General features: G+C 65.8%; 56 protein-coding genes (1 of these 56 running past the window's edge). 38 read left to right on the top strand and 18 right to left on the bottom strand.

The genetic code is table 11. The features are described 5' to 3' along the window. Positions 1-776, bottom strand: the 5' end (the start) of a protein-coding gene (gene atzF, locus BMW87_RS13065) for an allophanate hydrolase (protein ID WP_093076732.1). Its footprint begins 958 nt before the window's first position; only the first 776 of its 1734 coding nucleotides appear in the window; it begins with the start codon at positions 774-776; its stop codon lies off the left edge, out of view. Positions 777-966: 190 nt separating this feature from the next. Beyond that, on the bottom strand, positions 967-1821 hold the full coding sequence (locus BMW87_RS13060; RefSeq protein ID WP_093076730.1) for a M48 family metallopeptidase: 855 nt from the start codon (positions 1819-1821) through the stop codon (positions 967-969). Positions 1822-1881: 60 nt separating this feature from the next. Between BMW87_RS13060 and BMW87_RS13055 the strand changes: the two genes are divergently transcribed. From BMW87_RS13055 to BMW87_RS13030, 6 genes are all read left to right on the top strand, one after another. Further along, positions 1882-3267 carry an AmpG family muropeptide MFS transporter gene (locus tag BMW87_RS13055; RefSeq protein WP_093076729.1) on the top strand — a complete coding sequence of 462 codons (1386 nt, stop codon included), beginning with the start codon at positions 1882-1884 and terminating at the stop codon, positions 3265-3267. Positions 3268-3423: 156 nt separating this feature from the next. Further along, positions 3424-4626 carry a beta-ketoacyl-[acyl-carrier-protein] synthase family protein gene (locus BMW87_RS13050; RefSeq protein ID WP_093076727.1) on the top strand — a complete coding sequence of 401 codons (1203 nt, stop codon included), beginning with the start codon at positions 3424-3426 and terminating at the stop codon, positions 4624-4626. A gap of 5 nt (positions 4627-4631) precedes the next feature. Beyond that, positions 4632-5474 carry a beta-ketoacyl synthase chain length factor gene (locus BMW87_RS13045; protein WP_256216750.1) on the top strand — a complete coding sequence of 281 codons (843 nt, stop codon included), beginning with the start codon at positions 4632-4634 and terminating at the stop codon, positions 5472-5474. Between the two features lie 118 nt (positions 5475-5592). Then, complete coding sequence (locus BMW87_RS13040) at positions 5593-6315, top strand: response regulator transcription factor (protein WP_093053372.1); 723 nt, start codon at positions 5593-5595, stop codon at positions 6313-6315. Between the two features lie 10 nt (positions 6316-6325). After that, positions 6326-7525, top strand: coding sequence for an ATP-binding protein (locus BMW87_RS13035; RefSeq protein ID WP_093076724.1), 1200 nt, complete (start codon positions 6326-6328; stop codon positions 7523-7525). 71 nt (positions 7526-7596) lie between these two features. Next, positions 7597-8853, top strand: a complete 1257-nt coding sequence (locus tag BMW87_RS13030; RefSeq protein ID WP_093076723.1) for an O-antigen ligase family protein — start codon at positions 7597-7599, stop codon at positions 8851-8853. A gap of 22 nt (positions 8854-8875) precedes the next feature. Here BMW87_RS13030 and BMW87_RS13025 read toward each other — a convergent pair whose 3' ends face one another. Beyond that, on the bottom strand, positions 8876-9085 hold the full coding sequence (locus BMW87_RS13025) for a zinc-finger domain-containing protein (RefSeq protein ID WP_081270012.1): 210 nt from the start codon (positions 9083-9085) through the stop codon (positions 8876-8878). Between the two features lie 8 nt (positions 9086-9093). Then, positions 9094-10047, bottom strand: a complete 954-nt coding sequence (locus tag BMW87_RS13020; RefSeq protein ID WP_093053364.1) for a branched-chain amino acid transaminase — start codon at positions 10045-10047, stop codon at positions 9094-9096. Positions 10048-10188: 141 nt separating this feature from the next. Here BMW87_RS13020 and BMW87_RS13015 point away from each other — a divergent pair, with 141 nt between their 5' ends. Then, positions 10189-11190, top strand: a complete 1002-nt coding sequence (locus BMW87_RS13015; RefSeq protein ID WP_093053361.1) for a recombination-associated protein RdgC — start codon at positions 10189-10191, stop codon at positions 11188-11190. 12 nt (positions 11191-11202) lie between these two features. Here the strand turns inward: BMW87_RS13015 and BMW87_RS13010 are convergent, their stop codons facing one another. Both BMW87_RS13010 and BMW87_RS13005 read right to left on the bottom strand, forming a co-directional pair. Continuing rightward, positions 11203-12414, bottom strand: coding sequence for a M20 aminoacylase family protein (locus BMW87_RS13010; protein WP_093076721.1), 1212 nt, complete (start codon positions 12412-12414; stop codon positions 11203-11205). Between the two features lie 33 nt (positions 12415-12447). Continuing rightward, positions 12448-13767, bottom strand: a complete 1320-nt coding sequence (locus BMW87_RS13005; protein ID WP_093076719.1) for an MFS transporter — start codon at positions 13765-13767, stop codon at positions 12448-12450. Between the two features lie 190 nt (positions 13768-13957). Between BMW87_RS13005 and BMW87_RS13000 the strand changes: the two genes are divergently transcribed. Continuing rightward, on the top strand, positions 13958-14902 hold the full coding sequence (locus BMW87_RS13000; RefSeq protein ID WP_093076718.1) for a LysR family transcriptional regulator: 945 nt from the start codon (positions 13958-13960) through the stop codon (positions 14900-14902). Here the strand turns inward: BMW87_RS13000 and BMW87_RS12995 are convergent, their stop codons facing one another. Further along, the gene (locus BMW87_RS12995) at positions 14903-15340 is read right to left on the bottom strand and encodes a glycerate kinase (RefSeq protein ID WP_093076716.1); all 438 of its coding nucleotides are present in this window, start codon (positions 15338-15340) and stop codon (positions 14903-14905) included. It lies immediately after the preceding gene. Positions 15341-15422: 82 nt separating this feature from the next. Between BMW87_RS12995 and BMW87_RS12990 the strand changes: the two genes are divergently transcribed. Beyond that, positions 15423-15746: a hypothetical protein gene (locus BMW87_RS12990; RefSeq protein WP_256216748.1), complete on the top strand. Its 324-nt coding sequence runs from the start codon at positions 15423-15425 to the stop codon at positions 15744-15746. Between the two features lie 51 nt (positions 15747-15797). Here the strand turns inward: BMW87_RS12990 and radA are convergent, their stop codons facing one another. After that, on the bottom strand, positions 15798-17189 hold the full coding sequence (gene radA / locus BMW87_RS12985) for a DNA repair protein RadA (RefSeq protein WP_093076715.1): 1392 nt from the start codon (positions 17187-17189) through the stop codon (positions 15798-15800). A 99-nt stretch (positions 17190-17288) separates the two neighbouring features. On the opposite strand from radA, the gene hpaR reads away from it, so the two are divergent. From hpaR to BMW87_RS12855, 26 genes are all read left to right on the top strand, one after another. Next, positions 17289-17726 carry a homoprotocatechuate degradation operon regulator HpaR gene (hpaR, locus tag BMW87_RS12980; protein ID WP_093053341.1) on the top strand — a complete coding sequence of 146 codons (438 nt, stop codon included), beginning with the start codon at positions 17289-17291 and terminating at the stop codon, positions 17724-17726. Further along, positions 17723-18349: a fumarylacetoacetate hydrolase family protein gene (locus BMW87_RS12975; RefSeq protein WP_093076713.1), complete on the top strand. Its 627-nt coding sequence runs from the start codon at positions 17723-17725 to the stop codon at positions 18347-18349. The genes hpaR and BMW87_RS12975 overlap by 4 nt, the downstream gene beginning before the upstream one ends. Further along, a complete protein-coding gene (locus BMW87_RS12970; protein WP_093053335.1) occupies positions 18346-19119 on the top strand; it encodes a fumarylacetoacetate hydrolase family protein in 774 nt (257 codons plus the stop codon). Before BMW87_RS12975 ends, BMW87_RS12970 begins: the two co-directional genes overlap by 4 nt. Further along, a complete protein-coding gene (gene hpaE / locus BMW87_RS12965) occupies positions 19116-20579 on the top strand; it encodes a 5-carboxymethyl-2-hydroxymuconate semialdehyde dehydrogenase (RefSeq protein ID WP_093076712.1) in 1464 nt (487 codons plus the stop codon). The genes BMW87_RS12970 and hpaE overlap by 4 nt, the downstream gene beginning before the upstream one ends. After that, on the top strand, positions 20576-21550 hold the full coding sequence (locus BMW87_RS12960) for a tripartite tricarboxylate transporter substrate binding protein (RefSeq protein ID WP_093076710.1): 975 nt from the start codon (positions 20576-20578) through the stop codon (positions 21548-21550). Before hpaE ends, BMW87_RS12960 begins: the two co-directional genes overlap by 4 nt. Before the next feature lie 3 nt (positions 21551-21553). Next, the gene (locus BMW87_RS12955; protein ID WP_093053328.1) at positions 21554-21889 is read left to right on the top strand and encodes an aromatic ring-opening dioxygenase subunit LigA; all 336 of its coding nucleotides are present in this window, start codon (positions 21554-21556) and stop codon (positions 21887-21889) included. Further along, entirely contained in the window at positions 21886-22713 is an 828-nt protein-coding gene (locus BMW87_RS12950) for a DODA-type extradiol aromatic ring-opening family dioxygenase (RefSeq protein WP_093076709.1), read from the top strand. Before BMW87_RS12955 ends, BMW87_RS12950 begins: the two co-directional genes overlap by 4 nt. A gap of 13 nt (positions 22714-22726) precedes the next feature. Beyond that, positions 22727-23134: a 5-carboxymethyl-2-hydroxymuconate Delta-isomerase gene (locus BMW87_RS12945; RefSeq protein WP_093076707.1), complete on the top strand. Its 408-nt coding sequence runs from the start codon at positions 22727-22729 to the stop codon at positions 23132-23134. 13 nt (positions 23135-23147) lie between these two features. Further along, positions 23148-23951 carry a 2-oxo-hept-4-ene-1,7-dioate hydratase gene (gene hpaH, locus BMW87_RS12940; RefSeq protein ID WP_093076706.1) on the top strand — a complete coding sequence of 268 codons (804 nt, stop codon included), beginning with the start codon at positions 23148-23150 and terminating at the stop codon, positions 23949-23951. A 15-nt stretch (positions 23952-23966) separates the two neighbouring features. Continuing rightward, positions 23967-24788, top strand: coding sequence for a 4-hydroxy-2-oxoheptanedioate aldolase (gene hpaI / locus BMW87_RS12935; protein WP_093076704.1), 822 nt, complete (start codon positions 23967-23969; stop codon positions 24786-24788). 25 nt (positions 24789-24813) lie between these two features. Next, positions 24814-25284, top strand: a complete 471-nt coding sequence (locus BMW87_RS12930; RefSeq protein WP_093076703.1) for a nuclear transport factor 2 family protein — start codon at positions 24814-24816, stop codon at positions 25282-25284. 37 nt (positions 25285-25321) lie between these two features. Next, positions 25322-27067, top strand: coding sequence for a dihydroxy-acid dehydratase (ilvD, locus tag BMW87_RS12925; RefSeq protein WP_093076701.1), 1746 nt, complete (start codon positions 25322-25324; stop codon positions 27065-27067). 32 nt (positions 27068-27099) lie between these two features. Continuing rightward, complete coding sequence (locus BMW87_RS12920) at positions 27100-28092, top strand: Bug family tripartite tricarboxylate transporter substrate binding protein (protein ID WP_093076700.1); 993 nt, start codon at positions 27100-27102, stop codon at positions 28090-28092. Positions 28093-28111: 19 nt separating this feature from the next. Continuing rightward, entirely contained in the window at positions 28112-28903 is a 792-nt protein-coding gene (locus BMW87_RS12915; RefSeq protein WP_093076698.1) for a class II aldolase/adducin family protein, read from the top strand. 20 nt (positions 28904-28923) lie between these two features. Next, positions 28924-29913, top strand: a complete 990-nt coding sequence (locus tag BMW87_RS12910; protein WP_093053304.1) for a 2-dehydropantoate 2-reductase — start codon at positions 28924-28926, stop codon at positions 29911-29913. A gap of 196 nt (positions 29914-30109) precedes the next feature. Next, positions 30110-30313, top strand: a complete 204-nt coding sequence (locus tag BMW87_RS12905) for a hypothetical protein (protein ID WP_177192767.1) — start codon at positions 30110-30112, stop codon at positions 30311-30313. 907 nt (positions 30314-31220) lie between these two features. Continuing rightward, entirely contained in the window at positions 31221-32384 is a 1164-nt protein-coding gene (locus tag BMW87_RS12900; protein ID WP_093053301.1) for a polysaccharide biosynthesis/export family protein, read from the top strand. Continuing rightward, positions 32381-32839, top strand: a complete 459-nt coding sequence (locus BMW87_RS12895; RefSeq protein ID WP_093053299.1) for a low molecular weight protein-tyrosine-phosphatase — start codon at positions 32381-32383, stop codon at positions 32837-32839. Before BMW87_RS12900 ends, BMW87_RS12895 begins: the two co-directional genes overlap by 4 nt. Beyond that, the gene (locus tag BMW87_RS12890; RefSeq protein WP_093076697.1) at positions 32836-35100 is read left to right on the top strand and encodes a polysaccharide biosynthesis tyrosine autokinase; all 2265 of its coding nucleotides are present in this window, start codon (positions 32836-32838) and stop codon (positions 35098-35100) included. Before BMW87_RS12895 ends, BMW87_RS12890 begins: the two co-directional genes overlap by 4 nt. Positions 35101-35368: 268 nt before the next feature. Further along, on the top strand, positions 35369-36148 hold the full coding sequence (locus tag BMW87_RS12885) for a sugar transferase (RefSeq protein ID WP_256216746.1): 780 nt from the start codon (positions 35369-35371) through the stop codon (positions 36146-36148). A gap of 92 nt (positions 36149-36240) precedes the next feature. After that, positions 36241-37299, top strand: coding sequence for a hypothetical protein (locus tag BMW87_RS12880; protein WP_256216745.1), 1059 nt, complete (start codon positions 36241-36243; stop codon positions 37297-37299). Next, positions 37296-38447, top strand: coding sequence for a polysaccharide pyruvyl transferase family protein (locus BMW87_RS12875; protein ID WP_093076694.1), 1152 nt, complete (start codon positions 37296-37298; stop codon positions 38445-38447). Before BMW87_RS12880 ends, BMW87_RS12875 begins: the two co-directional genes overlap by 4 nt. A 13-nt stretch (positions 38448-38460) precedes the next feature. Then, a complete protein-coding gene (locus BMW87_RS12870; RefSeq protein WP_093076692.1) occupies positions 38461-39534 on the top strand; it encodes a glycosyltransferase in 1074 nt (357 codons plus the stop codon). Next, entirely contained in the window at positions 39531-40799 is a 1269-nt protein-coding gene (locus tag BMW87_RS12865) for a hypothetical protein (RefSeq protein WP_093076691.1), read from the top strand. The genes BMW87_RS12870 and BMW87_RS12865 overlap by 4 nt, the downstream gene beginning before the upstream one ends. 5 nt (positions 40800-40804) lie before the next feature. Continuing rightward, a complete protein-coding gene (locus BMW87_RS12860; RefSeq protein ID WP_093076689.1) occupies positions 40805-42034 on the top strand; it encodes a lipopolysaccharide biosynthesis protein in 1230 nt (409 codons plus the stop codon). A 29-nt stretch (positions 42035-42063) separates the two neighbouring features. After that, the gene (locus tag BMW87_RS12855) at positions 42064-42867 is read left to right on the top strand and encodes a phytanoyl-CoA dioxygenase family protein (RefSeq protein ID WP_093053279.1); all 804 of its coding nucleotides are present in this window, start codon (positions 42064-42066) and stop codon (positions 42865-42867) included. 2 nt (positions 42868-42869) lie between these two features. Here BMW87_RS12855 and BMW87_RS12850 read toward each other — a convergent pair whose 3' ends face one another. Both BMW87_RS12850 and alr read right to left on the bottom strand, forming a co-directional pair. Next, positions 42870-43631 carry a hypothetical protein gene (locus BMW87_RS12850; RefSeq protein ID WP_093076688.1) on the bottom strand — a complete coding sequence of 254 codons (762 nt, stop codon included), beginning with the start codon at positions 43629-43631 and terminating at the stop codon, positions 42870-42872. Then, a complete protein-coding gene (gene alr / locus BMW87_RS12845; protein WP_093076686.1) occupies positions 43628-44728 on the bottom strand; it encodes an alanine racemase in 1101 nt (366 codons plus the stop codon). The genes BMW87_RS12850 and alr overlap by 4 nt, the downstream gene beginning before the upstream one ends. 182 nt (positions 44729-44910) lie before the next feature. Here alr and lplT point away from each other — a divergent pair, with 182 nt between their 5' ends. The 3 genes from lplT (at position 44911) to BMW87_RS12830 (ending at position 47671) form a co-directional block, all read left to right on the top strand. Then, a complete protein-coding gene (gene lplT / locus BMW87_RS12840; protein WP_093053270.1) occupies positions 44911-46215 on the top strand; it encodes a lysophospholipid transporter LplT in 1305 nt (434 codons plus the stop codon). A 65-nt stretch (positions 46216-46280) separates the two neighbouring features. Then, positions 46281-47171: a DMT family transporter gene (locus BMW87_RS12835; RefSeq protein WP_093076685.1), complete on the top strand. Its 891-nt coding sequence runs from the start codon at positions 46281-46283 to the stop codon at positions 47169-47171. 11 nt (positions 47172-47182) lie between these two features. Continuing rightward, entirely contained in the window at positions 47183-47671 is a 489-nt protein-coding gene (locus BMW87_RS12830; protein ID WP_093076683.1) for a glutathione peroxidase, read from the top strand. A 20-nt stretch (positions 47672-47691) separates the two neighbouring features. On the opposite strand, the gene BMW87_RS12825 is transcribed toward BMW87_RS12830, so the two are convergent. From BMW87_RS12825 to glnK, 8 genes are all read right to left on the bottom strand, one after another. Then, on the bottom strand, positions 47692-48129 hold the full coding sequence (locus tag BMW87_RS12825) for a hypothetical protein (RefSeq protein ID WP_093076682.1): 438 nt from the start codon (positions 48127-48129) through the stop codon (positions 47692-47694). 89 nt (positions 48130-48218) lie between these two features. Continuing rightward, on the bottom strand, positions 48219-49466 hold the full coding sequence (gene glcF / locus BMW87_RS12820; protein ID WP_093076680.1) for a glycolate oxidase subunit GlcF: 1248 nt from the start codon (positions 49464-49466) through the stop codon (positions 48219-48221). Positions 49467-49486: 20 nt separating this feature from the next. Continuing rightward, positions 49487-50593: a glycolate oxidase subunit GlcE gene (gene glcE / locus BMW87_RS12815; RefSeq protein ID WP_093077154.1), complete on the bottom strand. Its 1107-nt coding sequence runs from the start codon at positions 50591-50593 to the stop codon at positions 49487-49489. Between the two features lie 5 nt (positions 50594-50598). Then, positions 50599-52101: an FAD-linked oxidase C-terminal domain-containing protein gene (locus tag BMW87_RS12810; RefSeq protein WP_093076679.1), complete on the bottom strand. Its 1503-nt coding sequence runs from the start codon at positions 52099-52101 to the stop codon at positions 50599-50601. Between the two features lie 117 nt (positions 52102-52218). Next, positions 52219-53103 carry a LysR substrate-binding domain-containing protein gene (locus BMW87_RS12805; protein ID WP_093053249.1) on the bottom strand — a complete coding sequence of 295 codons (885 nt, stop codon included), beginning with the start codon at positions 53101-53103 and terminating at the stop codon, positions 52219-52221. A gap of 114 nt (positions 53104-53217) precedes the next feature. Beyond that, positions 53218-54150: an SMP-30/gluconolactonase/LRE family protein gene (locus BMW87_RS12800; protein ID WP_093076677.1), complete on the bottom strand. Its 933-nt coding sequence runs from the start codon at positions 54148-54150 to the stop codon at positions 53218-53220. A gap of 188 nt (positions 54151-54338) precedes the next feature. Continuing rightward, the gene (locus BMW87_RS12795; RefSeq protein WP_093076676.1) at positions 54339-55766 is read right to left on the bottom strand and encodes an ammonium transporter; all 1428 of its coding nucleotides are present in this window, start codon (positions 55764-55766) and stop codon (positions 54339-54341) included. Positions 55767-55795: 29 nt separating this feature from the next. Next, positions 55796-56134, bottom strand: coding sequence for a P-II family nitrogen regulator (gene glnK / locus BMW87_RS12790; protein ID WP_007833403.1), 339 nt, complete (start codon positions 56132-56134; stop codon positions 55796-55798). Positions 56135-56300 lie beyond the last annotated feature (166 nt).

The raw sequence follows: 56300 nt of genomic DNA, 5'->3' as shown, positions 1-56300 counted from the left end.
ATGGTGACTGGCGAGCCACCCATGGCCAGCAGGCGCGCGGTCGCGTCGTTGAACGCCCGTTCGGCGGTGGTGTCGCCGAAGAAGCTCAGCTTGTCGGGTACGCCGAAGCGAAAGTGCGCGGGCAGCGGCTTGCGGCTCAGGGTCAGGTCGCGCGAGTACGGGTCGCGCGCGTCGTGGCCGACTGCGGCGAGCAGCACGTCGACCGCGGTGGCGACGGTGCGCGCGAAGATCGAGACGCAGTCGGCGCTCTGCGCGGCGGGCACCACGCCGAAGGTGCTCAGCAGGCCGCGCGAAGGCTTGAGTCCGACGATGTTGTTGAGCCCGGCAGGCACGCGGCCCGAGCCGGCGGTGTCGGTGCCCAGCGCGAAGTCGACCTCGCCGGCCGCCACCACGTAGGCCGAACCCGAACTGGAGCCGCCCGAGACATAGCGCGCGTCGAAGGCGTTGGGTACCTCGCCGTATGGCGAGCGCGTGCCGTTCAGGCCGCAGGCGAACTGGTCGAGGTTGGTCTTGCCAGCCAGGGATGCACCGGCTTCGAGCAGGCGCTGCACCACGGCTGCGTGGACCGTGGGGAGGCGGTCGAAGGCCGGGCAGGCGGCCGTAGTGGGCGCGCCGGCGACGTCGATGTTGTCCTTGACCGCGAAGCTCAGCCCGGCGAGCGGCAGGGCAAAGCCCAGGGCCTTGCCAGCCGCTGCGTCCGCCACGGGGGGCGCGAATTTCGCGATCCAGGCGGCGGCGGGCGATCCGCTTTCTCCGTTTTCTTCATGCACCATCATTAGGCATCCAAACATGTGTACAAGTTGAGATGCAAGCGGCGTGCCAGCGGAAACGCGGTGTGGCGCGGATCTGAAACGTGTCGGGATTGGCTCCCTCTCCCCTCGGGGAGAGGACAGGTGCAGACGATGAGGCGCGGCTCTTATCTAGAGACCGCCGCCCTCTCCCCAAGGGGGAAGAGCGTCATGCAGGTCAGCTCTTCTTCGCGTCGCGGTAGAGCTGCTCGACCTTCGGCAGGTTCGCTTCGAGCTTCGTGATGCGATCCGGCCCACTCCGGTGCGTCGAGAGAAAGTTCAGGCTGCCCTGGTTCTTCGACGCCGCAGCCATCTTCTTCCACAGCGACACCGAAGCCTTCGGGTCATAGCCCGCGCGAGCCGCGAGTTCGAGCCCCACGAGATCGGCCTCGGTCTCGTCGCTGCGGCTGAACTTGAGCGTGAGGAGTTGCGTGCCGGCGCGTGCCGCCAGGTCGCCCACCTGCCCCCAGCCGAGCAGTTGCGCACCGATGGAGAGCGCCGCGCCCGTGCCCGCGCTCTTGGCCATGCGGGCGCGCGCATGCTCGCGCAGCGCGTGGGCCATTTCGTGGCCCATGACCATCGCGACCTCGTCGTCGGTGAGCTTGAGCTGTTCGAGGATGCCGGTGAAGAAGGCGATCTTGCCGCCGGGCATGCAGAAGGCGTTGATCTGCTTGCTGCCGATCAGGTTGACCTCCCACTTCCAGTCGCGGGCGCGCGAGTTCCACGACGTGGCGAAGGGAATGAGGCGCTTGGCGATGGCGCGCAGGCGCTGCAGTTGCGGGTTGCTGTCGCCTGCGAGCGCATTCTTGGCGCGCGCCTGTTCGAGCAACTGGCCGTATTGCTGCACGCCGGCAGCCTCGATCCTGTCGGCGGGCACGAGGTTGCGCGCCACCGAGGCGTTGCCGACATCGACCTGCGCCAGCGCCGGTGCGCTCAGGACCGCGCCGGCGGCGGCCAGAAGAAAGGCCCGCCGGGGATTCCACGTGGAAGCGGCAGAAATGGCGGAAACAGGGCGATCGCAGCGTGTGCACATAGGAGGCGGATCATAGGAACAAATGAAGACAAAGGCCCTGGCCGATGTCCCCCGCCACTCATGGACAATCCGGGGTTCATGTCCGCCTCGCCCGCAGAAACCCCCACCACCCCCTCACCGCCCTGGCGCGACGCGCTGAAGGTCTACCTGGAACCCGCCACCCTGCGCATGCTGGCGCTGGGTTTCTCCGCCGGGCTCCCACTGCTGCTGGTGCTCGGCACGCTGAGTTTCCGACTGCGCGAAGCGGGCATCGACCGCACCACCATCGGCTACCTGAGCTGGGTCGGCCTGGCCTACGGCTTCAAGTGGGTCTGGGCGCCGCTGGTCGACCGGCTACCCCTGCCGCCGCTGACCACGCTGCTGGGACGCCGACGCGGCTGGCTGCTGCTGGCGCAGTGCGTGGTGATCGCCGGGCTGATCGGCATGGCGTTGAACGACCCCCGGCTGGGCCTCACGCCGCTGATCTGGTGCGCGCTGCTGGTGGCCTTCGGCTCGGCCACGCAGGACATCGCCCTCGACGCCTTCCGCATCGAATCGGCCGAAACGCGCAAGCAGGCCGCGCTGGCGGCCGCCTACCAGACCGGCTACCGGCTCGCGATGATCTGGGCCGGCGCGGGCGTGCTGTGGGTCGCGGCCTGGGCCGAGGTGGCACCGGCGGCCGCGGTCACGGGCGCGGCGGCCTACCAGAACGGGGCGTGGAAGACGGCTTACCTGGTGATGGCGGCCTCGATGGCGGTTGGCGTGATCACGGTGCTGCTGTCGCCCGAACCGGTGCCGCGCGTGCTGCCCAAGGCGAAGAATGCCGCCGAATGGCTGCAGAGCGTGCTGGTAGAGCCCTTCGCCGACTTCATCCGCCGCTACAAATGGCAGGCGGTGCTGATCCTTTCGCTGATCGCCATCTACCGCATCAGCGACGTGGTGATGGGCATCATGGCCAACCCCTTCTACGTGGACATGGGCTTCACCAAGGACGAGGTGGCCTCGGTCAGCAAGATCTACGGCGTGATCATGACGCTAGTGGGTGCCTTCGTCGGCGGCGTGCTGTCGATGCGTTTGGGCGTGATGCGGGTGCTGATGCTCGGCGCGGTGCTCAGCGCGGCCAGCAACCTGCTGTTTGCCTGGCTGGCCTCGCGCGGGCACGACCTGACGGCGCTGATCGCCGTGGTCTCGGCCGACAACCTGGCCGGCGGCATCGCCTCGGCGGCCTTCATCGCCTATCTGTCGAGCCTCACGAACATCAGTTATTCGGCCACGCAGTACGCCCTGTTCAGCTCGCTGATGCTGCTGCTGCCGAAGTTCATCGCCGGTTATTCGGGCGTCTTCGTCGACGCCTACGGCTACAGCACCTTCTTCGTCGCCACCGCGCTCTTGGGCGTGCCGGTGCTGGTGCTGGTGGCGCTGGCCTCGCGGATGACGGCCATCACAAGGCCCGCCGACCGTCAATAGGGCCTGGGCCCTATAGGAAACAGCCGACGCTGCGCGCGCCGCGCAACTGGTAGGCTGTGCCGGTATACATTCGTTTCTTTCATTCTCCTTTCCCCCTCGCGCCCTCTTCCTGCGCGCCCATCGTCCGCGAGCCTGCCAGCAAGCCCCTACAAGATCGTGCCGTCCCGAATTCCTCCTCTCCAAATCAGCGCCTACACGGCGACCTCCGCCGTCGGTGTCGGCAAGGACGTGCTGGCCGACGCGCTCGCCCACTCACGCAGCGGACTGCGCGCCAATGACTTCGGCGACGCCCCTCTGCCCACCTGGATCGGCCGCGTCGACGGGCTCGAGGAGATCCGCCTGCCCGAATCGCTCGCCCATTGGGACTGCCGCAACAACCGGCTCGCCTGGCTGGGCCTGCATGCCGACGGCTTCATCGAGGCCGTGGCCGCCGCGCGCGAGAAGTACGGGGCCTCACGCATCGCGCTGATCCTGGGCACCTCGACCGCCAGCATCGGCGAGACCGAGCTGGCCTACACCCAGCTCGACGAACAGGGCATGTTCCCACCCAACCAGCGCCGCGCCGCAGTGCACACGCCGCATTCGCTGGCCATGTTCACGCAGCAGGTGCTGGGTATCAGCGGCCCAAGCGAAACCATTTCCACCGCCTGCTCGTCGAGCGCCAAGGTGTTCGCCTCGGCCGAGCGGCTGATCCGCCTGGGCCTGGCCGACGCGGCCGTGGTCGGCGGGGCCGACACGCTGTGCGGCAGCGTGCTGTTCGGCTTCAACTCACTCGAACTGGTGTCGAGCGAGCCGTGCCGGCCCTTCGACGCCACCCGCAAGGGCATCAGCCTCGGCGAGGCCGCGGGCTTCGCGCTGGTCGAGCGCGTGCAGACCGGCGCCGATGCCGCGCCGCTGCACCTGCTGGGCTACGGCGAGGCCAGCGACGCGCACCACATGTCGACGCCGCACCCCGAGGGCCTGGGCGCCGAACGCGCGCTCGACGAGGCTCTGGCGCGCGCCGGCCTCGCCCCCGAGGCCATCGACTACATCAACATGCACGGCACCGCGAGCCAGAAGAACGACGAGGTCGAGGGCGCGCTGGTGGCGCGCCGCTTCCCGGCGCGCACGCACGCCAGCTCGACCAAAGGCTTCATGGGCCACACGCTGGGCGCGGCGGGCATCGTCGAGGCCGTCATCAGCCTGCTGGCCATCGAGCGCGGCGTGATGCCGGGCACCGTCAACACCCACACGCTGGACGAAGGCTTCGGCCCGCAGATCAGGCTCGAACCGGCGCGCGGCGAGGTGCGCTATGCGCTGACCAATTCATTCGGCTTCGGCGGCAACAACTGTTCGCTGGTGTTCGGCAAGGCGGCATGAGCGACATGAACCAAGCCCCCACGCCCCCGACCCTCTACATCGAAGGCCCCGCCTTCTGGACGCCCACGCTGCCCGGCTGGGAGGCCGCGCGCGCCGCTTTCCGCGGCGAAGGCACGCTGGCCGACCCGCCCGCCAAGCGCCCGTCGCCACAGGTGCTGGCCCCGGCCGAGCGCCGCCGCGCGCCCGATACCGTGGCGCTGGCGCTCGAAGTGGCGGCCGCCGCCCTGGCCGGCTCGGGCCGCAACGCTGCCGACGTGCCCTGCGTGTTCACCTCGGCGCACGGCGACCTGTCGATCAACGACTACATGTGCAGCACGCTCGCGAGCGACCCGAAGATGCTGTCGCCCACCAAGTTCCACAACTCGGTGCACAACGCGGCCGTGGGCTACTGGACCATCGGCACCGGCTGCATGGCGGCCAGCAACGCCGTGTCTGCCTACGAGCACAGCTTTGCCTCGGGCCTGCTCGAAGCTGCGGTGCAATGCGCCTGCGACCAGGAGCCGGTGCTGCTGGTGGGCTACGACGCGCCCACGGTGGGTGCGCTGACCTCCGTCACCGACAGCCGCGGCCTGCTGGCGCTGGCGCTGGTGATCGCCAGCGAACCGACCGAACGGACCGTGGCGGCGCTCGACTGGTCGCTGGCCGGCAGCGAGCCCAACGACAACGCCACTCCGCCGCGCTCGGAGGCCGCGAAGTCACTCGCCGAAATCAACCCCATGGCGCAGGCGTTGCCGCTGTTCGAATCGCTGGCGCACATCGACAATGGCAACGGTTCGGCCCCCATCGACCTGCCGCTGTCTCCCACGCTGTCGCTGCGGCTGCAGCTGAGGCCGCACAGCTGGGGCTGAGTACCGTGCCCCCTGCCCCCGGCGCTATGCTTTTCGCAGCATCGCCGGTTGACAGGGATATTCGAGGTTTACCCAACTTTACGGAGCGTTCAAGCCTGCTTGCTCCCTGTGGACGACCATGAAGCGCATGAGCACCCCCCAACTCCTGATGATCGAAGACGACGCCCGCCTGGCGCAGATGGTGGGCGAATACCTGACGCAGTCGGGCTTCGCGTTCAACCATGCCGGCGACGGCGCCGCCGGGCTCGAGCAGCTGCAGCAGCACGCGCCCGACCTGGTGATCCTCGACCTGATGCTGCCCGACACAGACGGGCTCGAAGTCTGCCGCCGCATCCGCGCGCTGCCCGGCCCGCTGTCGAAGGTGTCGGTGCTGATGCTGACGGCCAAGGGCGACCCGATGGACCGCATCATCGGCCTCGAAATCGGCGCCGACGACTACCTGCCCAAGCCCTTCGAGCCGCGCGAGCTGCTGGCGCGCATCCGCGCCGTGCTGCGCCGCCGCAGCGAGAACGCCACCGAAGCCGAAGCCTCCACGGTGATGCGCTTCGGCACGCTGGAAATCGACCGCAATGCACGCACCGTGTCGGTGGCCGGCGCGCTGGCCGACCTGACCTCCTACCAGTTCGACCTGCTGGTGGCGATGGCCGAGCGCGCGGGCCGCGTGCTCACGCGCGACCAGATCATGGAGGCCGTGCGCGGCCGCGAACTCGAAGCCTTCGACCGTTCCATCGACGTGCACATGGGCCGCATCCGCGCGGCCATAGAAGTCGACGCGAAGAACCCCAAGCGCATCCTCACGGTGCGCGGCGTGGGGTACGTGTTCGCGAAACAGCAAGACTGAGCGGCTGCCGATGCTGCGCAGCCTCTACTCACGCCACCTCTACGTCCGCATCTGGCTCGCGGTGGTGGGCGGCGTCGTCATCCTCACGCTGATGGCCAACTGGATCGTGCGCGAAGCAGCGGAGGCCGAGCGCGAGCGCCTGGCACCGGTGCCGCGCAACGTGGTCGTGCTGGACGCACAGGACAAGCCGATCGGCGCGGGCACCGCCCTGCGCGTACCGGGCCAGGGCCTGGAGTTCGACGTGACGCTCAGCGACGGCAAGGCCATCACGCTGCGCGTGGCGCCGCGCGAGCGGCCCACCGGCTCCGGCGGCTTCGCGCCGTGGCGCACGCCCTTCGGGCTGGGCTGGATGATCGCGCTGGTGGGCGTGGCGGTGGCATTGGGCGTGTACCCGATCGTGCGGCGCATCACGCAGCGGCTGGAATCGCTGCAGCGCGGCGTGCAGCGATGGGGCGAGGGCGATCTCTCGGTGCGGGTGACCGAAGAAGGGCAGGACGAAGTGGCTGATCTCTCAAAACGATTCAACGCGTCGGCAGAACGCATCGAGCAACTGGTGCGCTCGCACAAATCGCTGCTGGCCAACGCCTCGCACGAGCTGCGTTCACCGCTCACACGCATCCGCATGGGCCTGGAGCTGATGGGCGAGCGCCCGAGCCCGGCCGCTCGCGAGGAAATTTCGCGCAACATCGGCGAGCTCGACCAGCTCATCGACGAAATCCTGCTGGCCAGCCGGCTCGACGCCAGCGAGGCAGACATGGGCACCATCGAGGCCGTGGACCTGACCGGCCTGGCGGCCGAAGAGTGCTCGCAGGTGAACGCCGAGCTCGACCTGGCCGAAGGCACCGACAACGCCACGCTCACCGTGCCGGGCGTGTCGCGCCTGCTGCGCCGTGCGATCCGCAACCTGCTGGAAAACGCCCGCCGATACGGCGCCGGCGAAATCGCGGTGGAGCTGGGCAGCGCCAACGGCTATGCCACCGTGCGCGTCAACGACCGCGGCCCTGGCGTGCCCACGGCCCTGCGCGAACGCATCTTCGAGCCCTTCTACCGCCTGCCGGGCGCCAGCGAGCGCAACGGCGGCGTGGGCCTGGGGCTGGCGCTGGTGAAGTCGATCGCCGAACGGCACGGCGGCACGGTGCACTGCGAAGACCGCCCGGGCGGCGGCGCCAGCTTCGTGATCCGGTTGCCGGCCGTAGCGCGCGGGCACTGACCGCCCCACCCTCGCCCGCACGGGGCCGTGGTCAGGTTGGCTCCCAGATGCCAACCTAAAATCCCGCCCCTATGCAGAGATCGCACATCGTTCGGCCCGCGGCCATGTTCTGGGGGCTGGTGGTGTTCATGCCGGTCGGCGTCACCTACCTTTCGGCCATCTTGCTGCTGCTCACCATGCTGGTGGCCGGCGGCTTGCGCGAGCGCTACGCGCGGCTGCGCGCCAACCCTCTGTGGTGGCCGGTGGTGGCCTACCTGGCCTGGACCTTCCTCGTGCTGGCCTTCGGGCGGCACTACCCCGAAACCGGCTCCAACCTGTTCCACGGGGTGCGCATCGGCCTCACGATATTGATGGCGATGGCGCTCACGCGCGAAGAAGCGATATGGGCGCTGCGCGGCTTCCTGCTGGTCGCGGCGCTGAATATCCTGCTGATCGTGGCCTATTACGCCGTCGGCTTTCCGGTCTGGTCGCCGCTGCGCGCGGTGGTCATGGAGGTGGGCAACAAGTCGATCAGCAACGCCCTGCTGTTCAGCGTGGTGGCGTCCACCGCCGCCGTGTGGGGCATTGCACAGATCGCCGCGCACAAGCCGCTGCGTGCCATTCCGGCCTTCGTGCTGCTGCTCGGACTGGGCGTGGTGGTGGCGCTGCCGCTGACTTCGCGTACCTCGGTGCTCGCGTTGCTGCTGGTGATTCCGGTGGTGTGCATCCACCAGTGGCGCAACCACCTGAAGATGCTGGTGAGCGCGCTGGTGCTGGGGGCCGTGGTGCTGGGGGCCGGGCTGTACCAGTTGCCGCAGCTCCAGCACAAGGTCGAGACCGGCGTGCAGGAAATCGAAGAGGCGCAGGCCGGCGCCATCTTCAAGGGCAGCTGGGTGATCCGCTACTACATGTACAAGGACACGGGCCTCATGATCGCCGACCGGCCGCTCACCGGCTGGGGCATCGGCGGCTGGACCGAGCAGTGGCACAAGCGCGGCCCGGCGCTGTTCGCCGACTCGAACATGCCGCACAACGACTTCCTGTGGGTCGGCGCGCAGGGCGGGCTGCCGGCCTTGCTGAGCCTGCTGGTCATCATGGTCGCCGCCGTCTGGCAGGCGTGGAAACGGCCCGACATGGCGGGCCGTTATGCGCTGGCAGCTACGTTGATCGCGCTGATCGCGTCGAGCGTGAATTCGGCCATGCGTGACGCGCAGATCGGCCTGGCGCTGCTGTTCATCGCGATGGTCTACCTGCGGCTGGCGCAGGAGAAGCAAGACCCGGATCCGTGGCGCGACCTGCTGCCGTCGCGTTGGCGCAAGAAAGAAACCGCCCCTCAGGCTGCTGCCTGAAGGGCGGTTGCGTCGGCTCGGCTCAGTGCCGCGCCGACACCGTCTCGCCGGCCTTCAGCCGGTACACCGTGCCGCAATACGGGCACTTGGCCTCGCCGGTGCGCGCCACGTCGAGGTACACCTTCGGGTGGCTGTTCCAGAGCTTCATGTCGGCCTTGGGGCTGGGGCAGAACACGCCGCCCTGATGGTTGAGCTCCTTGGCCAGGAGTTCGACGACTGCATTGGTGGACATGGGTTCTCTCAGACTTTCGTGAGCCAGTGGGCGTACTTGGGGTTCTTGCCGTTCACGATGTCGAAGAAGGCAGACTGGATTTTCTCGGTGATCGGGCCACGGGCGCCGCCGTCGCCGCGGTTGCCGATCTCGACACGGTCGAGTTCGCGGATGGGCGTTACTTCAGCAGCGGTGCCGGTGAAGAAGGCCTCGTCGGCGATGTAGACCTCGTCGCGCGTGATGCGCTTTTGCACCAGTTCCAGGCCCAGGTCCTTGCACACGTGCAGGATGGTGTTGCGCGTGATGCCGTTGAGCGCGCCGGCCGACAGGTCAGGCGTGTACACCACGCCGCCCTTGACCACGAAGATGTTCTCGCCCGCGCCTTCCGACACGAAGCCGCTCGCGTCGAGCAGCAGCGCCTCGTCGTAGCCGTCGTCCAGCGCTTCCATGTTGGCCAGGATCGAGTTGGTGTAGTTGCTCACCGTCTTGGCCTGCGTCATCGTGATGTTGACGTGGTGGCGGGTGTAGCTGGAGGTTTTCACGCGAATGCCGCGCTTCATGCCTTCTTCGCCCAGGTAGGCGCCCCAGGACCAGGCCGCGACCATGGCGTGGATCTTGTTGCCCTTGGGGCTCACGCCGAGCTTTTCGGAGCCGATCCAGATCAGCGGGCGCAGGTAGCAGCTTTCGAGCTTGTTCTCGCGCACCACCTGTTTCTGGGCCTCGTTGAGCTGTTCGGGCGTGAACGGGATCTTCATGCGCAGGATCTTGGCGCTGTTGAACAGGCGCTCGGTGTGCTCTGCCAGGCGGAAGATCGACGTGCCGCCGTCCGCCGTCTTGTAGGCGCGCACGCCCTCGAAGGCGCCGCAACCGTAGTGCAGCGTGTGGCTCAGCACGTGGATCTTGGCGTCGCGCCAGTCCACGAGTTCGCCGTCCATCCAGATCTTGCCGTCACGGTCGTCCAGCGAGGGGGGGATCGAGCTCATTTCCTGATTCCTTTGTTTGGGAAGCGGTGTGGGGGTGGGGTGCGACGGGGGAAGTCGCAAAAGCTTTCGATTTTACGGCCGGGGCCGGAACGGGGTGCCCGACAATGGCCGGTTGTGCAAACCAGTGGAAAAAGGGTTTCCGTGTCCGTATTCAAGAACGTCATCGTCTATCGCATCGAACCTGCCTGGTCCCAAACACTGGCCGAGGCGGAAGAAGGGCTCGGCAAGCAGCGCTTCGAGCCTTGCGGCCCCTCGCAGGAAAAGTCCGCCGGCTGGGTCGAGCCCCGCGGCGAAGCCAACGGCCCGTTGGTCGAATCCATCGACGGCCAGTGGCTGGTCGAATACATGATCGAGAGCAAGACCGTGCCCGGCTCCGTGGTGCGCCGCAAGCTCGACGAGCGCTGCGCGCAGATCGAAGCCACCACCGGCCGCAAGCCCGGCAAGAAGGAAAAGAAGGAGCTCAAGGAAGACATCACCCTGGAGCTGCTGCCCATGGCCTTCACGCGCAGTGCGCGCGTGGCGGTGTGGATCGACAAGGCCGAGAACCGCCTCGTGATCAACAGCGGCAACGCCGCACGCGCCGACGAAGTGGTCACCAGCCTCGTGAAGTCGCTCGACGGCTTTGCCGTGGCCCTCATCAACACGCAGATCGAGCCCGCAGCCGCCATGGCCAACTGGCTGCTGACGCAGGAGCCGCCGGCCGGCTTCACCATCGACCGCGAGTGCGAGCTCAAGGCCTCCGACGACTCCAAGGCCGTGGTGCGCTACGCCAAGCACCCGCTGGACATCGACGAGGTGAAGCAGCACATCACCGACGGCAAGCGCCCGACGCGGCTCGCGCTGACGTGGGACGACCGCGTGTCCTTCGAGCTGACGCACGGCATGCTGATCCGCAAGATCACCTTCCTCGAAGGCACGGGCGACGGCGCCGCAGGCGGCAAGAAGGAAGACAACTTCGACGCAGACGTGGCAATTGCCACGGGCGAACTGGGCCAGCTGGTGCCGGCGCTGCTGGATGCACTGGGTGGCGAGGCGGCGTTCTCGGCGGCATTGCCCGACGAAGCGCAGAAGCCCGCTGTGGCAGCCGCACCGACGACGACCGTGCCTGCCGATGCGCCCGAGGAAGAAGACGCGCCGTTCTAAGGCCGCTATGGCTCAGGCGACCAGGTAGGTCTGCGCCAGCCGCACCCAGCATGCGGCTCCAAGCGGCAGCACCTGGTCGTTGAAGTCATACCCGGGGTTGTGCACCATGCAGCCCCCGAACTCGCCCTCCCCGTTGCCGAGCAGCAGATAGCAGCCCGGCAACGCATCGAGCATCCACGCGAAGTCCTCGCTGCCCGCGAAGCCCCGGGGCACTTTCGTGATGACGTTCTCCTCGCCCACCAGCTCGGTGCAGACCTGCGCCATCAGCTGCGTCTCGGCCGCGGTGTTGACCACCGGCGGCACCAGCTGGCGGTAGTCGATCTCGGCCTCCACGCCGTGCGCCTGCGCGGTGAGGCTCACGATCTCGCGGATGCGCTGCTCGACCAGCGCGCGCGTCTCGGGCAGTGCCGCGCGCACGTTCAGGCCCAGCGACACCGACTGCGGAATCACGTTGTGCGTGGCGCCGCCGCGAATGAAGCCGACCGACACCACCGCCGTGTCGTCAGGCGCCACGTTGCGCGCCACCACGGTCTGCAGCGCCGTCACCACCGCCGCAGCTGCCGCGACGGGATCGCGCGCGCGGTGCGGCATGGCACCGTGTCCACCCACGCCCTTGATCGTGACGTCGGCCACGTCGGACGACAGCGTGACCGGGCCTTCGACCGCCAGCACGGTGCCCACCGGCACGCCCGGCGCGTTGTGCAGCGCGTACACCGCATCGCAGGGGAAGCGCTCGAACAGGCCGTCCGCGATCATCGCGCGCGCGCCGCAGAGGTTTTCTTCATCGGGCTGGAAGATCAGGTTCAGCGTGCCGTCGAAGTTACGCGCCGTCGCCAGCGCCTTGGCCGCGGCCAGCAGAATCGCCGTGTGGCCGTCGTGCCCGCAGGCATGCATGCGGCCCGGGTTTCGGCTCGCATACGGCAGGCCAGTGGCCTCGATGATGGGCAGCGCGTCCATGTCGGCGCGGATGCCGAGGCGGCGCGTGCCGCTGCCGAGCTTGAGCTGCGCTACGATGCCGGTCTTGCCGATGCCGGTGTGCACCTCGTAGCCCCAGCTGCGCAGCAGGTTGGCAACGAGTTCGCTGGTCGCGCTCACCTCGAAGCCGAGCTCCGGGTTGGCGTGGATCTGGCGGCGGATGTCGACGAAGGCCTTCGTGTCGACGTCGGCCTGGGGGAGCAGGCGCGACAGGAGCTTCGTGGTCTGGGGGCTGAGTTCGCGGGTCATGTGAAAGGGTTCGCTCTCGGTGAAGTTCTTCGATCAATCGGCCTTGCGTTCGCGCAGGCTCAGCAGCGCGCACAGGCTTAGCACGCCGCAGACCATCATGTAGAAGGCCGGCGACATCGGGTTGTCCGTCTTCGCGAGCAGCCAGGTGACGATGAACTGCGAGGAGCCGCCGAACACCGTCACGCCCACGCTGTAGATCACCGAGATGCCGCTGGCGCGCACGCCGGCCGGCAGCATCTCGAGCAGCATCAGGAACATCGGCGTGGTGCCGATGTTCACGCTCGCGGTCAGCAGCGCCGACAGCGCCAGCACCAGCGGCACGCTCGGGTAGTGGCTGATGATCCAGAACACCGGGTAGACGGCGACAACGCTGAACAGCAGCGAGCCGATCACCAGCGGCTTGCGGTTCGGCAGCCTGTCGGCCAATCGCCCCGCCACCAGCGACACCACGAACAGCGTGATGCCCGTGACGCAGCCCGACAGCAGCGACAGCGACGGCGGCATGTGCAGCACGCGGATCATGTAGGTGGGCATGAAGAACACCACGAGGTACATCGTCGCCGTGCCCGCCGTGGTGGCGAGGATGCCCTTGAGCACCAGGCCGCCGTGGTTACGCATCAGCCGCCCGATGGGGCTGGACTCGTGGCTTTCGGCAACGTGCGTTTCCTCCAGTTGCGAGCGGATGTACAGCCCCACCGGCGCGATCAGCAGGCCGAGCAGGAACGGCAGGCGCCAGCCCCAGCTTTCGAGCGACGCCTGCGGCAATGCGGCGTACAGCGCGGCGCCCGTGAGCGCGCCCAGCAGCGCAGACACGCCCTGGCTCGCGAGCTGCCAGCTCACGCGGAAGCCCCGGCCTTTGATGCCTCCAGCCTCCATCAGCATCGACGTGGCCGCGCCCACCTCGCCGCCCAGCGAGAAGCCCTGCAGCAGCCGGCCCGCGACGATCATCAGCGAGCCGAACACGCCGGCCGATGCATAGCTGGGCGCGAACGCGATGCACAGCGTGCCGAGCACCATGAGGCCGATGGTCAGCGTCATCGCGGCCTTGCGGCCCTTGCGGTCGGCGTAGTTGCCGATGATCACGCCGCCCAGCGGCCGCATCACGAAGCCGATGCCGAAGGTGGCCACGGCCAGCAGCAGCGAGCCATACGGGCTGTCGGAGGGGAAGAACAGCTTGCCGATCAGCAGCGCGAAGAAGCTGTAGACGGTGAAGTCGTACATCTCCAGCGCATTGCCCAGCGAGCAGGCGGCGATCAGGCGGAACTGGCTCTGCCTTCCCTTGCCTTGCACGGCAGTAGCGGTGGCTGGTGAAGGGCCCCGGATCGGGCTTGCGGGCAATGCGGCTTCGCTCATCTAATGTCACTCCACGAACAGGTTGCGGGGGCCGGATCGGCCTCTGGCGGCGGAGTATTCAGGCAAAGCGCTGCGGCAAAGAATCACATATTTTCATGCTGATAACCAAACGGCATCCCCGTCATAAACAGGCACCGGAAGCCATCGGGACAACCCTCAGGACGCCTTATTTCGGGAGATCGGCACCACGATGAAGCTGCAACAGTTGCGCGTTCTGCTGGCGGTGGCACAGCACGGCAGCATCCATGAGGCGTCGCGCAGCCTGCACACCACGCAGCCCGCGCTGTCGAAGACCATTTCGGAACTGGAGCGCGAACTCGGCGTGACGCTGATGTCGCGTTCCACGCGCGGCGTGAGCCTCACCCCCTACGGCGTGGCGCTGGTCAAGCGCGCGAGCCTTGTCGAGCAGGAACTGCGGCATGCGCTCGAAGACATCGAAGCGATCCGCGGGCACGACGAGGCGCAGCTCAACATCGGCTTCACCGCGGTGGCATCGAGCGGACCGCTGCCCGATGCGATGGCTTCGTTCCGCCAGCGCTTTCCCAACGTGGCGATGCGCGGCTTCGAGCTGCGGCCGCAGCAGATCTTCGAAGGCCTGCGCGAGGGCCGGCTCGACCTGGGACTGGTTTCCACCTGCAACGGGCCGGGCACCAGCGCCCTCCAGTGGGAGCCGCTTTTCTCAGTGGCGATGCATTTATCGGTGCGTGCCGGCCATCCGCTGCGGCGCGTGCGCAAGCTGCAGCCGCTGCTCGACGCCGACTGGTTGGTGCTCGACCCAGTCGACGACGCCGGCAGCCCGCTGGTGAGCACGATGCGCCTGCACGGCCTGGAGATGCCCAGGCGCATGGTGCACAGCGCCTCGAACCTGCTGGGCCTGCAGCTGGCCACGCAGACCGACCTGATCAGCATGTGGTCGGATTTCGTCTTCCACGGCGCGGGGCCGCTGCGGCTGCAGCCCGGCCTGCTGGAAAAGCTGTCGATCACCGATGCGCTGCCGGACTTCGACGTGTTCCTGGTCTACCGCTCGGCCGACCTCATGACGCACGTGTGCACCGAATTCGTGAAGGAGGCGCGCCACCATGCGAAAGCGAATCCGCCTTGGCGGCAGCCAAGGCGCAAGGCGGGCGCGAGCTGATCAGGCCGCGGGGGTCTGCGCGCTGTCGTCTTCGGGCGCCGTTTCGGGCCGCGTCATCGTCCAGCTCTGCAGCTTGCCGCCGTTGAACACGGTATCGACATACGAGCCGCCGCCATCGGTCCAGCGGTAGTGCTCGGGCTGCTCGTCCTTGGGCGAGCGCAGCTCGCCGAGGGCGCGCGTCATCGCGATCACGTGCATCAGCGTCACGCCCGGCTTGAGCTTGGCATTGAGCATCACGGCGCTGGCCACATAGCCCACCGGCCGTTCGGCCGCACGCTTGAGCACCTGCATCGCGCGGTTGAAGTGCAGCAGCAAGAACATCACGATCGCGCCGCCGGCCAGGGCAACACCGCCCCAACCGCCGCTGCGCCAGGCCAGCCCCAGGAGAAGGATGGCACCCACGGGCACCAGAAGTTTCTTGAAATCCATGGCGCGCATTGTCGCCGCCCCGGGGCGGGCGCCGAAGTAGCGGCCCTGACTACCCCTGGGCGCGCTGGACGGTACTCACCCCGAAAAGCGCATGGCACGCGAGCGCCACGCGGCACATTTCGCTTCACGGGCACAGCAAGCCCGGGCCACCGAAAAGCGTATGACCATCCCGCGTTCCGTCACCTTCGTTCGTCTCACCCTCGTCGGCACGGCGATCAGCAGCATGGACGGCCGCGAACAGTTTCAGGGAGAGGCAACCCGGGTCGCAGGCTCGCAAGGCACCGGCATGGCGAACGCCACCGGCAGCCGCAGCGGCGACCCGGGATGCCAGTACACGATGAACCCGGCCACGTTGGGCAGCGGCCAATGCGTACCCAGCAGCGGACCGGCGTTCACGACACACATCGGGGGATAGGGAGGGTAGCCCGGCGCGTCACAGGCGCGCCGGGCATTTTTTTCCCGACGGTCAATCGAGGCGGCGGACCACGTCCATCGCCTCTTCGATGCGTTCGACGGCGTGGATCGTCAAACCTTCGATCTCTTTCGTACCCTTGCGCGGCGCATTCGCCTTGGGCACCACGGCCACGCTGAAACCGAGCTTGGCCGCTTCACGCAAACGCTCCTGCCCGCGCGGCGCGGGCCGCACCTCGCCGGCCAGCCCCACTTCGCCGAAAGCGATGAAGCCCTTGGGCAGTGGCTTGCCGCGCAGGCTCGACGTAATGGCGAGCATCACGGCCAGGTCGGCCGCAGGTTCGCTGATGCGCACGCCGCCCACCGCATTGACGAACACGTCCTGGTCCATGCAGGCCACGCCCGCGTGGCGGTGCAACACGGCCAGCAGCATGGCGAGGCGGTCGCGGTCCAGGCCCACCGACAGGCGACGCGGGCTGGGCCCGCCGTTGTCGACCAGCGCCTGGATTTCCACCAGCATCGGCCGCGTGCCTTCGAGCGTGACAAGCACCACGCTGCCGGGCACCGGCTCGGGGTGCTGGCTCAGGAAGATCGCGCTCGGATTGGTCACGCCCTTCAGGCCGCGCTCGGTCATGGCGAACACGCCGATCTCGTTGACCGCACCGAAGCGGTTCTTGATGGCGCGCACGAGGCGAAAGCTCGAATGCGTGTCGCCCTCGAAGTACAGCACCGTGTCGACCATGTGCTCGAGAACACGCGGGCCGGCAAGCGCGCCCTCTTTAGTCACATGCCCCACCAGCACCACGGCCGTGCCGCTGGTCTTGGCAAAGCGCGTGAGGTGCGCCGCGCATTCGCGCACCTGCGCCACCGAGCCGGGGGCTGAGGTGAGTTGATCGGAATACACCGTCTGGATCGAGTCGATCACCGCGATGGCCGGGCGCGTGGCGTCGAGCGTGGCGATGATTTTCTCGAGCTGGATCTCGGCCAGCACCTGCACCTGCGAGTGATCGAGGCCAAGCCGCCTGGAGCGCAGCGCCACCTGCGAGCCGCTTTCCTCACCCGTGACGTACAGCGCGTTCTGCCCCGCGCGCTGCAACGCATCGACCGCCTGCAGCAGCAGCGTCGATTTGCCGATGCCCGGGTCGCCGCCGATCAGCGTGACGCCGCCCGAGACGATGCCGCCGCCCAGCACGCGATCGAGCTCGTCGATGCCGGTGGGGGTACGCGCGATGTCGGTCGCCTCGATTTCGGAAAGGGTCGCGAGCTCCGACGCGCCCGCGAGTGACGCGAACTGCGTGCCGAAACGGTTGTTGGCTGGCCCGTTGCCCGCGCCCGCGACCTGCTCGATGAGTGTGTTCCAGGCGCCGCAGCTCGGGCATTTGCCGAGCCACTTGGGGCTGGTGCCGCCGCATTCGCTGCAGACGAAAAGTGTTTTGTCCTTGGCCATGCGGCGAGTTTAGGTGTCCGCACAAACCCTGATACCCGGCGCCTTGGAAAGAAACGGCCAATCATTTAACATGTTAAGTAATTTCGGAAGAGACAAGCCTTGAGCACGACATTCACGCACCGCAATTTGCCGCGCCTGCTGCTGCAGGCCCGCGAAGCCGTGATGGCCCACACCCGGCCCAGCCTGCGCGAGCACGCGCTGTCCGACCAGCAATGGCGCGTGCTGCGCGTGCTGGGCGAGCACGGCGCAGTCGACACCGGCCGGGTCGCGCGCGAAGCCTTCATCCTCGGCCCCAGCCTCACCGGCGTGCTCGCGCGCATGGAACGCGACAACCTCATCACCCGCGCCCGCGATCCAGCCGACCAGCGCCGCACCGTGGTCGAGGCCACGCCGCACGGCATGAAGCTCGTGAAGCGGCTGTCGACCAGCATCGAGTCGCACTACGAGTGGATGGAGAAGTCGCTCGGCAAGGCCAAGCTCACGCAGCTCTACGGGCTGCTCGACGAACTGATCGCACTGGAGCAACCCTCGCCATGAGCCATTTCCTGCCCACAGGCACGGTGTACGGCACCTTGCTGAACTTCCGCGCCGAAGTGGACGCGCTCGCACCGCAGATGACGCAGGCGCCCTACAAGGCGCCGCCGAAAGCACCCGTGCTCTACGTGAAGACGGCCAACACCTGGAGCCCGCACGGCAGCGACATCGCCGTGCCGGCTGCGGTGCCCGAAGTGGAAATCGGCGCAAGCATCGGCATGGTGATCGGCGCCGAGGGCGACGTCGAAGGCTTCGTGCTGATGAACGACCTGTCGATACCGCATGCGAGCTTCTTCCGCCCACCGGTGAAGTTCAAGTGCGTCGACGGCTTCCTGGGCATCGGCCCCGTGCTGCGCGACGCACAGGAGGTCGCCGACCCGGCGAGCTTCCGCGTCGAGGTGCGCATCAACGGCGACTTGAAGCAGTCCATCGACTTCTCGCAGCTCGTGCGGCCGGCGCAGCAGTTGCTCGCCGACGTCGGCGACTTCATGACGCTCGCTCACGGCGACGTGCTGATGCTCGGCTGCGGTCCCGGCCGCCCGCTGGCCCGCGCCGGCGATCGCATCGACATCTCCGCGCCGGGGTTCGAGACATTGAGCAACACGCTGGTGAAGGAAGCCGCATGAAGCACGCACGCGTCATCTTCGAAGGCCGCGAGCACACCGGCACGAGCCACGAATTCAACGGCCAGCAAGACGCTGCCGTGCGCCTGGACGACGGCCGCATCGTGCCGCAGGACCAGCTCACCTGGCTGCCCCCGCTCGCGCCAACTGCACGCCCCCGCACCATCCTCGCGCTCGGTCTCAACTACGCCGACCACGCGAAGGAACTCGAATTCAAGGCCCCCGAAGAACCGCTGGTGTTCGTCAAGGGCCAGAGCACGCTCATCGGCCACCGCCAGCACACGCACCGCCCGGCCGACGTGAAGTTCATGCACTACGAATGCGAGCTCGCCATCGTCGTCGGCAAGACCGCGAAGAACGTGAAGCGCGACGATGCCTACGACTTCATCGGCGGCTACACGGTGGCCAACGACTATGCCATCCGCGACTACCTCGAGAACTGGTATCGCCCCAACCTGCGCGTGAAGAATCGCGACACCTGCACGCCACTGGGCCCGTGGTTCGTCGACGCCGCCGACGTGCCCGACCCCATGGCGCTCGCGCTGCGCACCACCGTCAACGGCACCGTCACGCAGCAAGGCAGCACGCGCGACATGATCTTCGACGCGCCCTTCCTCATCGAGTACTTCAGCCGCTTCATGACGCTGTCGCCGGGCGACCTGATCCTCACCGGCACACCTGACGGCGTGGTCGATTGCCAGCCGGGCGACGTCGTCGTCACCGAGATCGAGCGCATCGGCGCGCTTCAGAACACCATTCAAGGAAAAGCATGAGAGTCGATCACCTGATCGCCGGCAAGAGCGTGGCCGGCACGGACTACTTCGAAACCGTCAACCCCGCCACGCAGGAAGTGCTGGCCGAGGTCGCCTCGGGCGGCGAGGCCGAAGTGAACGCGGCCGTGGCTGCCGCGAAGGAAGCCTTCCCGAAGTGGGCCGGCATGCCCACGCCCGAGCGCGCGAAGCTGATCCGCAAGCTCGGCGACCTGATCGCCAAGCACGTGCCCGAGATCGCGCAGACCGAAACCAGCGACTGCGGCCAGGTGATCGCGCAGACCGGCAAGCAGCTCATTCCACGCGCGGCCGACAACTTCTACTACTTCGCCGAGATGTGCACGCGCGTGGACGGCCACACCTACCCCACGCCCACGCACCTGAACTACACGCTGTTCCATCCGGTGGGCGTGTGCGCGCTCATCAGCCCGTGGAACGTGCCCTTCATGACGGCCACGTGGAAGGTCGCGCCCTGCCTGGCCTTCGGCAACACGGCCGTGCTGAAGATGAGCGAACTCTCCCCGCTGACGGCCGCGCGCCTGGGCGAGCTGGCGCTCGAAGCCGGCATTCCGCCCGGCGTGCTGAACCTCGTGCACGGCTATGGCAAGGAAGCGGGCGAACCGCTGGTGGCGCACCCCGACGTGCGCGCCATTTCGTTCACAGGCTCCACCGCCACGGGCAACCGCATCGTGAAGAGCGCGGGCCTGAAGAAGTTCAGCATGGAGCTGGGCGGCAAGAGCCCCTTCGTGATCTTCGAGGACGCCGACCTCGACCGCGCGCTCGACGCGGCCGTGTTCATGATCTTCAGCAACAACGGCGAACGCTGCACGGCCGGTTCGCGCATCCTGGTGCAGCAGTCGATCTACGCCGACTTCGCGGCGAAGTTCGCCGAGCGCGCCAAGCGCATCACCGTGGGCGACCCGCTCGACGAGAAGACCATCGTCGGCCCGATGATCTCGCAGGCCCACCTGGCCAAGGTGCGCAGCTACATCGAGCTGGGCCCGAAGGAAGGCGCAACGCTGCTGTGCGGCGGCCTCGAAGCGCCGAGCAACCTGCCCGATCGCGTGAAGAAGGGCAACTACGTGGTGCCCACCGTATTCGCCGACGTCGACAACCGCATGAAGATCGCGCAGGACGAAATCTTCGGCCCGGTGGCCTGCCTGATTCCGTTCAAGGACGAGGCAGATGCGATCCGCCTGGCCAACGACATCCAGTACGGCCTGAGCAGCTACGTGTGGACCGAGAACATCGGCAAGGCGCACCGCGTGGCCGCCGCCGTGGAAGCCGGCATGTGCTTCGTCAACAGCCAGAACGTGCGAGACCTGCGCCAGCCCTTTGGCGGCACCAAGGCCTCGGGCACGGGACGTGAAGGCGGCACCTGGAGCTATGAAGTGTTCTGCGAGCCGAAGAACGTGGCGGTGTCGCTGGGCTCGCATCACATTCCGCACTGGGGCGTGGCGTGAGCACACGCCGCCGCACGCTGCTGCAAGGCGCGGCCGCATTCGCGGCCCTGCCCTTGCTGGCGCGTGCACAGGGCACATGGCCCAACAAGCCGATCCGCGTGATCGTGCCCTTCACGCCCGGCGGCACCACCGACTTCGTGGCGCGCCTCGTCGGCGTCGAGCTGTCGAAGACGCTGGGCCAACCCGTCATCGTCGACAACAAGCCCGGCGCAGGCACGGTGATCGGCGTCGATGCAGCGGCCAAGGCCGCGCCCGACGGCTACACCTTCGTCTGCGTGGCCAACAGCTTCACGGCCAACCAGACGCTGATCCGCAAGCTGCCCTACGACACGCAGAAAGACCTGCGCCCGGTCGCTCTCATGGGCATGTCGGAACACGTGCTCGCCACGCATCCGGCCAGCAGCCTGAAGACGCTCGCCGACCTGCGCAACCAGGCCAAGGCGAAACCCGGCACGCTGAGCTTCGCCTCCTTCGGCAACGGCACCTCGGCCCACCTGTCGGGCGAAATGCTCAAGCTGCAGATGGGCCTGGACATCGTGCACGTGCCCTACAAGGGCCAGGGCCCGGCGCTGACCGACCTGCTCGGCGGACAGGTGACGATGATGTTCGGCAACTGGCCCGAGTTCCGCAGCCACATCCAGAACGGCAAGCTCGTCGCGCTGGGCATGGCGACAGCGCAGCGCTCGCAGTACGCACCGGCCATACCCACACTGGCGGAACAGGGTGTGCCCATCGAGTCCAATTCGTGGAACGGCTTGCTGGCGCCCGCCGGCACGCCCGACGCCGTGGTGCAGCGCATGAACGCCGAAGTGAACCGCGCGCTGGCGGGGCCGGTGGTGACGGAGGCCTTCCACAAGGGAGGCATCGCGTCGCTGTCGGGCACGCCGGAACGCTTTGCGGCTTTCATACAGAGCGAGATTGCGAAGTACGGCGACGTGATCCGTAAGGCCAACATCCAGGTGGAGGGCTGAACGATGAGCCTCTATGCGATGCAGAAATTTTTGTTCGCGCTGAATCGCGAGCAGGAAGTGCAGCGGCGCTATGCCGAAGGTGGCGAGACGCGCGCTACGCTGCTGGGCGCCTATGACTTCACCGATGAAGAGCGCGAGGCCATCGACACCGGCGACATCGGCAAGCTCTATGTGCTCGGCTGCAATGGCCAGCTGCTGATGCACTTCGCACCGCTGCTCGGCATCCCGTGGGCCGACTACCTCGAAGCCATGCGCGAAGGCGTGCGCAAGTACGGCCCCGTGCGCGCCGGCATCTACGCCATGACAACCGGAACCGACGAGAAGGTGGCAGGCGTATGAGCCTCGTATTCGCAGGCGTGTGCAGCCACGCCCCCGGCATCACCGGCCGCGCGCATCTCGCCGACCCGGCGGTGAAGGACGAGTTCCACGCACAGTTCCACCGCTTCGGCGAAGCGATGCGCGCAACGAAACCCGACGCGGTGATCGTGATCGCCGCCGAGCACTTCGCGAACTTCTTCATGAACAACATGCCGGCCTATGCAATTGGCATGGCCGACAGCTACGAGGGCCCGATCGAAGACCCGAAGTGGCTGGGCATCGAGAAGCACAGGATTCCCGGCGACGCGGCACTCTCGCAGCGCCTGATCCGCGAAGTGATGCAAACGGTGGACGTGGCCTACGCGGAAGAATGGAAGTTCGACCACGGCATCATGGTGCCGCTGAACTTCCTCACGCCGGAGTTCGACACCAAGGTCATCCCCGTGAACATCAACTGCCAGGGCCCGCCGCTCACGCCGCTGCATCGCGCCTGGGCTTTCGGCGAAGCGCTGCGCCGCGCCTGCGACAAGGCGCCCGAGCGCATCGCGCTGGTGGGAACGGGCGGCATCTCGCACTGGCCCGCCACGCCCGATTCGGGCAAGGTCAATGCCGCGTGGGACGCCGAGTTCATGAAGCGCTGGTGCGCCAACGACCGCGAGGGCCTGCTCTCGCAGGACGACTACGGCGACGAGGCCACCTACCGCGAAGCGGGCCAGGGCGGCTTCGAGATCCGCACCTTCATCAGCGTGGCCGCGGCCGCGCGCGGCAAGGGCGAGATTCTTCACATGAAGGCCATCCCGATCTTCGCCGTGACGTGCACTGCCGCAACGATGTCGGTGGAATGAACGGAGAGCACCCATGCCCCATCTCGTGATCCTCTACACGCCCAACATCGAGGCCGAGACCGACATGTCGGCGCTGTGCCGCACGCTGGCCGACACCATGCTGAAGCAGCGCGACGAGGCCGACAAGCCGGTGTTCCCCATCGGCGGCACGCGCGTGCTGGCCTACCCTGCCGCGCACTACGCGGTGGCCGACGGCAAGGCCGACTACGCCTTTGTCTACCTCAACATCCGCATGGCCGCGGGGCGCTCGGAGGCGGTGAAGAAGAAAGCCGGCGACGAACTGTTGGCCGACGTGCGCGCGCATTTCACGCCGATCTTCGAGAAGCGCCACATCGGCATCACGCTGCAGATCGACGAAAGCCCGGGGCAGGTGTACGACGGCAAGCACAGCAACCTGCATCCCCTGTTCAACAAGACCTGAACGAAGCCAGCCCATGCTCTCCCAAGCCACCATCGCCCAACTGGCCGCCGAGCTGCACGAAAGCGAAAAGTCGCGCGTGCAGGTCGAGCACTTCTCCAAGCGCTTTCCAGAGATGACCATCGAGGACGGCTACGCCATCTCGCGCGAATGGGTGAAGAAAAAGATCGCCGAAGGGCGCGTCGCGCGCGGCCACAAGATCGGCCTCACCTCGCGCGCCATGCAGCAGTCCAGCCAGATCGACGAGCCCGACTACGGCACGCTGCTCGACGACATGTTCTTCGAGCAGGGCGGCGACATCCCGTTCAAGCGCTTCATCGCGCCGCGCATCGAGGTGGAGCTGGCCTTCATCCTCGGCAAGAAGCTGCAGGGGCCGAACGTGACCATCTTCGACGTGCTGGCCGCCACCGACTACGTGGTGCCCGCCATCGAGATCATCGACGCGCGCATAGAGCAGTTCGACCGCCACACCAAGGCGCCGCGCAAGGTGTTCGACACCATCTCCGACAACGCGGCCAATGCCGGCATCGTGATGGGCGGCCGGCCGGTGAAGCCCGATGCGGTGGACCTGCGCTGGGTGAGCGCGCTGCTCTACAAGAACGGCGTGATCGAGGAATCGGGCGTGGCCGCGGCCGTGCTCAACCATCCGGCCACCGGCGTGGCGTGGCTCGCGAACAAGCTGGCGCCGTGGGAAGAATGCCTGGAGGCCGGCGAAGTGGTGCTGGCCGGCTCGTTCACGCGGCCCACCACTGCCGTACCGGGCGACACCTTCCACGCCGACTACGGCCCTCTCGGCGCCATCTCGTTCCGCCTTGTCTGAAAGAAGAAAGACACCATGCAAACACCCATCAATACCTTCAAGCAGGCCCTTCAAGCGGGCAAGCCCCAGATCGGCCTCTGGGTCGGACTGGCCGACGGCTACGTGGCCGAGATCCTCGCCGGCACCGGCTACGACTGGCTGCTGGTCGACGGCGAGCACGCGCCCAACGACGTGCGCTCGGTGCTCGCCCAACTGCAGGGCATCTCCAGCGCGTGGTCTGCGCAGGCCGAGTCGGGGCGCACGCACCCCATCGTGCGCATTCCGGTCGGCGACACCACGCTGATCAAGCAGTACCTCGACATCGGCGCGCAGACGCTGCTGGTGCCGATGGTCGACACGGCCGAGCAGGCCGCGCGGCTGGTGCAGGGCATGCGCTACCCGCCCGAAGGCATCCGCGGCATGGGCAGCGCGCTGGCACGTGCCTCGCGCTGGCAGGCCTACCCCAACTACCTGCACGAAGCCAACGCGCAGACCTGCCTGCTGGTGCAGGCCGAAACGGTGGAGGCGATGAAGAACCTCGACGCCATCGCGGCCACGCCGGGCGTGGACGGCGTGTTCATCGGGCCGGCCGACCTGTCGGCCTCGATGGGCTTCGTGGGCCAGCCCAACCACCCCGAGGTGCAGGCCGTGATCGCCGACGCCATCGCACGCATCCGCAAGGCCGGCAAGGCGCCGGGCATCCTGTCGACCACCGAAGAGCAGGCGCGCAAATGGCTCGCGGCCGGCGCGCTGTTCGTGGCGGTGGGCGTGGACACCATCGTGCTGGCGGCGGCGGCAAAGCAGCTGCTCGCAAAGTACAAGGCCGCACCGGGCGTGGCCTCGCCCAACGGCTACTGATTTCCTTCACACCGGAGCACCCTTGATGCAACGCATGACTTTGGCGGCCATGGCCGCGACAGCCACCTTTTTCCTCGCCGCCTGTGCACCCATGGGCGCCGGCAAGCAAGGCCCCACCGCCCAGCAGGAAGCCAACCGCCAGACCGTGCTCGCCTTCTATGAGAAGGGCCTGAACCAGAAGGATGCCGATGCGGCCCTGCAATACGTGGGCAACCGCTACGTGCAGCACAACCCCACGGCGGCCGACGGCCCCGAGGGCTTTCGCAAGTTCATCGGGTTCCTGCGCGAGAAGTTCCCGAACTCGAAGAGCGAGATCAAGCGCAGCTTCGTCGACGGCGACTACGTGATCCTGCATGTGAACGCAGTGCGCGAGCCCGGCACGCGCGGCAGCGCCATCGTCGACATCTTCAAGCTGGAGAACGGAAAGATCGTCGAGCACTGGGACGTGGTGCAGCCCGTGCCCGAGACCGCCGCGAACAAGAACGGCATGTTCTGACCCGTCCGTAATCCAGCCAGCAGCCAACGCCAGCCTGATGACCACGCCCACCGACCCCACCAAGCGCTTTCGCTCCGCCACCATTCGCGAGGGCACGATCCGCGCGACCACGCGCAGCTTTCTCCATGCGCTGGGCCAGGACGACGAGGACATCGCGCGCCCGCACATCGGCGTGTTCCATACGGGCGGCGAGATGAGCCCGTGCAACCTCAACCTGCGCGACCAGGCGCAGCATGCCAAGACCGGCATCTACGCCGGCGGCGGCACACCGCACGAATGCCCCGTGGTGTCGATCAGCGACGGGCTGACGATGGCGCATTCGGGCATGCGCTTCTCGCTGATCTCGCGCGAGCTGATCGCCGACAGCGTGGAAGCCTCCACGCGCGGCCACCAGTGGGACGGCATCTTCGCCATCGGCGCGTGTGACAAGAACCTGCCAGGGCTGATGATGGGCATGGTCCGCTGCAACGTGCCGAGCGTGTTCGTGCACGGCGGCTCGGCATTGCCGGGCCAGATGCCGGGGCCACATCCAGAAGTACGGGGCCGCGACCTGAACGTGGTCGACACCTACGAGACCATCGGCAAGGTGCTGGCCGGCACCGCCACACACGACGAACTCGACGCAATGAGCCGCGCCTGCCTGCCCACGGCCGGCGCATGCGCGGGGCAGTTCACGGCCAACACGATGGGCATGGTGTCGGAAGCGCTGGGCCTGGCGCCCATCGGCTCCAGCATGGTGCCGGCCGTGTTCAGCGAACGCGCGCCGCTGATGCGCCGCGCCGCAAAGATGCTGATGAAGGCGGTGATGGGTGACAACCCGCTGCCACGCGACATCGTCACTCGCAAGGCGCTGGAAAACGCCTGCGCCGTGGTGTCGGCCACTGGCGGCTCGACCAACGCGGCGCTGCATCTGCCGGCGATTGCGCACGAGGCGGGCATCAAGTTCCACCTCGACGACGTGGCCGAGGTTTTCGCGCGCACGCCGCTCATCGCCGACCTGCGTCCGGGCGGCCAGTACCTGGCGCGCGACGTGTTCTACATCGGCGGTGCGGGCGTCATCCTGCGCACGCTGCTGGAGCAGGGCTTCCTGCATGGCGACGCGCTCACCTTCACCGGCCGCACGATGGCCGAGGAACTGACCAGTGCCCTTGCACCCGACGGCCGCGTGGTGCGCGAGGCCGGCAACCCGATCACGCGCGACGGCGGGCTGGCGGTGCTCAAGGGCAACCTCTGCCCCGACGGCGCCCTGCTCAAGACGGCGGGGCTCAAGGGCCTGGTGTTTCGCGGCCCGGCGCGCGTCTTCAATTCCGAGGAAGAAGCGCAGACCGCTGTGCAGAACCGGCTGTACGAGGCCGGCGACGTGATCGTGATCCGCAACGAAGGCCCCAGGGGCAGCCCCGGCATGCGCGAGATGCTGGGCATCACCGCCCTGCTCTACGGCCAGGGCATGGGCGACAAGGTGGCGCTGCTGACCGACGGGCGCTTCTCGGGCGCGACGCGCGGTTTGTGCATCGGTTATGCCGGGCCTGAAGCAGCGGACGGAGGCCCGATTGCGGCGCTGCGCGACGGCGACGTGATCGCCATCGACGCGCGGGCTGACGCACGCTCGATCACGGTCGAACTCACGGCTGAAGAAATCACGGCGCGGCTCGCCGGACGTGAGGTAAACGTGGGGGTCGCCCGAGGTGGCTTGCTGGAAAAATACGCGCTCACCGTGCGCCCTGCCCACCAGGGCGCCGTGACCCACTCGGGCGCGGTCACCTGGCTGCGCGACGAGTCTTGATCCTCCATAACCAACGTCCGGAGAGAGACACCATGAGCTTCACGCGCCGCCAGATCCTGCAGACCACCAGCGCCTCGGCCTTGATGGCCAGCCTTGGCCAGAACGTTTTCGCGCAAGCGATGAACATCGAGACCGCAACCATCGTCACCGGCTTCGCGGCCGGCGGCACGTCGGACACCACCTGCCGGCGCCTGGCGACGAGGCTCAGCCCGGACTACGCGAAGACCGTGGTGGTCGAGAACCGCACCGGCGCGGGCGGCCAGATTGCCGTGAGCTACGTGAAGAGCCGCCCGGCCGACGGCAGCACCATCCTGCAGACGCCGACCTCGATCCTCACGATCTACCCGCACATCTACAAGAAGCTGCCGTACGACCCGATGGTCGACATCACGCCGGTGAGCCTGGCCTGCATCTTCGACTTCGGCTTTGCCGTGGGCCCGGCCGTGCCGGCCAGCGTGAAGAGCGTGCCCGAGTTCCTGGCCTGGGCCAAGGCCAACCCGGCCGGCGCCAACTTCGGCTCGCCGGCTGCCGGCTCCACGCCGCACTTCATCGGTGCGCTGCTGGGCCAGAAGGGCGGCGTCGAACTGAAGCACGCGGCGTATCGCGGCACGCAGCCGGCCATGCTCGACCTGCTGGGCAGCAACATCTCGGCGGTGTCGGGGCCCATCGGCGACATCACGCAGCATCTGCTGTCGGGCAAGGTGCGCATCCTGGGCGTGTCGGGCTCCAAGCGCAGCCGCTTCGCGCCCGACGTGCCGACCTTCGGCGAGCAGGGCATCAAGGACATGGCCCACAGCGAATGGTTCGCCTTCTTCCTGCCGGCCAAGGCCTCGCCCGAACTGGTGGCGAAGCTGAACACGGCCATGAAGAACGCGCTGGCGCAGAAGGACGTGATCGACGGCCTCGGCACCTTCGGACTGGAGGCGATGTCTTCCACGCCGGCCGAGCTGACCGAACTGCTCAAGAAAGACACCGCCAAGTGGGCGCTGATCGTCAAGGAAGTCGGCTTCACCGCGGAAGGTTGAAACACATGAAGGAACTGCCATGAACACACTCGCCACTCCAGCACCCTCGGCGCTGGTCCATCCCTCGATCCACCCCGACGAGCGCGCCGCGCGCGAAGAGCTCGCGGCCTGCTATCGCGTGTTCGCGATGCTGGGCTGGGTCGAGATGATCTACAACCACATCACGGTGCGGCTGCCCGACAGCGTGACGGGTGGCGAGAAGCAGTTCCTCATCAACCCCTTCGGCCTGCACTACAGCGAGGTCACGGCCAGCAATCTCGTAAAGATCGACTTGCAGGGCAAGGTGCTCGACGGCTCGACCTACCCGGTGAACCCGGCCGGCTTCACGGTGCACGCCGCCATTCACGACGGCTTGCCCGGCGCGCACTGCGTGATGCACACGCACACGACCGCCGGCGTGGCCGTGGCCTGCCTGCAGGGCGGGCTGCAGCAGACCAATTTCTATACCGCGCAACTGCACGGCATGGTGGCGTACCACGACTTCGAGGGCATCACGATCCATGCAGACGAAGGCCCGCGCCTGCTCAAGAGCATCGGCGACCGCAATGCGGTGATCCTGCGCAACCACGGCCTGCTGGCCTGGGGGCAGACGCTGCCGCAGACTTTTGCGATTTTGTGGACACTGCAGCGCGCCTGCGAAATCCAGATGGCGACCTTCTCGATGGGCCAGGCGATTCCGGTGAGCGAGGAGATCGCGCAGCGCTGCACGCGCGACGCGCTGCAGTTCAGCCCCGAGCACGGCGCCGGGCAGGATGTGTTCAATGCACTCGTCCGCCAGGTGGACCGCATCGACCCTACGTACCGCAACTGAACCTGAAGCGACGGACCCCCATGAAGATTTGTATTTACGGCGCCGGCGCGATCGGCGGATGGATCGGCGTCGGCCTCGCGCAGGCGGGCCAACGGCTGAACGTGGTGGCGCGCGGTGCCACGCTCGAGGCATTGCAGCGCGACGGCCTGTCGCTCATGCGCGGCAGCACGGGTGGAGAGGTGCGCACGCGCGTGCCCGTCAACGCCGTGGCCGACCCCGAGGCGCTCGGCGTGCAGGACCTGGTGGTCATCGCCGTGAAGGCACCGGCCCTGGCCGCCGTGGCCGAACGCATCGGGCCGCTGATCGGCGCCGACACCATCGTGCTGGTCGCGATGAACGGCGTGCCGTGGTGGTTCCTCGAAGGCGGCTTCGGCGGCGAGATCACGGGCCACAGGCTCGCGGCGGTGGACCCCGAAGGCGCCATTGCCCGCGCCATTCCGTCGCGCAACGTGATCGGCTGCGTGGTGCACGCGAGCTGCTCGCTCGACGGGCCGGGCGTGGTGCGGCATCACTTCGGCAACGGGCTGATCGTTGGCGAGCCTTCGGGCGAGGCCACGCCGCGCGTGCAGAAGCTGGTCGAGCTGCTGAAGAGCACCGGCATCGACACCACGCTGTCGCCGCAGATCCAGAAGGACGTGTGGTTCAAGCTGTGGGGCAACATGACGGTGAACCCGATCAGCGCGCTCACCGGCTGCACCACCGACCTGATCATGGGCGACGACTACGTGCGCGGCTTCATCTCGGCGGTGATGCTGGAGGCCAAGGAGATCGGGCGGCGCATCGGCATCGAGATCACGCAGAGCCCGGAAGACCGGCACGCCATCACCATGAAGCTCGGGGCGTTCAAGACCTCGATGCTGCAGGACGTGGAAGCCGGGCGTTCGGTGGAGCTCGATGCGCTTGTAACGGTGGTGCGCGAACTGGGCGAGCTGACGGCGGTGGCAACGCCGTTCACCGACGCGCTGCTGGGGCTGGCACGCCTGAGAACGCGGCAGCTCGGGCTTTACTGAGCGCCGGCGCAGCGCACCGGGATCCAAGGTCAGGCGGCGCACAGGTTCGGTCCGCAGACTGCAAATGCAGCGTCTGCAGAACCCTGTACACCCTTTTTTCTTCTTGGGCTATCCTCTCGCCATTCGAATGCACGTAGCGATTTCTTACACACCAACAAGGCTATATGCGTGCTTGAGCGAAGGGGGAGACAGATAGATGCGCTTGATCTTCATCGAACTTCTGGTGGCCTTGGTGCTGCTGCCCATCAGCGGCCTGTTCTGGTGGTGGGCCTTCGGCATGGGCGGCCTGGCTGTGGCCGGCTTTCTGCTGGTTGGCGGCGGCGCTCTGTATCTTGTCTTGCGGGGCGTGCGCTCGGCCAAGAACCAGCTCCGCCACCCCGGCGACGACCGTGAGCAATAGGCCCTGAGCCTTTTCGCCTGACACATTCGCATTCAATTTGGCAGGGAATTGGTGCAATTTGTTTTTTCGATCTCACCTGCCACGGCGTCGGCACGGCCGGATCTGAATTCTTTTTTCTGATTTGCCCGGCCTCGCGATGAGCCAGGCACAGTTTCATTGATTGAAATCTGAAACATCCTTCGGCTCCCGAATGATGCAAATAAAAAACACTACAAAAGTGTCAATCAGGCTGTCGCAAATCGCATTTCCCCTGAATTGAATCGGCAATTAGCCTGAAATCATTCATCGATTTCCTGGGCAGATTTCGCACGGTCTTGGTGCTCCTGGCCCCGGCGGAGGGCAAGGAATTCGAAAGTAATTCAAAAATCCTACCGCCAGTTCACCTTGGGCAGCGGCCGACTAGGTACCCTCCCGCGTCATTGCTCGACGCTCAAACTGGACGAACTGAAGCTCATAGCCCACGATTTGTCGGCTACGTCCTACTCAGTTGACAATTGCTTACAAAGTAGAACGCAATGTCAAAAACCCTATGCGAGTGGCCTCTGTGGTTCGAGAGCCACGATTTCCCGTATCAATGGGGTAATTAATAAGTTGCATTTTCCATTTCGGCTGACGGCATCCTGACCAGCCGTTTGCCCCCTCGATTCCCAATGAAAAAGGGCCTCCGGAAGGGGAAGCAAGGGATAACCCTGCCCCCGGCGTGGTCGCACCACGAATGGACACGCCTTTTGCGTCTACTCCACGAAATAGGGCTGCTGCGAAGGCAGCGACAATTTCTTTTTCATTGCTCTCCCGATAAATCTCCGGTCAAGCCGGAAAAGCGTCTTGGTAATAAAAAGAATTACCGGCGCAAATCGGGCTCGGGCTTTGCATATGAATCGCAGTTGTTGAAAAAACCAAGTTCGCAATGGAGTTCCATTTGACACGCTACCTGTACCTGATGGGGTGGAGTGCCGCCTTGGCCGGCGCGTTGATGCTTCAGGGCTGCGCACCGGGCTTTGGCTCCGTGGTGGCTTACGAGCCCGATCAGAGTCCGGCGCCATCTCTTGCTGCCGACGGCACGCCGCAGGAGGCGCTCGTCCCCATCTCGCCGAGCCTCATCCGCGCGATGGCCGAGGCGCAGCCGGCGGCGATTCCGCCCGACGTGAAGGCCCTGTTCGGCGAAGCCCCGGTCTACACGATCGGCCCGGGCGACGTCGTGGGCGTCATCGTCTACGACCACCCCGAGCTGCTGCCCAACGCCGGCGCCGTGATTTCCCAGCAGACGGACCCCACGGGCATCAGCGTGGCGCCGGGCTTCATCGTCGGCGCCAACGGGCAGATCAGTTTTCCGTACATCGGCCGGGTCCAGATGCAGGGCCTGACCGAGATCGAGGCGTCCGACGTGATCGCCAAGCGCATCGCGCGCTACATCAAGGACCCGCAGGTGACGGTGCGCATCCAGTCCTTCAGAAGCCGCCGTGCATTCGTGGAAGGCGAAGTGCGCACGCCGGGGCTGCAGCTCTTCACCGACGTTCCGATGACGCTGTCCGAAGCGCTCAACCGGGCCGGCGGCATCACGTCCAGCGGCGACCGTTCGTTCATCACGCTGACACGCGGCGACAAGACCACGCTCATCGACCTGCCCAAGCTGCAGGACCTGGGCAGCAACGCCAGCAAGATCCCGCTGCAGAACGGCGACGTGGTGCAGGTGCGCAACCGCGACGAGAGCAAGGTGTTCGTGATGGGCGAAGTCGCCAAGCCCTCGGCGCTGACCATGCACAACGGCAGGCTCACCCTCAACGAGGCGCTGGGCGAGGCCGGCAGCGCAAGCCTGGGCACGGCGAACACGGGGCAGATCTACGTCGTGCGCAACAACGCCAACAACACGAAGGGCTCGCCGTCGGTCTTCCACCTGAATGCGAAGAACCCCGCCGCGCTGGCGCTGGCCGAGCGCTTTCCGCTGCAGCCGCGCGACGTGGTCTACATCGACTCGGTGCCGCTGGCCACCTGGAGCCGGGTGGCCAGCCTGATCCTGCCGGCGACCCAGGCGCTCTACTACAGCGACCAGGTCTACATGAACCACCGATGAGATCCGTACTGACAGTCTGCATCGGCAACATCTGCCGAAGCCCGATGGCGGAAGGCCTGCTTGCCGCGGGATTGCCGCATCTGCGCGTGTTCTCCGCGGGCACCGGCGCGCTCGTCGGCAAGCCGGCCGACCCGATGGCGCAGGCGCTCATGCGAAAGCGCGGCATCGACATCTCGGACCACGTCGCGCAGCAGGTGAGCCAGATGCTGTGCCGGCAGGCCGACTTGATCCTGGTGATGGACCGGGAGCAGCGCCGCCATCTCGAATCGACCTACCCCTTCGTGCGCGGCAAGGTCTTCCGCATTGCCGAGTTCTCGGTCGCGCAGGACGTGCCCGACCCGTATGGAAAAGACGAGGCGGCGTTCGAGCACGCCCTGGCCCTGATCGATGCCGGCGTCCGGACATGGATCGACCGCATTCTGAAAATCACAAAACCCGAGCAGCAACCTACATGAACGCACCCCCGCAAGCCGCGCCGATGCCGATGCAAGCGCTGGAAGAGGATGGCGACGGCATCAACCTGGCCGAGTACCTGGACATCCTGATCGACCACCGCTGGCTCGTCGCGGCCATCGTTGCCGTGACCGTGCTCCTGGGCGCGGCCTATGCCTTCCTCGGCAAGCCCCTCTACGAAGCCAACGTCGCGGTGCAGGTGGAAGATTCCGGCAACTCCGCAGGCAGCTTCCTGGGCGATGCCGCCTCCTCGCTGCTGAGCGTGAAGACGCCGGCCGCGGGCGAGATCGAAATCCTTCGCTCGCGCGCCATCCTCGGCAAGGCCGTGGAGAACACCAAGCTCTACATCAGCGCACGGCCGCGGTATGCCCCCATCGTGGGCAGCTGGCTTGCTCGCCGCGCCACCGAGCTGTCGGACCCTGGCTTCATGGGGCTTTCGGGCTACGTGACGGGCACCGAGAGCATCCTCGTTCCGAGGTTCGACGTTCCCCCGGATTTCGAGGAAAAGCCGTTCACGCTGACCCTCGGGGCCGATGGCCAGTACGAACTGAGCAACCCCGACATCGATACGCCGATGAAGGGCTCCATCGGCACCTTGCTGGTAGCGAACGTTCCCGGCGTTCCGAACGGAAGCGTGAGCCTGCTGGTCAGCAGCATCAACGCGAAGCCGGGCGCGCAGTTCCAGCTCGTGCGGTCTTCGACCCAGCTCACGCTCCTGGCGCTGCAGGACAACCTGAAGGTCGTGGAAAAGGGCAAGCAGTCGGGCGTGCTCGATGTCAGCTGGAGAAGCGGCGACGCAGAAAAGCTGACGCAGCTGCTCAACGAAATCGGTCGCCTCTACGTTCGCCAGAACATGGAGCGCAAGGCCGCCGAGGCCGAGAAGACACTGGGCTTCCTGGACGGCGCGCTGCCCCAGTTCAAGAAGCAGCTGGAGCAGTCCGAAGACATCTACAACCGCTACAGAAACCAGAACGGCACGGTCAGTCTCGACGACGAGGCAAAGAACGCGCTGACCCAGACCATCGACCTGCAGTCCAAGCTGCTCGAGGCCGAACAGAAGCGGCGCGAGCTCACGGCGCGCTTCACGAGCGAGCATCCCGCCGTCCAGACGCTGGACACCCAGGTCGCCGCATGGAAGAGCGCGCTCGCAACCGTCGATGCACGCATCCGCAAGATGCCGGAGCTGCAGCAGAACACCGTTCGCATGCAGCGCGACATCAAGGTGAACACCGACCTGTACGTATCGCTTCTCAACAGCTCGCTGCAGATGCGGCTGGCCAAGGAAGGCAAGGTGGGCAACGTGCGCCTGCTGGACGACGCCATCGTTCCGGAAGAACCGGTGTGGCCCAAGCGGCCCCTGGTCATCGCGCTGGCTGTGATCCTGGGGCTGGCTGCCGGCATCGGCGCCGCGATTGCAAGGAACTCGTTCTTCGGCGGCATCCGCAATCCGGGAGAAATCGAAAGCCACACCGGGCTCAACGTCTACAGCAGCATTCCGCTGAGCGCCGCCCAGCGCACGGTCGAGAGGAACATCGAGAACAAGGTCGTCGGCAAGCACGTCCTGGCGCACCTGTTCCCCGAAGACCCCGCGGTGGAAAGCCTGCGCAGCCTTCGCACCGCGCTGCAGTTCGCCATGCTGGAAGCGACCAACAACCGCCTTCTCATCTCCGGCGCGACGCCTGGCGTGGGCAAGACCTTCATCTCGGTCAACTTCGCGGCGATCACCGCGGCAACCGGCAAGAAGGTTCTGCTGATCGACGCGGACTTGCGCAAGGGCCGCGTGAATCAATTCCTCTCGATCCAGCGGTCTTCCGGCCTGTCCGAATTGATCGCCGGCACGCTCGACCTCGAGAAAGCGATTCGCCCGTCGGCCCTGCCGAATCTGGACATCATTACCACGGGTGTGCTTCCGCCCAATCCGGCCGAGCTGCTGACGAGCGATTCCTTTGCCCAGGTACTGGAAAAGTTATCTCCGCTATACGACCTCGTCATCATCGACACGGCCCCCGTTCTCGTTGCCGCGGATACCGCATCGGTCGCCCCGCTTGCGAGCACTTTGCTACTCGTTGCACGCGCCGAAAAGACCCAGCTCGGCGAATTGAATGAGAGCGTCAGAAGACTTGCGCATGCAGGTCGCACGGTAAATGGCGTAATTCTGAATGCTATTGATCTAACCCGCCGCCACGCCGGCAGCGGGAGTTACAAATATGGCGCTTACAAGCATTTACAATATACATACAATACCAACAGGGATTCCACCTAGACCGTGAAAATTGGAGTTAAATTCAAAATCATGAGCCGGGATTTCGCCCTGACTCATTGATTAAATACTCAATTAGTATTCGGAGTAATAAGGCACTACAAATGGCAATTAGTCCATTCGTATTGCCTTCATCGAGTCATTTGGCCGCGCAATAGTTTCTGCATTGCAGATCCTACGAGGCATTTGTGCGGGTCGTCTCGGCCAAAAAACCAAGGCCATAACAGAGGACATGCAGGCTTTTGCCTGCGTGAGGAAAGGTGCGTCAAAAATGAAATCATTTCGACGAGAAATCTTGTCGCGCTTCAAATCCGGGCGGGGAAATCCCATGGGAAATCTCCACCCTGAAGAATCGCTGGTACCGCAAGGCTGGAATATTTCGGACGCAAGCGGCGAAATGTCCCGAGGCGGCTCGCAAACCGGAATTCATCATCCGGCCGTACTGCGGATCGGGAAAAGGTCGGTAGACATTGCCGCCGCGCTGTTCTTTTTTGCGGCATTCGGCTGGCTCTTCGTGCTGATCGGCCTCTTCGTGCTGATCAGCTCCGGATCTCCGGTCCTGTATTACCAGTCGCGCTACGGAAAAGACGGGCGAATATTCAGGTTCTACAAGTTCCGCTCGATGATCGCCAACTCGGCCCAGGTGCTCGAGGAACATCTGAAAAGCAATCCGGAGGCACGCCGCCAATGGGATGAATACCAAAAGCTGGACGACGATCCACGGATCACGCGTTTCGGCAAATTCATCCGCAAGACCAGCCTGGACGAACTGCCGCAATTCTGGAACGTGCTGACGGGCGACATGAGCCTCATCGGCCCCCGCCCCTGCATGCTCGAGCAGAAGGAGCTCTACGGCCAGAACTGGTCGCACTACTGCGCTGTCCGCCCGGGGATCACGGGCCTGTGGCAGGTCAGCGGTCGCAATCAGCTGACCTACAACGCACGCGTTGCGTTGGACGTGAGGTATGTCGAGACCCTTTCCGTCGGGAAGGACGTGGACATCTTCTTCAGAACCATCTGGGTGGTTGCTGCCGGTCACGGGTCCCGATGAATTTCATCGGTCCCGGATGATCGGCTCCGGCCGGGCCGGCCGGACAGATTTTCCTTCGCTTTCGAAATGATTGGATTGGAATCCACATGCGGATGAGCCACGCCATTCCGGGACCGGCGGTGAGAAGAAGAAGCACGCGCCGCTTCAATCAATTCTCGATTGCCGGAATACTGATCGTGCTCGTGTACACGATCATCTACGCGTATTTCAGGGAAATGCTTCCCGAGAAATGGAGCGTGGACTCGGCAAAGATCATCGAGATCCTCAATTACGGCGGCACGGGCGACATGGACAACTCGTTTGCTGTCACCGCCGCGCTGTTCGCCGTTATCGGGGTCGACAACCTGGACGTTTTCACATGCGGCGTGAGCGTCATATTTTTGTTTTTCGCGACTCACGACGTTCGCAAGGCCGGCGACTTTTTCGCCAGGCTGCTGCTGATTGCGCCTTGCATCATGCTGAACATGTTTGCGCCGTCCAAGGAGACGGTCGTGCTCATCATGACCATGTTCATCACCGTTTCGACCATCTATTTTCGAACGTCGAAAGTACTTACCGTCGGCGCCTTCCTTTTTCTTTACGCGATCTACGGGGTCTTCGTACGGCAATATTATTTGCTGATTGTCGGTGTGTTTTTCATGGTCTATTACCTGTGGCGGCGCCCTCTTAAATATCATATTCTGGCCGCCATCGTGGTCGTCGGAGCGATCATGGCGGCGCCTTCCAGTATTTTGCAGACGCTTCAATCGCCGCGAGATACCTCGAATGCCTACGCGGAACAGATCGGTAGCGACAACAGAACGGCTTTTACCAATATTGCGTCTCCCGCCAGTGGCCCCGGATTCCTGGTCAATTACGTCTATGCCGCGACGGTGCTGATCACGCCGGTTCTTTATTTTCAGACTGCAAGCGACGCGTTCATGCAATTGATGATCGCAGCCATGCTGATCATTTTGTACAGAGCCCGGCGAAAGTCCAAACGCGACCCGGATCGATTCGAGCCGAGGTTTTTCGGCAGCCTTTTCATAGCGCACATTCTTGTGCAATTGATATTCGAACCAGATCTCGGCAGCTTCACCAGGCATTTGACCTCCGTAATGCTCTACCTCATTGCCATCAAAGTTTCCGAGAACAAAGCAGTCTCCAGATGAAAAAAATCCTGATTTGTGCGGTGCCGTACAGCGACAACCTGGGTGACGGGGTCATCGCGGCGTCGCTGGCTCACATCGCCGGCATGAAATATCCGGAGGCGAAGGTGGAGTTCCTCGACATCGCCGGCCGCGTCGCGTTCGACGAATCGAATCTGCGTGGCGGAGGCGCGTTCGAAATCTTCCAGAAGATGCCGGCCCTGCTGCGATCGGCAATCGTTTTCGCGTATTGCCTCAAGAACTACCTCCTGGGCTGGCGCAGGCAATGGAGCGTCGCGGTCAACGATGCGGATCTGGTCCTCATCGGCGGTGGCCAGCTGTTCTGCGACGTGGCGCTGAACTTTCCCGCCAAGCTGTTTCTGCTGAGCAGGTTGCTTCGCGGCAAGAAGGTCGCGGTGGTCTCGGTTGGCGTCACGGCCAAATGGTCGTTCTGGGGGAAATTTCTGGTCAAGAAATTCCTCAGGAACGCCGCCCCCGTTTTCTACGCGACGCGCGATGTGGACTCGGCGAACAACCTGCACGCGTTCTTCGACATCCCGCGCAGCGAGATCAAGGTCGTTCCCGACCCCGCGCTGGTTTGCGCGAGCGCCTTTTCGGAAGAGCTCTCCCCGGACAAGAAGTGGGACGTGGGAATCTGCGTCAGCAGCCTCGATGCGCTGGTGATGAATTCCGAATATGGCGACACGCGCACCAGCGGGTCCGCAGAATTCTTCTCGGGCCTGGCCGAAGCATTGCAGGCGGAAGGCGCGCGGGTGCTGTATTTCACGAACGGCGCGGCGGAGGACAACAAGATCCTTGCCGAGATTTCTTCTTCGCGGGCAGCCGCGCCGGGCTTCTCGTTCGTCGTTCCGAAGCGCCCCGACGATCTTGTTGCGTTGATCAGCGCCTGCTCTTGCATTGCAGCGCACAGGCTGCACGCAAACATCGTCGCCTACAGCCTGAACATTCCCTCCATCGGGATGAATTGGGACAAGAAGGTCGAGTCCTTTTTCCAGCTGACGGACCGAACCCAGTATTTGTTCGGCCTGTCGCCACGCCGGGAAGAGCTGAAGGCCTCCGTACTGAATCTGCTCAACGAAAAAAATGCCGACCGCAGAAGACTCGACGAATTGAAGACCGAAGTCATCGCCGGAACCCACGCATTGATCTGAGGAGCGAATCTCCATGAAAGTACTGCACGTTGCCGAAACGCTCAAGGGCGGGTTGGAAACCTATCTTCGGATCGTTTCGAATTTCCAGAAGAACTCTCCGGAAATCAGCCAGGTGAAATTCATACTGCCCGGAACGGTCGATTGGCTGAACCCCGAGAGCGCACACGTAGTGCCCACCGCCCGCAGCCCCCTGTCCCTGGTTGGCTACGCCGCGCGCGTGAAGAAGATCATCGAGTCGGAGCGCCCTTCCGTGCTCCACCTGCACAGCTCGATTGCCGGGGGCATCGTCCGGGTCATGGCCATGCTCGGGCAGATACCCAGCGAAGTGAAGATCGTCTATTGCTCCCACGGCTGGGCCTTCGATCAGGCTGCGTCCCGCTACAAGAAGTCGGCCTACCGCTGGATCGAGCGACTGCTTTCCTCGCGCAGCGACGCCATCATCTGCATCAGCCGCCATGAGGTCAGGATCGCGTCGAAATCCGGCATCAGGCGATGCACATGCATTCCCAACGGGATCGACTCCGTCAGCCCCAGGCTGCCGAGTCAATTTCTTCCTGATGAAGTCGAACGCAGCCAGCGAAAAGTCCTGTTCGTCGGCCGCCTGGACCGGCAAAAGGGAATCGACGTCCTGCTCGACTCGTACAACAGGGTGAAGCCGAATTTCAAGCTGATCGTCGTCGGCGATGCCGTGCGGAATGACCTTTTTCTTCCCAAGTCCGATCGGGTCGAGTTCAAGGGCTGGCTGGAAAAAGACGAGCTGGACGCCGTCTACCAGGACTGCGACGCCATCATCGTTCCGTCGAGATGGGAAGGCTTCGGGCTCGTTGCAGTCGAAGCCATGGCGAGGAGCAAGGCGGTTTTTGCATCCGCTGTGGGCGGCCTCGTCGACATCGTTGAAGACGACAGGAGCGGCCGGCTCTTTTCCCTGGAGCAGATGGACCAGATGCTGCGGGAAATCGACGGCATCCCCAATGAGACCCTGCGGCAGATGGGACAGACCGGGCGAAAGATCTTCGAAGAGAAGTTCACTTCGCAGCGAATGAACACCGCCATCGTCGATCTGTACAAGGAGTCGGTCCTGCCATGAAGATTTCTGGATTCTTTGCCCGAGGCCTCGTCGGGCTGCTGGGCACCCTGCTGTTCATTGCAGCGTCGATCAGCACGGCCAATGCCCGAGGCATCGACGGCCTGACCTCGGAGTACCCGGTTGCGCTGAGCGTGCAGATCGATCCCGCGACCATCACGGACGACGACCTGCATGAAATACGTGCGGCCGGTTTCGAATTCGTGCGGTTCGGCGTGCGGCCTCCGCTGAAAAGCGTCAACCCCAATTTGATCGACTACCCGGGCCTGATCCAGCGCGTGCGCAAGGCCAGGCTCGAAGCCATCGTCACTTTGTTTGGTGGCCGCGAGATCTGGGGACACGAGCCCTCGGACCTGCGTGGTGGCAGCCGCAGCAAGGAAACCATGTTCGCGGACTTTGCGAGCGACTTCATGAAGGCGCACACCACAGATGTCGCCGTCTGGGAGATATGGAACGAGCCGGACAACAAGACATTCCTGCAGCCCAACCTTCTTTCGAACTTCGGGACCGCCTCGTCGGAGCTGTGCAACAAGCTGGCGCAGCAAAAGATCCAGCCGAACATCGTCATCGGATACGGCTTCGCGAAGCTGCCCTTCGCCGGAGGCAAGGTTCCTTCGGAGCTGGAAGATGCCTTTGTCTCGGCCGCCAGGACCGACTGCCTGACGGACATCTCGATTCATCCATACCGCTCGGTTCCCGAAACGGCGCTGGCCGACTACCAGAAGCTGCGTGCGCAACTGGACCAGCGGCAACTGAAGAAGACCGGCATCGTCGCTTCGGAATGGGGTTATGCCTCGTACATGCCGGTTCGCGACCGCAACGCACAGGCTTCGCTGATCTTCAGGGAGTACCTGATCAATGCCGCCGCGGGCATCAAGCTGCTGAACCTCTACGCGTGGCGCGACAGGGGACAGTCTTACTTTTCGAAGGAAGACAACTTCGGAATCAAGTCCAAAGCCGGAGAAAAGAAAGAGGCCTACTCCGCGCTGACCGAGTTTCTCAAGATCGCCAGGCACTCCCAGAAGGTGTCGTACCAGGATGCCAAGGGCATGAGCCAGCTCGTGCTGCGTCGCGGCGAGTCTTTGCTGCATGTGGTCTGGACGCAGGGCCCGGAACAAACCGTGTCGGTCCCCGCAGGCAGCGGAAGGAAATGCACGCGCGTCGACTTCTTCCCCCAGATGCGTGAAGGCAGTTGCGGAAGTCCGTCGGGCGGGAGCTTTTCTGTCAAGGCGACTGCCAATCCCGTTTTGCTGTCCATATCGGACTGAACGGGATGAAGCATCTGTCCGGACTCAGAAAACGTCTTGGTGGTCCGATCTACGCCGTTGCAGACCAATGCATATACAGCGCGAGCCAACTGCTGCTGAGCTTTGCGCTGGCCCGCGTGCTTTCGCCTTCGGATTTCGGCGTTGCCTCCGCATTCCTTGCGGTGAGCAGCTTTCAATACATCCTGCACATGGCCATGGTGCATGAGCCCTTGCTGATCAAGCGCTACTACGCGCATCGATCCGCGGCGTGGCTCTCATGGGCCCTGGTGGTTCTTTTTTCTCTTCTGGGGTACGCGGCCTGGCAAGTGGCGGCTTTTCCCGGGCAGCTGCACTGGGTGGGCGTGGCCTTGATCGTCGGCTACGAGATCTTCTGGATCTCACGCAGCCTCCTGCTCACTGGGCGGCGGTACGGGATTCTGTGCGTTACCGGTGTGCTGGTCGGCGTGGGATATGTCGCCATCCTGAAAGCCGAAAAGCCCGCGACGTGGATGGAAGCCCTGCTGCTGATTTCCATCATCCAGGTCCCGTTTCTTTTTCTGGTGCTCAGGAATGCGGGGAACGTGATGCTTCCGCTCCCGGCAGCGAAGAATGCGCAAGGGCTGACGGTCGGCGAATCGATGGCTTATGGCTGGAAAGCCAGCCTCTCCCAGTTCATGAGCTGGATCATGACGGGAGGGGCCATCCTGCTGCTTGGGTCCTCGGCAGACTCCGAGCAGGGTGGCTTGCTCAAGATCTACATCACCTTCCTGCTGCCGATGCAGTACGTGCTGTCGGCGCTTGGCTACTACCTGCTTCCGCAACTGGCGGCGAACTGGAATTCCGAAGGACGAAAAAAAGCCTTCCGCGATTTCATCAAGTTCGTGCTGCTCGGGTTCGTGATTGCCGAAGGGGTCGGCGTCTTGCTGGGCCTGCTGGGGCCCCGCCTCGTCGTTCTGGCATTCGGTCCGAACTACAAGGGAATGGATTTTTCCCCCTTCTTCTATGCGCCCGCGATCTTCGGGCTGACCATGTGCCTGCGGACAGGCTTCAGGGCGGCCGCGCGGCCAGGTGCCCTCTTGCTGTGCTCGATCGTCGGCGCCGTGGTGTTCGCCATTCTGATGTTCGCGGCAGCGCCGCCCATCTCCTACATCCAGACCATCCGCGCCATGACATGGGGCTTCGCCTGCATGGCCGCTTTGATGATCGGCTGGTTGTTCTATTTCATGCGAGCGACAACGACAGGGGAGAGTGCCTGAAAACGGGCAAGCAGGCCTTGGAGATCTTTATGAGCAACCCTTTGCTTCGCAGCGTAAGCATCGACGAGCGCCTTCGGTTCCTGAGGGATGGCGTGGTGTGCCTGCGCAAGATCATCTCGCCCGAATGGATCCAACTGGCCCAGGACGGCATCGAGCAGCAGCGCCGCGCTCCTTCGCCCTACGCGACCGTGGTGGATGCCGACCCGCTCTATCTGCTGATCGACCAGATGCCTTCGATGAAGAACGGCATGCTCCAGCGCGTGGTGTTCGAGTCAGGCGCCGGCGAGATCGCCAAGCAGCTGACCGTGACGAGACGGCTGCGCTGGATTTACGACCAGCTGTTCTACAAGGGCCGCGGCCCTGCCGCCGAGACGCCCTGGCACCAGGACACGTCCTATGGACTGGCCGACAGCCACCGCATCGTGCGCGTGTGGATGCCGGTCGACCACATGCCGCGCGAGACCGCCATCGAGGTGGTGCGCGGCTCGCACCTCTGGAAAACGCACTACGGGCTGAGCGGCAGCAAGATCGAGGTGCTGGACGATGAATTCGAACTGCCGGACATCGAAGCCAATCGCAGCGCCTTCGACATCGTGGGCTACGAGGTGGACCCGGGCGACGTGGTGGTCTTCAACTACCGGGCGCTGCACCATGCCGGCCCCGGCGTGAACTTCAACGAGAAGCGCAGGGCCTTTGCCATCCTCTACGCCGACGACGAACTCAGGCTGAGGCATCGTCCGTCCTTGTTGCCCGGGCCGTTGGACACCGCGGGCCTCGCGTGGCGCGACGGACAGAAGACGGGCGATTTTCCTGAGGTGTTTCGCGCCGTGTGAACTCAGTGCTTCTTCAGCAGAACGCGCACCGCCTCGGGCAAGGAGTTGACCTGCGGCATGAAGTGATCGAGCAGCGCGCCGAGGATCACTGCGCTCGCGACCGCGCCCAGCAGCGGCTTCCACGTGAGCCGCACGGCGGCCATGAGCCAGCCTTCGCGCGCCACGCGCACCGCGGCGCGTGCCGACACGTACGAGAAGGCGACTTCGATGGCCACGGCCAGAAGAGCGTCCCAGCTGAAGTACAGCAGCACGAGCGAGCCGGCGCCGAACAGGATGGCCACGCAGATCAGGAAGATGGCGACCACCGGCACGACGATGATCGCGCCTTCGTCCGCGGAGCCGGCGACTTCGAGCGCGCCGCTCGCCACGTCGGACAGGGCACTGCCATCGCCGCCTCCACCACCGCCATGGGCATCGCCGACGCTCACGTGGCTCTGGGAGCCGCCGCCGCGTCCGCTGCCGAAGTCAACGTCGGGCGCATCGACATCGAAGTCCGTCTTGCGGCCCTCGACCAGCCGCCTCGCCCACCAGCGCAGCACCAGCAGATAGCTCAGGTACCCCACGCCCAGCGTGAGGAAGTAGCGCACCGCCAGCGAATCGACATGCAGCAGGTGCATCTGCAGCGCCGACACGCCCCACATCAGCAACAGCGTGAAGGTGCCGATCAGGATGCCGTGCGTGCGCAGGCTGTAGTCGCGATGCAGGTCGCGTTCGACCTGCGTTTCCCACAGGCGCACGGAGCGCCAGTTGGAAAGGATCTTCATTGACCTTCGACGGGAGCGAAGGGTACGCGCTGCGCCACGGCGCACATCAGTTCATAGCCGACGGTGCCCGCGGCTCGCGCGACCTCGTCGATGGGGAGCACGGCGCCCGTCTTGGCCGACTTGCCCCACAGCGTGACCTCGCTGCCGAACTTGGCGTCGGGCACGTTCGTGAGGTCGACAGTGATCATGTCCATGCTCACGCGGCCGACCATGCGGGTGCGCACGCCGTTCACCAGCACCGGCGTGCCGGTGTTGCAGTGGCGCGGATAGCCGTCGGCATAGCCGACCGCCGCCACGCCGATGGTGAGCGGCCCCTCGGCCGTGAAGTTGGAGCCGTAGCCGATGGTGTCGCCGGCCTTCAGCGTCTGCACCGAGATGAGCTGGGTCGACAGCGTCATGGTGGGCTGCAGCTGCCAGTGCGCCGAATCGTGTTCGGGAAAGTCGGGCGCGCTGCCGTACAGCAGGATGCCGGGGCGCACCCAGTCGCCACGCGTCTGGTCGGCGTGGCGCAGGGTGGCGGCGCTGTTGGCGATGGAGCGTTCGCCCGGCAGGTCGCGGGTGACGCGCTCGAAGGTCTCGAACTGGTGGCCGATGCCGCGCGCGCCGTCGGCGTCGCTGAAGTGGGTCATGAGCGAGATCTCGTCGACCTGCGTGAGCGCGTTGAGACGGGTCCAGGCGGAGCCGAAGCGCTCGGGCGTGAAGCCCAGGCGGTTCATGCCCGAATTCATCTTCAGGAACACGCGCTGCGGCTTCAGGGTCTTGTGGGCGGCGAGCATGTCGATCTGCTCGTCGCAATGCACGGTGTGCCAGAGGTCCAGCCGCGAGCACAGCTCCAGGTCGCGGGCGTCGAACACGCCTTCCAGCAGCAGCACCGGGCCGCGCCAGCCGAGGGCGCGCACGCGCTCGGCTTCGGCCAGATCGAGCAGCGCGAAGCCGTCGGCGCCGCGCAATCCCTCATAGACCCGCTCGATGCCATGGCCATAGGCGTTGGCCTTGACGACGGCCCAGACGCGGGCTTCAAGGGCCGAGCGGCGCGCCCGGTCGAGGTTGTGACGCAGGGCGTCGGTATGGACAGTTGCGAGTATGGGACGCGGCATGGGTGGTTCCGGGAGAGACTCGGGGACAATGCAGACCACGTTTTAGCATCTTCGGGAATGAGGTCGAACACCGTGGGGACGCCGGATTCCGCGTCGCACCCCCGTGCTATAACCGCCCATTCGCCCGCAACGCGACACTTTTTCACTACCGCCAGCAGACCCTCTGGCCAGCCAGCCCATCGATGAAGCGCGGTTTCTACACGATCATGTCGGCCCAGTTCTTTTCGTCGCTGGCCGACCAAGCGCTTTTCGTTGTTGCCGTCGATCTCATGCGAAGTTCGGGCGCGCCTGAATGGCAGCGCGCGGCACTGGTGCCGATCTTCGCGGTCTTCTATGTGGTGCTGGCGCCGCTGGTGGGGGCCTTTGCCGACGCCCTGCCCAAGGGCAAGGTGATGTTCATCAGCAATGCCATCAAGGTGGTGGGCTGCCTGATGATGCTGTTCGGCTCGCACCCGCTGCTGTCCTATTCGATCGTGGGGCTGGGCGCTGCGGCGTATTCGCCGGCCAAGTACGGCATCCTGACGGAGCTGCTGCCGGCGTCCCAGCTGGTCAAGGCCAACGGCTGGATCGAGGGGCTGACCATCGCGTCGATCCTGCTGGGCATCGTGCTCGGCGGCACGCTGGTGGGGCATGCCATTTCCAGCAAGCTGCTGGCCTTCGATCTCCCGTTCATCGACACCGGCATCGACACGCCGGCCGAGGCCGCAATCGCGGTGCTGATCTTCGTCTACGTGCTGGCGGCCTGGTTCAACACGCGCATTCCGCACACCGGCGTCGAGATGCGCCCGCTGCGCTCCAACCCCGAGCACGGCATGGCACGCAACATCGCCGCGCTGCTGCCCGACTTCTGGCATTGCAACGCCCGCCTGTGGCGCGACCGCCTCGGCCAGATCTCGCTGGCCACCACCACGCTGTTCTGGGGCGCTGGCGGCAACCTCAAGTACATCGTGCTGGCCTGGGCCTCGCTGGCGCTGGGCTACAACACCACGCAGGCCTCGGCGCTGACGGGTGTGGTGACCATCGGCACGGCCGTGGGCGCCATCGTGGCCTCGATGCGCATGCGGCTGGACATGGCCACGCGCGTGATCCCCATGGGCATCGCGATGGGGCTGATGGTGATCTGCATGAACTTCATCAGCAACGTGTGGCTGGCGGTGCCGTTCCTGATTCTGCTGGGTGGCCTGGGCGGCTTCCTGGTGGTGCCGATGAATGCGCTGCTGCAGCACCGCGGCCACAACCTGATGGGCGCGGGCCGCTCCATCGCGGTGCAGAACTTCAACGAGCAGGCCTGCATTCTTCTGCTGGGCGGCTTCTACAGCGTGTGCACGGGGCTGGGCCTCTCGGCTTACGGCGCGATCAGCGCATTCGGTCTCGTCGTGGCGGGCTGCATGTGGCTCATCAAGCGCTGGCACGAGAACAACCTCAAGAAGTACCCTGAAGAGGTCGAGCACCTCTTGGCCATCGCCCGTAGCGACAAGCATCACTGACATCGCGCGCCCGCGTTGGTGAAACGGCCGGCGCGCCCGGCGCTCCACCCTTTTCCAACGCCACCATGCCCGCGCTCGCCCTGATCTTCAACGCCTTCGTCTGGGGCGTTTCGTGGTTTCCCTTCCGCCAGATCGCAGGCCATGGCATGCATCCGTTGTGGGCCACCTGCCTCATCTACCTGGCCATCGCGACGGTGATGGGCCTCATGCGCCGGCACGCGTGGAAAGGCTTCGCGGCCTTTCCGATGCTGGCGGTGCTGGGCTTCGCGGCCGGCTTCACCAACGTGGGTTTCAACTGGGCCGTGACGCAGGGCGACGTGGTGCGCGTGGTGCTGCTGTTCTATCTGATGCCGCTGTGGAGTGTGCTGCTGGGCTGGCTGCTGCTGGGTGAGCGGCCGACCGGCGGCGCGCTCGCGCGCGTGGCGCTGGCGCTGACCGGCGTGGTGGTGGTGCTGAAGGCGCCGGGCGCCGACTGGCCGGTGCCGTCGAGCCCGCCCGACTGGCTGGGCGTGGCGGCGGGCTTCGGCTTTGCCGTTACCAACATCGCGCTGCGCCATCTGCGGCAGGCCCCGGGCGAGTCGCGCGCACTGGCAATGTTCTGCGGCTGCGCCATCGTGGCCGGCATCACGGCGCTGGGCGGCACCGCGCTCGGCGCGTTCGATTCGCCGCTGCACGCCTCGCCGGGCTGGCTCGGCTGGGCGGTGCCGCTGGGCATAGCGTTCGTCTTCGCCAATGTGTGCCTGCAGTACGGCGCGGCCCGGCTCGCGGCCGCCGCAACCTCGGTAATCATGCTGTCGGAGGTGCTGTTCGCGAGCGTGTCGTCGGTGGCGCTGGGTGCGGCCGACATGAGCCCGCGCATCCTCGCTGGCGGCGCGCTGATCGTGCTGGGCGCCGTCTGGGCAGCGTTTGCACGAACGCCCGCGCGGCGCGATGATCGCGCCTCTTCTCCCATCTGAGGAACAACAGCATGACCAGCGTCTACGACTTCGAGGCCAACCAGATCGACGGCAAGCCGGTGAAGCTCTCCGCCTTCAAGGGCAAGGTGCTGCTGATCGTCAACACCGCCAGCAAATGCGGCTTCACGCCGCAGTTCGCGGGGCTGGAGGCGCTGCATGAGAAGTACGCCGACCAGGGGCTCACGGTGCTGGGCTTTCCGTCGAACCAGTTCGGCGCGCAAGACCCGGGCAGCAACGAGGAAATCGGCGCCTTCTGCACCAAGAACTATGGCGTGAGCTTCCCGATGATGGAGAAGATCGACGTGAACGGCAGCAACGCCGCGCCGCTCTACCAGTGGCTCACCAAGGAAAAGCCGGGCCTGCTGGGCAGCACGGCCATCAAGTGGAACTTCACCAAGTTCCTGATCGGGCGCGACGGCAGCGTGCTCAAGCGCTATGCGCCGCTGGACACGCCAGCCTCGCTCACGCGCGACGTCGAGGCTGCGCTGGCGGCAGGCTGAAGCCCCCCTGCCCTGACCGCTCAGAACCTGAAGTCGGCCGTCTTCGAGCCCCCGCCCACCGTCACGCTCTGGGTCTTGGCGCCTTCGCCGGGCATGGCCGCATCGATCACGTAGCGCCCGTTCGGCAGGTCGACCAGGCAGACCGGGCCGCTGGCGCGGAACGCCAGTGCGGCGGCGTTGTTGGCGTCACCGCCCTTGATCGTCACGTCGACATTGGCCAGGTAGGCGCCATCGGCGCGCGCGAACAGCAATGCCAGCGGATGGTCTTTCATGGCGGCGCGCATGGCCGTCGATTCGTCGGAGCCGATACCACCGCACACATAGCGCGCCGGGCCCGCGCCCTGCCAGGGCGGCATGGCGCCTTGCGCCTGCGCGGCCACCGCACCGGCCGCGCAGGTGCAGGCCAGCAGCACGCGCCGCAGCGTGGAAGGAATAAGGGATGCGACAACATGGGACATGGCACTGGCTCCTTGCAGATTCGGTGCAGCCATGATGCGCCGCGAACCGGCTTCGCGGGAGTCGGACCAACGCCCTCCTGCTTGTGCGATCAGGCCTTGTCAGACAGCGCCGCGTCCAGCAGTTCGACCCAGTGCCGCACCGGCGTGTCGCCGCTGCCGCTTTGCAGGTGCGTGATGCAGCCGATGTTGGCCGACGCGATGGTGGTGGGCTGCAGCTGCTTCAGGTGGCCGAGCTTGCGGTCGCGCAGCGGATAGGCCAGCTCGGGCTGCAGCACCGAGTAGGTGCCGGCCGAGCCGCAGCACAGGTGCGATTCGTTCATTGCCACGCGAATGTCGAAGCCGAGCGCGCGCAGGTGCGTCTCGACGCCGCCGCGCAGCTTCTGGCCGTGCTGCAGCGTGCACGGCGGGTGATAGGCCACCACGCCCGCAGGCGCCTTCACGCGGGCCTTGAGCGCGGGCACGAGATCGGGCAGCAGCTCGCCCAGGTCGCGCGTGAGCTCGCTGATGCGCGCGGCCTTCAGCGCATAGGCAGCGTCGTGCTGGAGGATGTGGCCGTACTCGAGCACGGTGACGCCGCAGCCCGACGCGTTCATGACGATGGCTTCGACTCCACCTTCGTCAGGACGGCGCTCCACCAAGGGCCACCACGCGTCGATGTTGGCGCGCATCTGCGCCTTACCGCCGTCCTGGTCGTTCAGGTGGAACTTCACCGCGCCGCAGCAGCCGGCCGCCGGCGCAATCACCGCCTGGATGCCGGCTGCGTCGAGCACGCGCGCGGTGGCGCTGTTGATGTTGGGCATCATCGACGGCTGCACGCAGCCCGCGAGCATCAGCACCTTGCGTGCATGCGTGGCAGTGGGCCATGCGCCGGCTTCCTGCTTCGCGGGCACCTTGGCTTTCAGCGCCTCGGGCAACAGGCCGCGCACCGACTGGCCGAGCTTCATCGCGGGGCCGAAGAGCGGCGACGACAGGCCCTCCTTCAGCAGCCAGCGCTGTGCCGATTCCATCGCGGGGCGCGGCACCTTCTGGTCGACGATCTTGCGGCCGATGTCGACGAGGTTGCCGTACTGCACGCCGCTCGGGCAGGTGCTTTCGCAGTTGCGGCAGGTGAGGCAGCGGTCGAGGTGCAGCTGCGTGCTGCGCGTGGGCTCCTTGCCCTCGAGCACCTGCTTGATGAGGTAGATGCGCCCGCGCGGACCGTCCAGCTCGTCACCGAGCAGCTGGTAGGTCGGGCAGGTGGCGGTGCAGAAGCCGCAGTGCACGCACTTGCGCAGAATGGCTTCGGCTTCGCGGCCTTCGTCGGTACCGCGAAATTCGGGGGCGAGCTCGGTTTGCATGTCTGTCGGTTCTTGTTGTTTTACATGAGGGCGAGCAGGCGGCCGCGGTTGAAGATGCCGTGAGGATCGAACTCGCGCATCAGCGCGCGATGGATGCGTTCGACAGGAGAGCTCAGTACATCGAAGCGCGGGACACTGCCTTGTTGCGTGCCTAGGTCGGGCAGACGGAACAGCGTGGCATGGCCACCCGCCGCGCGTGCGATCTCGCGGATGCGCGCGGCCTGTTCGGGCGCAGCCTTGTACCAGCGCTGGCCGCCGTGCCATTCGATCAGCGGCGCGGCGCCGTCGAGCGAGAGCATGGGCGCGGTCTGCGGCACCGACAGGCGCCACAGCGCATCCGTGCCTTCGTTCGTGGCGAACCACGGCAGTTGCTGGTCGCGCAGCGATTGCCAGTCGGCGGCGGCGCGCGCGTTGTCCTTGCGCTCGCCGCCGAGGTGCGTGCATGCCGCTTCCACCGCGGCGACCGCACCGCGCAAACGCAGATAGAGCGTGCCCTGCCCTTCGTATTCGAGCCAGCAACTCGCGTTGAGCGGCAGCGGCCGGCCGCCCCACTCATTGAGCAGCCGCAACGCATCGGTCTGGTTGCAAGCGAACTCGAGCGTGGCTTCGGCGGGCGCCACGGGCAGCACCTTGAGACTCACCTCGGCGATCACGCCCAGCGTGCCGAGCGAGCCGGCCAGCACGCGTGAGACGTCGTAGCCCGCGACGTTCTTCATCACCTGGCCGCCGAAGGTCAGCACCTCGCCGCGGCCGTTGACGATCGTGGCGCCGAGCACGTAGTCGCGCACCGCGCCGACGCTGGCGCGCGCCGGGCCGCTGAGGCCTGCGGCGACCATGCCACCGACGGTGCCGTTGCTGCCGAAGCACGGCGGCTCGAACGGCAGGCACTGGCCCTTCTCCGCCAGCGCCGCTTCGAGTTCGGCGAGCGGCGTACCGGCGCGCGCGGTGACGACCAGCTCGCTGGGCTCATAACTGGTGATGCCAGCGAGCGAACGCGTGTCGAGCAGCTCGCCTTGCGGCGGCTCGCCGTAGAAATCCTTGGTGCCGCCGCCGCGAATGCACAGCGGCGTGGCGTCGGCAGTGGCGGCGCGGATGCGCTCGACGATCTGGTGGAGTGCGGTGTCCATCGCCATCAGAACCTCGGCAGATCGGGATGCGACAGCTTGCCCCCGCGCACCACCTGCTTGCCGTACTCGGCGCAGCGCTGCAGCGTGGGAATCACCTTGCCGGGGTTCAGCATGCCCTCGGGATCGAAGGCGCGCTTGACGCCGAACATCTGCTCGTTCTCCGCGGCAGTGAACTGCACGCACATGCTGTTGAGCTTTTCCACGCCCACGCCATGCTCGCCCGACACGGTGCCGCCCATCGCGACGCTGGTCTCCAGGATGTCGGCGCCGAACAGCTCGCAGCGGTGCAGCTCGTCGGGGTCGTTGGCGTCGAACAGCACCAGCGGATGCAGGTTGCCGTCGCCCGCGTGGAACACGTTGCAGCAGCGCAGGTTGTATTTCTTCTCCATCTCCTGAATGGCCAGCAGGATGTCGGCCAGGCGCTTGCGCGGAATGGTCGAGTCGAGGCACATGTAGTCGGGGCTGATGCGGCCCGAGGCGGGGAACGCGTTCTTGCGCCCGCTCCAGAACTTCATGCGCTCTTCTTCGCTGCTGCTCACTGCGATGGCGGTCGCGCCGCAGCCACGCAGCACGGCGGTCATGCGGCCGATTTCTTCTTCCACTTCCTCGGGCGTGCCGTCGGATTCGCACAGCAGGATGGCGGCGGCATCGAGGTCGTAGCCGGCGCGCACGAAGTCTTCGACGGCGGCGGTCATGGGCTTGTCCATCATCTCCAGCCCTGCCGGGATGATGCCGGCCGCGATCACCGCGGCCACTGCGTCGCCGGCTTTGCGCACGTCGTCGAAGCTGGCCATGATGCAGCGCGCGAGCTGCGGCTTGGGCACGAGCTTGACGGTGACTTCGGTGGTCACGGCCAGCATGCCTTCGCTGCCGATGACGAGCGCGAGCAGGTCGAGCCCCGGCGCGTCGAGCGCCTCGCCGCCGAATTCGATGGGCTCGCCTTCGGCGGTGAAGCCGCGCACGCGCAGCACGTTGTGCAGCGTCAGGCCGTACTTCAGGCAATGCACGCCGCCCGAGTTCTCGGCGACGTTGCCACCGATGGTGCAGGCGATCTGGCTCGACGGATCGGGCGCGTAGTAGAGGTTGAAGGGCGCGGCCGCCTCGCTGATGGCCAGGTTGCGCACGCCGCACTGCACGATGGCCGTGCGGCTGACCGGATCGATCTTCAGGATGCGGTTGAACTTGGCGAGCGACATGGTCACGCCCATGGTGTGCGGCATGGCGCCGCCCGAGAGCCCGGTACCCGCCCCGCGCGCCACCACGGGCACGCCGAGCTGGTGGCAGGTCTTGAGCACGGCGGCCACCTGCGCCTCGGTTTCGGGCAAGGCCACCACGAGCGGGCGGGCGCGGTAGGCGGTGAGGCCGTCGCACTCGTAGGGGGTGGTGTCTTCTGCGTGCCAGATCAGGGCGTGGGCTGGCAGATGAGCCTGCAGCGCTCGCACCACCTGGGACTGGCGCTCTGTTTTCTGTAGCGAATCGTTTTGCGTGGGGGTGAGCGGCGCGTTCATGCGGCGACCTCTTTTCTTCTGCTCGCGGGATGTCTCGGTTTTACCCGCACTCTACGGACATTGCGGCAGGCCCGGGTTGATGGATTTTTGCCGGGCGCTTGAAAGAACTTCGCGGGTTCAGCGCAGGCTCTGTTCGAGCCAGTCGGCAAAGGCCGCGCATTCCCAGCGCTCGAGCGTGCCCGGCTGCCAGCAGATGTAGTGCCGGTGCGGCGACAGCACAGCCTGGTCGGACAGCGCCACCAGCCGGCCCGATTCGAACCACGCCGCGCCCATCTTCTGCCGTACCAGCGCCACGCCAAAGCCGCTGGCCGCGGCGTCGTACACAAGCCCCAGGTCGTTGAACTGCGAGCCGATGTTGGGCTCGGGCTGGTCGAGCCCGCAGCTCGCGAACCAGGTGCCCCAGGGTTCGAGCGGGCTGCGGATCAGCCGTGCGCTGGCAATCTCCGCCGCAGTGCGAAAACCGGTGAAGGGGCCGAACTCGTTGAGGTAGCTCGGGCTGCAGGCGGGCACGACCTGCTCCTCGAGCAGGAGCCGGTGCTCGCAGTCGGCGTACCCGCCGGGGCCGTAGCGCACTTCGAGGTCAGCCTGCTCGGCCGTGACGTCGAGCAGCGGGATCGACACCTGCAGCACCAGTTCGATGTCTGGATAGATGTTGCGGAACAGCTCCAGCCTCGGCATGAGGAACTGGCGGCTGAAGGTCGGCGTGACGGCGATGCGCAGGCGCGTGGCGCGTTGGGCGGCGTTGGCGCCGAGCGGCGTGGCCTGCAGCGCAGCAAGCCCCGTGCGCACGTTCGCGAGGTAGGCTGCACCGTCGGCCGTGAGGCTGAAGTCGCTGCGGCCGAAGAGCTTGAAGCCGATGTGCGATTCGAGCTGCCGGATGCGGTGGCTCACCGCACTGGGCGTGACGCACAACTCATCGGCTGCGCGGCCCGCGTGGCGCAGCCGGGCCACTGCCTCGAAGGTCAGCAGGCACTGGATGGGTGGGATGTGTTGCAGGGCCATGCGGTTCTTGTGCTTTTGTTCAGGGCGCGTGCGAATGACACCGGGTACTCCCCTGCGCGAATGTCCCCCGTCGGCGTGATCGCGCGCCCTGAACAAACCACGTCACAACTCACCCTAGTCCTCAAAGAAGCTGACCGGCAGTCCAGGCGTATCGACCCGCATGGAAATCACCGTGCCCGAGGCGGGAAGTCGCTCGATCTCGGCAGCAGGCCGACCCTTGCGGCCGCTGGTGACGAACAACGTCTTCAGGTCGTCGCCGCCGAAGCAGGGCATGGTCGGGCATTGAACAGGCACGGGAACAGAGGCCACGATTTCGCCCGAAGGTGCAAAGCGCAGCAGCTGCGCGCCTTCGAACATGGCAACCCAGTAGTGGCCTTGCGCGTCGATGGTGGCGCCGTCGGGGCGGCCTTGGTAGCCCATCGGTGCTTCGGGCGTCCAGCCTTCTGGCTTGGCGTCGAACTGGTGGAACACGCGGGCGTGCGAGAGCGAGTTGCCCTCGGCGTCCCAGTCCCACGCGCACACCACGTGCGCGGCGGTGTCGGCCCAGTAGAGGGTGCGGGCATCGGGCGAGAAGGCGAGGCCGTTGGCGGTGGTGGACTCGTTGGCCATCTGCGTCAGCGTGGGCGAGACGCCGGTGTCGGGGCGTGCATCGAAGCAATAGAGCGCGGCATTGGCGCGGTCCTTGGCTTCGTTGAGCGAACCGCCCCAGAAGCGGCCCAGCGCATCGCACTTGCCGTCGTTGAAGCGCATGGTGCGCACGTCGTGCTCCACGCGCGCCATCGCGACCAGTTCGCCGCCCCACTCGCGCGCGCGGTAGATGCCGTCGCGCAGCGCAATCACGAGGCCGCCACTGCGCGCGGGCGCCATGCAGCCGGGCTCGGTGGACAGCGGCCATCGCTCGACCCTGGCATTGGCGGAGCCGATGTCGCCGCGGGTGCGCAGCACGGCGCGGCCGGGAATGTCGAGCCAATAGAGCGAGCGCTCCTGGGGATGCCAGAACGGCGACTCGCCGAGTTCGCAGAGGCTGTCTTCGAGGGAGGTCCACATGGTGTCGCGATTGTGCCCCCGGCCATCGCGGCAAAGGGCAAAAAAAAGCCCGCTGGCGCCGGAGCGCTTGCGGGCTGAACATCCAAAGGAGACCTCGCTTGAAAAACTCGTTACGAAGAATTGTTCTTGTAAAAGGTGGTGGTCGTTTCAGTGGCGGGGCTGCCCGAAGGCAACCCGGCCAGAGCAGATCAGCGGTTGTAAGCCGTTTCGCCGTGCGACGAGATGTCGAGGCCTTCGCGCTCTTCCTCTTCCGACACACGCAGGCCGAGGGTCAGGTCGGCGATCTTGTAGGCGATGAAGGCAACCACGCCAGACCACACGACGGTGAGCGCCACGCTCTTGATCTGGATCCAGACCTGTGCGCCCATCGCGAAGGTGTCGGGCGTTGCGCCGCCGGTGCCGCCGAGGCCCTTGGCCGCGAACACGCCGGTCAGGATGGCACCCAGGATACCGCCCACGCCGTGCACGCCGAACACGTCGAACGCGTCGTCGGCACCGAGCATGCGCTTCAGGCCGCCCACGCCCCACAGGCAGATCAGGCCGGCCAGCAGGCCCAGCACGATCGAACCCATCGGGCCGATGAAACCGGCGGCAGGCGTGACAGCCACGAGGCCGGCAACGGCACCGGACGCAGCGCCCAGCATCGAGGCCTTGCCCTTGTGCAGGCTTTCACCCAGGATCCACGACAGGGCCGCGGCAGCGGTGGCGAGCACCGTGTTGATGAAGGCCAGGCCGGCGACGGCGTTGGCAGCACCAGCCGAGCCGGCGTTGAAGCCGAACCAGCCGACCCACAGCAGCGAAGCGCCGACCATGGTGAGCGTGAGCGAGTGAGGCGTGAATGCTTCCTTGCCGTAGCCGACGCGCTTGCCGACCATGTAGGCGCCGACCAGGCCAGCCACACCGGCGTTGATGTGCACCACGGTGCCGCCAGCGAAGTCGAGTGCGCCGTCCTTGCCCAGCAGGCCGCCGCCCCACACGATGTGGGCGATCGGCACGTAGCTGAAGGTGAACCACAGCACCGAGAACAGCAGCACGGCCGAGAACTTGGCACGCTCCGCGAACGCGCCGACGATCAGCGCCACGGTGATGGCCGCGAAAGTGCCCTGGAAGGCGACGAACACGTATTCGGGAATCGTGGTCAGCGCGCCGAAGGTCTCCTGCGTGATGCCCTTCATGAAGATCTTGTCGAATCCTCCGAAGAAGTTGCCGTCACCGGAGAAGGCCAGGCTGTAGCCGTAGATGGCCCACAGGATGCTGATCAGCGAGAAGATCACGAAGACCTGCATCAGCACCGACAGCATGTTCTTCGAGCGGCCCAGGCCACCGTAGAACAGCGCGAGGCCGGGAATGGTCATCAGGATCACGAGAAGCGTCGAAGTCAGCATCCAGGCGGTGTCGCCGGAGTCGATCTTCGGAGCGGGTGCGGCGGCGGGCGCCGCGGGAGCTGCGTCGGCGGCAGCGGCCGGAGCTGCTGCGGCTGCAGGCGCGGCAGCGGGGGCCGATGCCGACGCGGCCGGTGCTTCGGCCGTGGCCGCAGCGGGAGTTTGCGCGAAGCCGGCAGTACCGGCAGCCAACACGCTCAAGCCGAGCGCAAGAGAGACAAGCAGTTTTTTCATAATCGTTGTTCTTTCGGGCCTGGACTCGATCAGAGGGCTTCGCGGCCCGTTTCGCCGGTGCGGATGCGCACGACTTGTTCGAGGTTGTAGACAAAAATCTTGCCGTCGCCGATCTTGCCGGTGCGTGCCGCGCCTTCGACAGCCTCGATCACGCGATCGACCAGGTCGTCGGAGACGGCCGCTTCGATCTTGACCTTGGGCAGGAAGTCGACCACGTACTCCGCGCCGCGGTAGAGCTCGGTGTGCCCCTTCTGGCGACCGAAGCCCTTGACCTCAGTGACGGTAATCCCCTGCACGCCGATGGCCGACAGTGCTTCGCGCACCTCATCGAGCTTGAACGGTTTGATGATGGCTGTGACCAGCTTCATGAGTTTTCTCCTTCGGATGGAAATGGAATGGCGCGGCAGCTTGGGCCGCACCTCGTTGTTGTATGGATTACAGCGTCTTCGTCAGCGTGAGGATGAAGCGCGCCTTGTTCGGCGAGTAGGTCGTCTGGCCGAAGGTGCCGAAGCCGAGGTCGACGCCCGGGTTGGC

The sequence above is a fragment of the Variovorax sp. OV084 genome, assembly GCF_900111625.1.
Classification (GTDB): Bacteria; Pseudomonadota; Gammaproteobacteria; order Burkholderiales; family Burkholderiaceae_C; genus Variovorax.
Note: the sequence above shows the minus strand (reverse complement) of the source record. Positions and strands in the feature narration are given on the sequence as shown.

Coding starts and splice junctions, on each gene's coding strand:
- BMW87_RS13060 (WP_093076730.1), bottom strand. CDS start 1,821: ATGTGCACACGCTGCGATCGCCCTGTTTCCGCCATTTCTGCCGCTTCC.
- BMW87_RS13055 (WP_093076729.1), top strand. CDS start 1,882: ATGGACAATCCGGGGTTCATGTCCGCCTCGCCCGCAGAAACCCCCACC.
- BMW87_RS13045 (WP_256216750.1), top strand. CDS start 4,632: ATGAACCAAGCCCCCACGCCCCCGACCCTCTACATCGAAGGCCCCGCC.
- BMW87_RS13040 (WP_093053372.1), top strand. CDS start 5,593: ATGAAGCGCATGAGCACCCCCCAACTCCTGATGATCGAAGACGACGCC.
- BMW87_RS13035 (WP_093076724.1), top strand. CDS start 6,326: ATGCTGCGCAGCCTCTACTCACGCCACCTCTACGTCCGCATCTGGCTC.
- BMW87_RS13030 (WP_093076723.1), top strand. CDS start 7,597: ATGCAGAGATCGCACATCGTTCGGCCCGCGGCCATGTTCTGGGGGCTG.
- BMW87_RS13025 (WP_081270012.1), bottom strand. CDS start 9,085: ATGTCCACCAATGCAGTCGTCGAACTCCTGGCCAAGGAGCTCAACCAT.
- BMW87_RS13020 (WP_093053364.1), bottom strand. CDS start 10,047: ATGAGCTCGATCCCCCCCTCGCTGGACGACCGTGACGGCAAGATCTGG.
- BMW87_RS13010 (WP_093076721.1), bottom strand. CDS start 12,414: ATGACCCGCGAACTCAGCCCCCAGACCACGAAGCTCCTGTCGCGCCTG.
- BMW87_RS13005 (WP_093076719.1), bottom strand. CDS start 13,767: ATGAGCGAAGCCGCATTGCCCGCAAGCCCGATCCGGGGCCCTTCACCA.
- BMW87_RS13000 (WP_093076718.1), top strand. CDS start 13,958: ATGAAGCTGCAACAGTTGCGCGTTCTGCTGGCGGTGGCACAGCACGGC.
- BMW87_RS12995 (WP_093076716.1), bottom strand. CDS start 15,340: ATGCGCGCCATGGATTTCAAGAAACTTCTGGTGCCCGTGGGTGCCATC.
- BMW87_RS12990 (WP_256216748.1), top strand. CDS start 15,423: ATGGCACGCGAGCGCCACGCGGCACATTTCGCTTCACGGGCACAGCAA.
- radA (WP_093076715.1), bottom strand. CDS start 17,189: ATGGCCAAGGACAAAACACTTTTCGTCTGCAGCGAATGCGGCGGCACC.
- BMW87_RS12975 (WP_093076713.1), top strand. CDS start 17,723: ATGAGCCATTTCCTGCCCACAGGCACGGTGTACGGCACCTTGCTGAAC.
- BMW87_RS12970 (WP_093053335.1), top strand. CDS start 18,346: ATGAAGCACGCACGCGTCATCTTCGAAGGCCGCGAGCACACCGGCACG.
- hpaE (WP_093076712.1), top strand. CDS start 19,116: ATGAGAGTCGATCACCTGATCGCCGGCAAGAGCGTGGCCGGCACGGAC.
- BMW87_RS12955 (WP_093053328.1), top strand. CDS start 21,554: ATGAGCCTCTATGCGATGCAGAAATTTTTGTTCGCGCTGAATCGCGAG.
- BMW87_RS12950 (WP_093076709.1), top strand. CDS start 21,886: ATGAGCCTCGTATTCGCAGGCGTGTGCAGCCACGCCCCCGGCATCACC.
- BMW87_RS12945 (WP_093076707.1), top strand. CDS start 22,727: ATGCCCCATCTCGTGATCCTCTACACGCCCAACATCGAGGCCGAGACC.
- hpaH (WP_093076706.1), top strand. CDS start 23,148: ATGCTCTCCCAAGCCACCATCGCCCAACTGGCCGCCGAGCTGCACGAA.
- hpaI (WP_093076704.1), top strand. CDS start 23,967: ATGCAAACACCCATCAATACCTTCAAGCAGGCCCTTCAAGCGGGCAAG.
- BMW87_RS12930 (WP_093076703.1), top strand. CDS start 24,814: ATGCAACGCATGACTTTGGCGGCCATGGCCGCGACAGCCACCTTTTTC.
- ilvD (WP_093076701.1), top strand. CDS start 25,322: ATGACCACGCCCACCGACCCCACCAAGCGCTTTCGCTCCGCCACCATT.
- BMW87_RS12920 (WP_093076700.1), top strand. CDS start 27,100: ATGAGCTTCACGCGCCGCCAGATCCTGCAGACCACCAGCGCCTCGGCC.
- BMW87_RS12915 (WP_093076698.1), top strand. CDS start 28,112: ATGAACACACTCGCCACTCCAGCACCCTCGGCGCTGGTCCATCCCTCG.
- BMW87_RS12910 (WP_093053304.1), top strand. CDS start 28,924: ATGAAGATTTGTATTTACGGCGCCGGCGCGATCGGCGGATGGATCGGC.
- BMW87_RS12905 (WP_177192767.1), top strand. CDS start 30,110: ATGCGCTTGATCTTCATCGAACTTCTGGTGGCCTTGGTGCTGCTGCCC.
- BMW87_RS12900 (WP_093053301.1), top strand. CDS start 31,221: ATGGAGTTCCATTTGACACGCTACCTGTACCTGATGGGGTGGAGTGCC.
- BMW87_RS12895 (WP_093053299.1), top strand. CDS start 32,381: ATGAGATCCGTACTGACAGTCTGCATCGGCAACATCTGCCGAAGCCCG.
- BMW87_RS12890 (WP_093076697.1), top strand. CDS start 32,836: ATGAACGCACCCCCGCAAGCCGCGCCGATGCCGATGCAAGCGCTGGAA.
- BMW87_RS12885 (WP_256216746.1), top strand. CDS start 35,369: ATGAAATCATTTCGACGAGAAATCTTGTCGCGCTTCAAATCCGGGCGG.
- BMW87_RS12880 (WP_256216745.1), top strand. CDS start 36,241: ATGAGCCACGCCATTCCGGGACCGGCGGTGAGAAGAAGAAGCACGCGC.
- BMW87_RS12875 (WP_093076694.1), top strand. CDS start 37,296: ATGAAAAAAATCCTGATTTGTGCGGTGCCGTACAGCGACAACCTGGGT.
- BMW87_RS12870 (WP_093076692.1), top strand. CDS start 38,461: ATGAAAGTACTGCACGTTGCCGAAACGCTCAAGGGCGGGTTGGAAACC.
- BMW87_RS12865 (WP_093076691.1), top strand. CDS start 39,531: ATGAAGATTTCTGGATTCTTTGCCCGAGGCCTCGTCGGGCTGCTGGGC.
- BMW87_RS12860 (WP_093076689.1), top strand. CDS start 40,805: ATGAAGCATCTGTCCGGACTCAGAAAACGTCTTGGTGGTCCGATCTAC.
- BMW87_RS12855 (WP_093053279.1), top strand. CDS start 42,064: ATGAGCAACCCTTTGCTTCGCAGCGTAAGCATCGACGAGCGCCTTCGG.
- BMW87_RS12850 (WP_093076688.1), bottom strand. CDS start 43,631: ATGAAGATCCTTTCCAACTGGCGCTCCGTGCGCCTGTGGGAAACGCAG.
- alr (WP_093076686.1), bottom strand. CDS start 44,728: ATGCCGCGTCCCATACTCGCAACTGTCCATACCGACGCCCTGCGTCAC.
- lplT (WP_093053270.1), top strand. CDS start 44,911: ATGAAGCGCGGTTTCTACACGATCATGTCGGCCCAGTTCTTTTCGTCG.
- BMW87_RS12835 (WP_093076685.1), top strand. CDS start 46,281: ATGCCCGCGCTCGCCCTGATCTTCAACGCCTTCGTCTGGGGCGTTTCG.
- BMW87_RS12830 (WP_093076683.1), top strand. CDS start 47,183: ATGACCAGCGTCTACGACTTCGAGGCCAACCAGATCGACGGCAAGCCG.
- BMW87_RS12825 (WP_093076682.1), bottom strand. CDS start 48,129: ATGTCCCATGTTGTCGCATCCCTTATTCCTTCCACGCTGCGGCGCGTG.
- glcF (WP_093076680.1), bottom strand. CDS start 49,466: ATGCAAACCGAGCTCGCCCCCGAATTTCGCGGTACCGACGAAGGCCGC.
- glcE (WP_093077154.1), bottom strand. CDS start 50,593: ATGGACACCGCACTCCACCAGATCGTCGAGCGCATCCGCGCCGCCACT.
- BMW87_RS12810 (WP_093076679.1), bottom strand. CDS start 52,101: ATGAACGCGCCGCTCACCCCCACGCAAAACGATTCGCTACAGAAAACA.
- BMW87_RS12805 (WP_093053249.1), bottom strand. CDS start 53,103: ATGGCCCTGCAACACATCCCACCCATCCAGTGCCTGCTGACCTTCGAG.
- BMW87_RS12800 (WP_093076677.1), bottom strand. CDS start 54,150: ATGTGGACCTCCCTCGAAGACAGCCTCTGCGAACTCGGCGAGTCGCCG.
- BMW87_RS12795 (WP_093076676.1), bottom strand. CDS start 55,766: ATGAAAAAACTGCTTGTCTCTCTTGCGCTCGGCTTGAGCGTGTTGGCT.
- glnK (WP_007833403.1), bottom strand. CDS start 56,134: ATGAAGCTGGTCACAGCCATCATCAAACCGTTCAAGCTCGATGAGGTG.